Annotated in this window: 39 protein-coding genes and 1 pseudogene (1 of these 40 only partly in view); 26 read left to right on the top strand and 14 right to left on the bottom strand. The window is 65.3% G+C overall.

The window, feature by feature from the left end; all coding sequences use genetic code 11:
- A pseudogene (locus E3T39_RS16305) lies at positions 1-180 on the top strand (hypothetical protein); the annotation flags it as partial.
- Positions 181-320: 140 nt separating this feature from the next.
- Here the strand turns inward: E3T39_RS16305 and E3T39_RS00710 are convergent.
- Positions 321-4,415, bottom strand: a complete 4,095-nt coding sequence (locus tag E3T39_RS00710; protein ID WP_134512853.1) for an SCO7613 C-terminal domain-containing membrane protein — start codon at positions 4,413-4,415, stop codon at positions 321-323.
- Positions 4,416-4,538: 123 nt separating this feature from the next.
- The gene (locus E3T39_RS00705) at positions 4,539-5,354 is read right to left on the bottom strand and encodes an alpha/beta fold hydrolase (RefSeq protein WP_134512852.1); all 816 of its coding nucleotides are present in this window, start codon (positions 5,352-5,354) and stop codon (positions 4,539-4,541) included.
- Positions 5,355-5,434: 80 nt separating this feature from the next.
- Between E3T39_RS00705 and E3T39_RS00700 the strand changes: the two genes are divergently transcribed.
- Both E3T39_RS00700 and E3T39_RS00695 read left to right on the top strand, forming a co-directional pair.
- Positions 5,435-6,355 (top strand): AEC family transporter, encoded by a 921-nt coding sequence (locus E3T39_RS00700; RefSeq protein ID WP_134512851.1) that lies wholly within the window; start codon positions 5,435-5,437, stop codon positions 6,353-6,355.
- 16 nt (positions 6,356-6,371) lie between these two features.
- Positions 6,372-7,094, top strand: coding sequence for a fumarylacetoacetate hydrolase family protein (locus E3T39_RS00695; RefSeq protein WP_134512850.1), 723 nt, complete (start codon positions 6,372-6,374; stop codon positions 7,092-7,094).
- 8 nt (positions 7,095-7,102) lie between these two features.
- Here E3T39_RS00695 and E3T39_RS00690 read toward each other — a convergent pair whose 3' ends face one another.
- Genes E3T39_RS00690 through E3T39_RS00680 form a run of 3 tightly spaced genes read right to left on the bottom strand, consistent with a single transcriptional unit; the run spans position 7,103 to position 10,200 of the window.
- A complete protein-coding gene (locus tag E3T39_RS00690) occupies positions 7,103-7,765 on the bottom strand; it encodes a GntR family transcriptional regulator (RefSeq protein WP_134512849.1) in 663 nt (220 codons plus the stop codon).
- A 32-nt stretch (positions 7,766-7,797) separates the two neighbouring features.
- A complete protein-coding gene (locus E3T39_RS00685) occupies positions 7,798-9,003 on the bottom strand; it encodes an acyl-CoA dehydrogenase family protein (RefSeq protein ID WP_134512848.1) in 1,206 nt (401 codons plus the stop codon).
- Between the two features lie 30 nt (positions 9,004-9,033).
- Positions 9,034-10,200 carry a CaiB/BaiF CoA transferase family protein gene (locus E3T39_RS00680; protein WP_134512847.1) on the bottom strand — a complete coding sequence of 389 codons (1,167 nt, stop codon included), beginning with the start codon at positions 10,198-10,200 and terminating at the stop codon, positions 9,034-9,036.
- A 252-nt stretch (positions 10,201-10,452) separates the two neighbouring features.
- Here E3T39_RS00680 and putP point away from each other — a divergent pair, with 252 nt between their 5' ends.
- On the top strand, positions 10,453-11,955 hold the full coding sequence (gene putP / locus E3T39_RS00675; protein WP_134512846.1) for a sodium/proline symporter PutP: 1,503 nt from the start codon (positions 10,453-10,455) through the stop codon (positions 11,953-11,955).
- A gap of 26 nt (positions 11,956-11,981) precedes the next feature.
- On the opposite strand, the gene E3T39_RS00670 is transcribed toward putP, so the two are convergent.
- Positions 11,982-12,818: an exodeoxyribonuclease III gene (locus E3T39_RS00670; RefSeq protein WP_134512845.1), complete on the bottom strand. Its 837-nt coding sequence runs from the start codon at positions 12,816-12,818 to the stop codon at positions 11,982-11,984.
- Between the two features lie 110 nt (positions 12,819-12,928).
- Here E3T39_RS00670 and E3T39_RS00665 point away from each other — a divergent pair, with 110 nt between their 5' ends.
- Together E3T39_RS00665 and cofE are read left to right on the top strand one after the other, a co-directional pair.
- Entirely contained in the window at positions 12,929-13,930 is a 1,002-nt protein-coding gene (locus E3T39_RS00665; RefSeq protein WP_134512844.1) for a TIGR03557 family F420-dependent LLM class oxidoreductase, read from the top strand.
- A gap of 48 nt (positions 13,931-13,978) precedes the next feature.
- The gene (gene cofE, locus E3T39_RS00660) at positions 13,979-14,773 is read left to right on the top strand and encodes a coenzyme F420-0:L-glutamate ligase (protein WP_134512864.1); all 795 of its coding nucleotides are present in this window, start codon (positions 13,979-13,981) and stop codon (positions 14,771-14,773) included.
- Here cofE and E3T39_RS00655 read toward each other — a convergent pair.
- Positions 14,770-15,120, bottom strand: a complete 351-nt coding sequence (locus E3T39_RS00655; protein ID WP_241979430.1) for a hypothetical protein — start codon at positions 15,118-15,120, stop codon at positions 14,770-14,772. The two genes, cofE and E3T39_RS00655, sit on opposite strands and share 4 nt — an antisense overlap.
- A 108-nt stretch (positions 15,121-15,228) precedes the next feature.
- On the opposite strand from E3T39_RS00655, the gene cofC reads away from it, so the two are divergent.
- Positions 15,229-15,906 (top strand): 2-phospho-L-lactate guanylyltransferase, encoded by a 678-nt coding sequence (gene cofC, locus E3T39_RS00650; protein WP_241979429.1) that lies wholly within the window; start codon positions 15,229-15,231, stop codon positions 15,904-15,906.
- A gap of 1 nt (position 15,907) precedes the next feature.
- Here cofC and cofD read toward each other — a convergent pair whose 3' ends face one another.
- Genes cofD through E3T39_RS00630 form a run of 4 tightly spaced genes read right to left on the bottom strand, consistent with a single transcriptional unit; the run spans position 15,908 to position 19,689 of the window.
- On the bottom strand, positions 15,908-16,885 hold the full coding sequence (gene cofD / locus E3T39_RS00645; RefSeq protein WP_134512843.1) for a 2-phospho-L-lactate transferase: 978 nt from the start codon (positions 16,883-16,885) through the stop codon (positions 15,908-15,910).
- Positions 16,882-17,670, bottom strand: a complete 789-nt coding sequence (locus tag E3T39_RS00640; protein WP_134512842.1) for an ABC transporter ATP-binding protein — start codon at positions 17,668-17,670, stop codon at positions 16,882-16,884. Before E3T39_RS00640 ends, cofD begins: the two co-directional genes overlap by 4 nt.
- Positions 17,661-18,677, bottom strand: a complete 1,017-nt coding sequence (locus E3T39_RS00635; protein ID WP_134512841.1) for a putative F420-0 ABC transporter permease subunit — start codon at positions 18,675-18,677, stop codon at positions 17,661-17,663. The genes E3T39_RS00640 and E3T39_RS00635 overlap by 10 nt, the downstream gene beginning before the upstream one ends.
- A 22-nt stretch (positions 18,678-18,699) precedes the next feature.
- Positions 18,700-19,689 (bottom strand): putative F420-0 ABC transporter substrate-binding protein, encoded by a 990-nt coding sequence (locus tag E3T39_RS00630; RefSeq protein WP_134512840.1) that lies wholly within the window; start codon positions 19,687-19,689, stop codon positions 18,700-18,702.
- A 203-nt stretch (positions 19,690-19,892) separates the two neighbouring features.
- Between E3T39_RS00630 and E3T39_RS00625 the strand changes: the two genes are divergently transcribed.
- The gene (locus tag E3T39_RS00625; protein WP_134512839.1) at positions 19,893-21,326 is read left to right on the top strand and encodes an FGGY family carbohydrate kinase; all 1,434 of its coding nucleotides are present in this window, start codon (positions 19,893-19,895) and stop codon (positions 21,324-21,326) included.
- A 29-nt stretch (positions 21,327-21,355) separates the two neighbouring features.
- Here the strand turns inward: E3T39_RS00625 and E3T39_RS00620 are convergent, their stop codons facing one another.
- Positions 21,356-22,723: an aminotransferase-like domain-containing protein gene (locus tag E3T39_RS00620; protein ID WP_134512838.1), complete on the bottom strand. Its 1,368-nt coding sequence runs from the start codon at positions 22,721-22,723 to the stop codon at positions 21,356-21,358.
- Positions 22,724-22,875: 152 nt separating this feature from the next.
- Here E3T39_RS00620 and E3T39_RS00615 point away from each other — a divergent pair, with 152 nt between their 5' ends.
- From E3T39_RS00615 to E3T39_RS00575, 9 genes are all read left to right on the top strand, one after another.
- Complete coding sequence (locus E3T39_RS00615; RefSeq protein WP_134512837.1) at positions 22,876-23,739, top strand: nitrilase-related carbon-nitrogen hydrolase; 864 nt, start codon at positions 22,876-22,878, stop codon at positions 23,737-23,739.
- Between the two features lie 27 nt (positions 23,740-23,766).
- Entirely contained in the window at positions 23,767-25,200 is a 1,434-nt protein-coding gene (gene hydA, locus E3T39_RS00610; protein WP_134512836.1) for a dihydropyrimidinase, read from the top strand.
- Positions 25,201-25,223: 23 nt separating this feature from the next.
- Positions 25,224-26,240 carry a TIGR03842 family LLM class F420-dependent oxidoreductase gene (locus E3T39_RS00605; protein WP_134512835.1) on the top strand — a complete coding sequence of 339 codons (1,017 nt, stop codon included), beginning with the start codon at positions 25,224-25,226 and terminating at the stop codon, positions 26,238-26,240.
- 8 nt (positions 26,241-26,248) lie between these two features.
- The gene (locus tag E3T39_RS00600; protein ID WP_134512834.1) at positions 26,249-27,205 is read left to right on the top strand and encodes an ABC transporter permease; all 957 of its coding nucleotides are present in this window, start codon (positions 26,249-26,251) and stop codon (positions 27,203-27,205) included.
- Complete coding sequence (locus E3T39_RS00595) at positions 27,202-28,044, top strand: ABC transporter ATP-binding protein (RefSeq protein WP_134512833.1); 843 nt, start codon at positions 27,202-27,204, stop codon at positions 28,042-28,044. The genes E3T39_RS00600 and E3T39_RS00595 overlap by 4 nt, the downstream gene beginning before the upstream one ends.
- Complete coding sequence (locus E3T39_RS00590) at positions 28,041-28,811, top strand: ABC transporter permease (RefSeq protein WP_134512832.1); 771 nt, start codon at positions 28,041-28,043, stop codon at positions 28,809-28,811. Before E3T39_RS00595 ends, E3T39_RS00590 begins: the two co-directional genes overlap by 4 nt.
- 48 nt (positions 28,812-28,859) lie before the next feature.
- Entirely contained in the window at positions 28,860-30,008 is a 1,149-nt protein-coding gene (locus tag E3T39_RS00585) for an ABC transporter substrate-binding protein (protein ID WP_134512831.1), read from the top strand.
- Positions 30,009-30,109: 101 nt separating this feature from the next.
- Positions 30,110-31,432 carry an aspartate aminotransferase family protein gene (locus E3T39_RS00580; protein ID WP_241979428.1) on the top strand — a complete coding sequence of 441 codons (1,323 nt, stop codon included), beginning with the start codon at positions 30,110-30,112 and terminating at the stop codon, positions 31,430-31,432.
- A gap of 23 nt (positions 31,433-31,455) precedes the next feature.
- Complete coding sequence (locus tag E3T39_RS00575) at positions 31,456-32,952, top strand: CoA-acylating methylmalonate-semialdehyde dehydrogenase (RefSeq protein ID WP_134512829.1); 1,497 nt, start codon at positions 31,456-31,458, stop codon at positions 32,950-32,952.
- Between the two features lie 69 nt (positions 32,953-33,021).
- Here E3T39_RS00575 and E3T39_RS00570 read toward each other — a convergent pair whose 3' ends face one another.
- On the bottom strand, positions 33,022-33,936 hold the full coding sequence (locus E3T39_RS00570; protein WP_134512828.1) for a LysR family transcriptional regulator: 915 nt from the start codon (positions 33,934-33,936) through the stop codon (positions 33,022-33,024).
- Positions 33,937-33,956: 20 nt separating this feature from the next.
- Here E3T39_RS00570 and E3T39_RS00565 point away from each other — a divergent pair, with 20 nt between their 5' ends.
- Positions 33,957-34,187 (top strand): hypothetical protein, encoded by a 231-nt coding sequence (locus tag E3T39_RS00565; protein ID WP_134512827.1) that lies wholly within the window; start codon positions 33,957-33,959, stop codon positions 34,185-34,187.
- Between the two features lie 13 nt (positions 34,188-34,200).
- On the opposite strand, the gene E3T39_RS00560 is transcribed toward E3T39_RS00565, so the two are convergent.
- Positions 34,201-34,983 (bottom strand): IclR family transcriptional regulator, encoded by a 783-nt coding sequence (locus tag E3T39_RS00560; RefSeq protein ID WP_134512826.1) that lies wholly within the window; start codon positions 34,981-34,983, stop codon positions 34,201-34,203.
- Positions 34,984-35,162: 179 nt separating this feature from the next.
- On the opposite strand from E3T39_RS00560, the gene E3T39_RS00555 reads away from it, so the two are divergent.
- The 8 genes from E3T39_RS00555 to E3T39_RS00520 all read left to right on the top strand — a co-directional run.
- Positions 35,163-35,993, top strand: a complete 831-nt coding sequence (locus E3T39_RS00555; RefSeq protein ID WP_198416068.1) for a maleate cis-trans isomerase family protein — start codon at positions 35,163-35,165, stop codon at positions 35,991-35,993.
- A 9-nt stretch (positions 35,994-36,002) separates the two neighbouring features.
- Complete coding sequence (locus tag E3T39_RS00550) at positions 36,003-37,340, top strand: SLC13 family permease (protein ID WP_134512825.1); 1,338 nt, start codon at positions 36,003-36,005, stop codon at positions 37,338-37,340.
- A complete protein-coding gene (gene argE, locus E3T39_RS00545) occupies positions 37,307-38,557 on the top strand; it encodes an acetylornithine deacetylase (RefSeq protein ID WP_241979427.1) in 1,251 nt (416 codons plus the stop codon). Before E3T39_RS00550 ends, argE begins: the two co-directional genes overlap by 34 nt.
- 36 nt (positions 38,558-38,593) lie before the next feature.
- On the top strand, positions 38,594-39,907 hold the full coding sequence (locus tag E3T39_RS00540; protein WP_134512824.1) for an MFS transporter: 1,314 nt from the start codon (positions 38,594-38,596) through the stop codon (positions 39,905-39,907).
- A gap of 116 nt (positions 39,908-40,023) precedes the next feature.
- Positions 40,024-40,572, top strand: a complete 549-nt coding sequence (pyrE, locus tag E3T39_RS00535) for an orotate phosphoribosyltransferase (protein WP_134512823.1) — start codon at positions 40,024-40,026, stop codon at positions 40,570-40,572.
- Positions 40,572-41,876 (top strand): hypothetical protein, encoded by a 1,305-nt coding sequence (locus E3T39_RS00530; protein WP_134512822.1) that lies wholly within the window; start codon positions 40,572-40,574, stop codon positions 41,874-41,876. Before pyrE ends, E3T39_RS00530 begins: the two co-directional genes overlap by 1 nt.
- A gap of 57 nt (positions 41,877-41,933) precedes the next feature.
- On the top strand, positions 41,934-42,971 hold the full coding sequence (locus tag E3T39_RS00525) for an NAD(P)-dependent alcohol dehydrogenase (protein WP_134512821.1): 1,038 nt from the start codon (positions 41,934-41,936) through the stop codon (positions 42,969-42,971).
- A gap of 25 nt (positions 42,972-42,996) precedes the next feature.
- Positions 42,997-43,734, top strand: partial view of an SDR family NAD(P)-dependent oxidoreductase gene (locus E3T39_RS00520; RefSeq protein ID WP_134512820.1) — the 5' portion only. The gene runs 21 nt beyond the window's last position; only the first 738 of its 759 coding nucleotides appear in the window; the start codon lies at positions 42,997-42,999; its stop codon lies off the right edge, out of view.

Raw genomic sequence — 43,734 nt, 5'->3', positions numbered from 1 at the left:
CTCAACTGGACCAGTCCGGCTGGCAAGCACTGCGCCACCGATCCCGCCACCCGCATCGGCCCACCGCGAGAACAGTCCGACACGTCACCACCGCAACCCGGGCCCGCAGCCGAACCGACCCCTCCCGACCCGTGGGCCTCTGCTTGGGACATCGCGGACCCCGACCCGCAGCCGTTCTAGGAGCAGTTCGGTAGACCCGCGCCCGTTTGGAAGACCGGTCCGGTCGTGAGCCACGGGCTGTGCCCAACCGTTCGGCATCGTGCCGTGCCGCACCGCAGCGTGCAGCACCTCACCGCACCGTGCAGCACAACACCGCCCGGCTACCGCAGCGCGCTGATGCGCAGGGCAACCGATTTGAAGTTCGCTATGCGCTGTTCATAGCGTGCAGCGAGAACGATGAGCAGGATGCCGCCGCCACCGAGCCAGAGGAACCACGGAACCACGCTGTAGGCGAGGGCGATCCACGGCCAGAGCTGGGCGACACCGTGGATGAGCAGCACGGCAGCACCGATTACGAACGGCGCTTGCAGTCGCCGCGTGCTGCCGATCGCGAGCACAATAATGGCTACAACACCGAGGCTGACGATGCGCCACAGGTCGTTGTAAGTGAGATCGAGCACCAGCGACGGCACCAAAAGTAACAACAGTCCCGGACCAAACCAGGGCCAACTGCGCGCGCGCGGATCGCTGTGCAGGCGCAGCCAGCCCGACCCGATCAGCGCGAAGGCTACCGGCACGGTGACGAGTTCGAACGGGTCGACCACGCCAGAGCTGGCCACCGTGATAGCGGCCACGGCAGCCAGTGCGAGCACGCTCCAGGCGGTGATTGCCCCCAGCGGCGCCCGGGGCCGCGCGAGGGCGATCACATGCACCGCGGAGAGAGCGAGCACGAGCAAAACGGCCCGGGGCGTCGACAGCCCGGCATCTGCGGGGGCGCTGACAACGGTGAGTTCGACCCAGGTCAGAACGGATGCCCACACCAGCACAAGCGCGATGCCCGCGCTGCGTCGGACCGCCGTGGTTTCGGCATCCGTTTGGCGAACCAGCAAAACCGCGGTCGTGACCGCAGCCATGGCGGGAAGGACCAGCCACAGCTCGAGTCGCCCATCGGGCGCGCCGGGCGCACCGACCAGACGCTGCGTCTGCGCGAAGGCTGTGACGACGAGGGCCATCGCGCCGGCCAGACCGGCCGCAGCCAGATAGGTTGACGATTGCGGAACCCAGCGCACCAGGGCGGCACCGATCATGAGGGTCACAGACACGACGGCCAGCACGATGGGGCGCACCAGCGACCCCGACTCGGAGGATACGGCGAGCGGGACCAGAGCAATGACCAGCCCGGCGAAAGTCAGGAGGCCAGCTACCGGACTTGCCTCGCTCGAGCGATCGGTTGTGCCGTAGCGGCGAGTCAGCGCGGCCGTGGTGAGCACGATGCCGGCGACCGGCAGCACATACGGTTCGAGGGCCACGATACCGGCCCGATCGAGGCCGAGCCAGAGTCCGGCTGTGCCGAGAAACAGGGCAAGCCAGCCGAAATGGCGGCGATTCGACGTGGAGCCGAACAGCCCGTCAGGTGCGATCGCCATGATGAGCGCCACGATGCCGGCGAACACGATCACGAGCCAGCCGAGGGAGCGGAACGTGACGACCGCCGTGAACAGGGCGGGTGCGAGCACAATCGCGGCGCCCATTTCGAGGGCGATCCGGTCGCGGCGGGCAAACGGATCCACGCCCAGCGCGCCGGTCGCGCCGGCCGCACCGATGGCGGCACCGATGGCAGTGGCGCTGGCCGTGACGCTGTCGGCGCTGCCGGTACGGTTTGTAGCGAGCAACAGCGCGAGCGAGCAGACTACGAGGGCGACAGCCGGTGCTGCGAGTGTGAAAACGGATGTGACGGCAGCCGTCGCGAACAGAACCTCGCGTATCAGTAGATACAGCGACGGGGCCAAGGCGATGGCGGCGATGGCACGTTCCCAGTGCAGCCCGCCACGGTTGGCGCGCAGAAAGACCCACAAAGCGCACGCGGCGGCCAGGATACTGGCGCGCAGGATGGATCCAAAAGGTTCGGGCTGCAGCAGGGATTCGCCGGTGGCAAGCGACCACGATCGAATCGGAGGGACGAAGACAATCACGGTCGGAACGAGGAGGGTGATGAATGCCCAGCGCCGATCGAGAAGAGAGAGCGCCGTTGGCCGAAGCGCTGCCGCAGCGACGAGCAGGTGCAGGAGGGCCGCTGCGAGAAGGATGGCTGCCGTGACGTTGGCCAGGTTGATCGCGTCAGACCAGCGCTGGTCCGGCGCGAGGGCCAACGGAACGTGACCAACCCCGACCAGGGCGATCACGATCGCTGCGGCCAATAGTGCTCCGCGGGCGTGAGCGCGGGAATCACTGGCGAGCACGGGGTTGGCGAGCGCGGGGCCTGCGGCCCTGGGCGTGACCAACAGGCGGGAGAACCAGAGTGCGAGGACGAGCGATACCGTGCCGAACCACCAGGTTGTGGGGTGCGCCCAGCTGATGACATAGCCCAGCGCCTCGCCAGCGGCCAGGAGCGCAATGATGGCCGGCGTCAAAAAAGCTGGCATCGACGTTGGCACAGATGATCGCGCGAGGAGCAGTCCGATGAGTGCGCCCGCGCCGAGCAGCAGGTAGAGCGCGACGATAATTCCGATGGACGGGGAGAAGGGCACAGCGAGAATGACAACGGCCAGTGCGAGGGCGGTCACGATTTGGCGCCGGGCGCGGAGCAGACCGCCCAAGGCCCAGCCGATGAACAGTATTGCGCCGACTCCGACCAGCGCGAGCAGTGCCCAGACGTTTTCGGCGTTGGCGAGGTCAGGGACGACCTCACGGCCGCGCAGTCCGTTTGCTGTGGCTTGGATGAGTGGCCAGGCGGCATACCCGGCAGCGACCAGCAGCGGAATGGCCGCGACCGTGGTGGCCGAAACGGCCGCCATCAACCCGGCCGTGCGTGCGGCTGAGGGCGCGGCGAGGTGACGTGCGAACAGTTCGAGTGCCACGGCCAAGGCAGCAGCGACGAGCAGGGGCACGGTGAGTGAAAACGGCAGACTGTCGTAGCGACCGGCAACGACCGGCGCGATGCCAGCCGCCGCGAACGCGGCCAGAGACGCCGCCAAATAGGCGAAGGTTCGGTATTCCCCCATGAGCCGAGCCGGCTGCGCAGCGCCGACGCTCTCCACGATCAACGCGGACTGCGGCGCACGCAGTACGAGCACGGCGTGCGCCGTGGCAACGAGCGCGACCGCGCCGAGGCACCAGACCGGCGCGATGAGACTGTCGGACTCTACGAAGACCGCAACGACGGCCGCCGTGACCAGAGCCAGCGCACCCAGCGCGAGTAGCAGTATCCGCTCGGGGAATCGATCGGTGGTCGGCCATCGGCGCCCATCCGTGGGCCGGGGGAGTGTTGCGCGATGCAGCAGGGCGGCGATGGCGGCGCCGAGAAAACCGACGAAAACGCGAGTGAGCGTGTCCTGGCTTTGGAAGAGACCGGCCGCGAAGAGTCCGATGCCGGGAACCGCGACGACGAAACCGGCGATACTGCCCACGCGCAGGTTCGATCGGTCGTGCCAGCCGAGAAAGAGCGTCGCGCAGACTGTCAGGGCGACTCCCCAGTAGAGTGCTCCGTCTCCGGCGGCGAGGCCGAAGAGGTTGTTCTGCCGCATGCCCCAGACGTCGAGAAGCACGAGCACCACGGCAAAGCTTCCGATTCCCTCGGCGGTGGACGTCAGCCGCGAACGACGCATCCGGGCGGCGACCACGAGAGCCGCCACGGTCAGCAGCGCGACGACAACAAAGCGGAACCCCAGCCCGGCGACGATCCACGCAACGGTGAGAAAGAAGATCGCAGCGACCGAGACCAACAGCACGCCGATAGAGAGAAGCACGACCTGCACGCTGGAACGCCGGGGCTTTGTGGCCAGGGCCGGCGCAGCGCTTCGGCCGGGGGGGAGCAGCGCTGGTGTCTGCGGCGATACCACCACCCCGGGGCCCGGCAGGCGGGCCGTCGGGTCGAACACCGGCGGCGCGGCGGGAGCGGCTGTCGACAACGTCGTGGTCACGGAACCAGCAGCGGCCGAACCAGCAGCGGCCGAATATGTGCTGACCGGCCGGGGCGCGGCGACCCGGCCGGTCTGCGTTTCGTAGCGGATACGTCCGATCAGCTCGGCACGACGCTGCAGCGCTGCTGCGGCATCCGCTGAACTGGCCAGTAATTCTGTTGCGGCCTCGTGCTGCAGATCAAGTTGGCAACTGGAACAGACCGGCGACCCCAGCGGTGTGTGACAGGCCGGGCAAAGCGCCGTGTCACTCAGATCTCTGGCATTGCGCGGCCAAATGATGCGACCGGCATGCCGAAGGTAAAATTCTCCGCTCTGGACTGGCTCGTGCACTGACATCGATCTCCCCGCGGTCGGTCACTCTTCCCACAGGCTACCGGGCACAGAAAAACTGGTTAGACCGCGCCGCAGGGTGTGGACACTTGCCGACGACGCGGGCGGGGGGAGGAGGCGACGAAAGGATCAGAGGCTGTTGGTCGCCAGCCAGCTGACCAGCACGCGCTGAAACTCCAGCGGATGCTCGACGCTCGGCAGATGAGCGGTGTCGCGGAACGTGCAGCCGCTGGCCTGCGGCAGCATTTCCAACAAAAATTCGTAGTGGGCCAGCGACGACGTGACGTCGAGCTCGCCCACGGTCACCAGCGCCGGAACGTTGATGTCACTGACCTGGTCGAGTGCGGGTGGCTCGAGCGGAATCGGGATCGGTGCTTCCGTGGCATGGATGACATTGCGCAGATTGAGCTCCTGCGCGAGGGCCAGAAAAGCGGGGTCGACGTCGGCCGCCGTGCGGGTCGGCCCGACCGCCCAAAGTGCTACCTCGAGCCGCGCCAGCCGCGGCCATTGGCGACCGGTGAAGGCCGCATCCAGCTTGTCGAACAGGGCGTCTTCACGTTCGGTGAGCTCCACATCGGGAAACCCGCTGGGTCCTGACCCGATAGTGACCAGGCCCGCGACGCGCTCGGGGCATGCCACGGCAAGATCGATCGCAATCGTGCCTCCGCGCGAGCACCCGATCAGGGTGGCCCGAGCCACGCCGAGATGATCGAGTAGCGCCGTGGCATCCGCTCGGTTGGAGAATTCGACATTCTCGGTCGTGGTTTGGCCGAAACCACGGGTATCGAAGCGGATGACGTAGTGGTGGGCCGAGAGGGCGGCGACCTGCGGATCCCACATGCGCAGGGTCGCGATGCCCGCGTGCAGCAGGAGCAGGGCTGGCGAGTCGGGGTTTCCCTGGGTCTCGTAATAGAGGGAAGCGCCAGGAACGTCGAGTCGGGGCATGCGTTGAGCGTAGCAACGTCGATCGCACGGCCGAAAGGGCCGCGCCGGTTCGTGCTCGGGTAACGCTTAGGATCGTCAGAATGGGCGGTGTTTTGGTCGGTTTTTCGATTATCGGGTTTGTGATCCTGATCGGGTACTTTGTCGAGCGGTTCGGCATTGTCGGTGCGGGCGCAGGGCGGGTACTCAACCGTATGGCCTTCTTTGTCGCCACTCCAGCGCTGCTCTTCACCGTGCTCTCGCACGCGGATGTGTCGGTGTTGTTCTCCAAGTTTTTGGTCGCCATCGTCTGCACCATCGTGGTCGGCGTGCTCATCTACCTCCTCCTCGCGCGGCTGTTCTTTCGAACGCCGCTGGCCGAGACTGTGCTCGGTGCATCGAGCGCGACCTACGTCAACGCCAACAACATTGGCCTGCCCGTGGCCATCTACGTGCTCGGCAGCGCCCAATATGTGGCTCCCGTGCTGCTGCTGCAGCTGGTGATTCTGGCCCCTACCATCCTGGCTGTTCTCGACGTGGCCACCCGCGGCCGGGCTTCGTTCGTGTCGATCGTGACGCAGCCGTTTCGAAACCCGATGATTCTCGGCTCGCTTGCCGGCGTGCTCGTAGCGACCTTCGACATCACGGTGCCAGCCCCGGTGCTGGCACCGTTCGAGCTGATCGGTGGAGCCGCCATTCCCCTGGTGCTGCTGTCGTTTGGTATGTCACTACACGGCCAACGATTGCTGAAGGCCGGAACCGGGCGCAAACAGGTCGTGGCAGCCACCCTGATCAAGGTCGGACTGATGCCGATCATCGCGTTTCTGTTCGGACAGTTCGTGTTCGACCTTGATGGCGCCGAGCTGTTCGCCGTAGTGGCCGTGGCGGCGTTACCGACCGCGCAAAACATCTTCAATTTCGCCTCGCGTTACGATCGAGCCATGGTCGTCACCCGCGACACCGTTTTACTCACCACAGTTCTGTCGATGCCCGCTTTACTCATCATCGCGGCCCTGCTCGCCTGAGTCCCGAAAGGACCGCATGTCTACTTCTGGCCCGTTTACGGCACCCGAGCCCACGAGCTTGCCGATCGCTGGCTCGGCTGAGCGCTTCTACGTGCACCGCGTGTACTGCGTCGGCCGCAACTACGCCGAGCATGCCCGGGAGATGGGCAACGACCCCGACCGCGAGGCGCCGTTCTTCTTCGCGAAACCGGCCGACGCCGTGTTTGCCGTCGACGAGGGCGTTCCCGCGTACGGTGTCGCTTCGCACACGGTTCCGTACCCGCCGGAGACCGACAACCTGCACTACGAGATGGAACTCGTGGTCGCGATCGGCGTCGGCGGCGCCGACATTGTGGCCGCGGATGCCCTCACCCACGTCGTCGGCTACGGCGCCGGCGTCGACCTCACCCGGCGCGACCTGCAGGATGCCGCCAAGGCACTGCGTCGCCCGTGGGATCTGTCCAAGGGCTTCGATTTCTCGGGACCTTGCACGCCGCTCGTTCCCGCCAGCGCTATCGGCCATCCCGCTTCGGCACGCATCTGGCTCAATGTCGACGGTGAGACCCATCAGGACGGCGACCTTGCCGACCAGATCTGGCCCGTGCCCGACGTTGTCGCCGCTCTGTCACGGTCTGTCACCCTGCGGCCCGGTGATCTCATTTTCACCGGCACTCCCGCCGGTGTCGGCCGAATTGAGCCCGGAAGCACCGTCACCGCCGGCATCGACGGGGTCGGCGACCTCACCTTTCGCGTGGTCTGACAGCAACCTCAGCGCTCTAGTAGCGCTCCGAGGGCAGTCGCGGTATGGCCGCGATGTTCATCGAGCAAACGGATGACCAACTCGGCGTCACCGGCGGCGAACGCGTCGACGATTCCCGCGTGCTCGCCTTCGACCCGCGCCCGGTTGCCGGGCTCCTGGTAGTAGAGCCGGCGGTAGGCTTCGGTCGAATCCCAGAGTGCGCGCAGAATGCGTTCGAGCCGCGGCAGCCCGGCGCTGGTCACGAGCACGAAGTGAAACCGCCGGTTGGCCTCGTGCATGGCGAGCAGATCGCTGGCCGCGTTTGCCTGCTCCACCACTTTGCCGGCCGCACGCAGGTCGACGAGCACCCGTTCGCCGCCGCGGGCGATCGTGGCGCGCACGGCCTCCGCCTCGAGCAGCTGGCGCAGCCGGTATACCTCGAGCAGGTCGGCGAGGGACAGCTCGGTCACTCGGTAGCCGTAGTGTGGCTCGTGCACGACGTGCCCCTCGGACTCGAGCGTGTTGAGCGCTTCCCGCACCGGAACCCGGCTGACGCCGAGGCGTTCGGCCAGGTCTTCCTGCCGCAGTGGCTGGCCGGGAATCAACTCACCGACGGCGATCAGCCGCCGAAGCTCACCGAGCACGAACGCCGGAACGGTCGGCGGGCGCTGGTTTCGCAGGGGGGAAGGCACGCTCAAAACCCTAACTCAACGAATAAGGCGGCTCAGCGGAACGCCGCGATGCCGGTGATGTGCTGGCCGAGAATGAGGGTGTGCACCTCGTCGGTGCCCTCGTAGGTGCGCACGCTCTCGAGGTTGTTGGCGTGGCGCATCGGTGAAAAGTCGAGGGTTATGCCGTTCCCGCCGAGCATCGCGCGGGCCTCGCGACAGATGGCGATGGCCTCTCGACAGTTGTTGAGCTTGCCGACCGATATCTGGTGCGGCGCGAGCGTGCCGGCGTCCTTGAGCCGCCCGAGCTGCAGAGCCAGCAGGGTGCCCTTGTTGATTTCGAGGGCCATGTTGACCAGCTTCTGCTGGGTCAGCTGGTAGCCGGCGAGCGGCTTGCCGAACTGCATCCGCTCTTTCGAGAAGGCCAGCGCGGCGAGATAGCTGTCGCGGGCCGCGCCCATGACCCCCCAGACGATGCCGTATCGGGCCTCGTTCAGGCATTCGAATGGTCCGCGCAGGCCGCGTGCCTTGGGCAGCATCGCCGAGCCGGGCAGGCGCAGCTCGGTCAGCTGAATCTCACATTGAATCGAGGCACGCATCGAGAGCTTCTGCTCGATCGGCGTCGCCACGAAACCGGGAGTGTCGGTGGGCACGACGAAGCCGCGGATCCCGTCATCCGTCATCGCCCAGATGATCGCGACCTGCGCGACCGAGGCGAGGCCGATCCAGCGCTTGGTGCCATTGATCACCCAGTCGCTGCCGTCGCGGCGTGCGAAGGTGCTCATGCTGGCCGGGTCGGAGCCAGCACTTGGCTCGGTCAGCCCGAAACAGCCGATCACCGAACCTTCCGCCATGCGCGGCAGCCACTCGTTCTTCTGTTCCTCGGAGCCGTGCTTATGGATGGCGCTCATTGCGAGCGAGCCCTGCACGCTCACGAAGGTGCGCAGCCCGGAGTCGCCGGCCTCCAGTTCGAGGGCGGCGAGTCCGTATTCGACCGCGCTGCGTCCGGGACAGCCGTAGCCGGTGAGGTGCATGCCGAGCAGGCCGAGTTTGGCCATCTGCGGAATGATCTCGAGCGGAAAGACCGCCTTCTCGTACCACCCGGCGATGTTCGGCTTGATGGTGGAGTCAACGAACGACCGCACCTCGCTTCGCAGGGCGATCTCGGTCTCGGTCAGCAGGGAATCGATACCCACGAGGTCAGCGGCGTCGGTCAGGTCGGTTTCGGTCAGTTCGGCATTGCTCAGGGCGGCAGCGGGCATGAGTCGTCTTTCAGTCGGTGAAGCGGATGCTTACGGTCGGGAGAATGTGGCCCCGGTGTGCTCGCCGAGGAGGGGCGGCGGGCGCAGGTAGCGAGCGGGGGTATCCGAGAGACTGATCGGATTGGCGATTTGCTGGCTCACGCGGGAACCCACGGAATCCGTTACCGCAACGACGGGGGCCAGGCCGAGCAACGCCGCCAGATCGAGGGCTTCGACGATCGAATTCACTTTGCCGGCGGGTACCCGCGCGACCGAGAGTCGCGCTGTCCACTGGGCGGCAGATTGGGTCTCGAGTTGTTCCTCGAGCAACGCCTCGAGCACGGTGCGATGCGCGAGGCGGTTCGCGTTGGTTTTGAAGCGGGCGTCGACACTGAGTTCGGGTAGCCCGAGCACCTGCACGAGGGCGCTGAACTGCTTGTCAGTGCCGACGGCGATCGCGATCGGGTCGTCCAGGGTGCGAAAGGTCTCGTACGGCGCAATGCTCGGGTGTGCGTTGCCGAGACGTTTCGGCGCGACGCCGGTGGCGAGGGTGCTCGAAGCCTGGTTGACGAGCCCGGCCAGCAGGGAGGAGAGCAGATTCACCTCGACCCGCTGGCCGCGGCCGGTCTGGTCGCGTGAGCGCAGGGCGGCGAGGATGCCCACAACCGCGTTCTGCCCGGTGAGCACGTCGACGAGGGCAACACCGACCTTGCTCGGCTCCGCATCGGGAGAACCGGTCACGCTCATCAGCCCGCCGACCGCCTGCACGAGCAGATCGTAGCCCGGCAGCGTGGCACCGCCGAGGCGTCCGAATCCTGTGATCGAGCAATAGACGAGCTCGGGGCGTTCGGCCTTCAGGCTGGCGTAGTCCAGGCCGTACTGCTCCATGACGCCGGGACGAAAGTTCTCGATCACGACATCGGCGCTCAACGCCAGCGCGCGTGCCACGGCCAGGCCGCTGTCGGTGTGCAGGTCGCAGATAACCGAGCGCTTATTCCGGTTGACGCTCGCGAAATAGCTGCCCATCCCGTTCGAATCGACCGGCGGCACCCAGGCCCGGGTGTCGTCACCGAGCGGATGCTCGACCTTGATGACATCGGCACCGAAATCGGCGAGCATCATCGTGGCAAACGGCCCGGCGAGCACGCGGGAAAAATCGGCAACACGGATGCCGTCCAGCGGCCCGGTCGCGGGTGTCACGTCATCAGTCCCACTCATTTGGATACTGTATCCAATTGTTCGAAATAGCGGAAGGGGCAACGGGGTCATCGGCCGTGTGAGGTCATTCTGGACCGGCTGCGCGCAACCTCGGACAGGGGGTAAGCCCCTCTGTGACCAAACGGTTACATGGGCAATTGGGTGGTCAAACATGGCTTAAAGCTCGTATTTCTGCGAGACTGAAGTTTTGACCTTCCCCGCAGCGCGGGTAATCACGTCCAGTACGTCGGGCATCCCAACAAAGGAATCCCATTGACGGATCAAACATTTCAGATAATCGCGATCGTTTTATACCTCGCTGGCATGGTCGCCATCGGGTATTTTGCCTTTCGGCAAACCAAAGATCTTGACGACTACATGCTCGCCGGCCGAGGCCTCAAACCCGGTACCGCTGCGCTGAGCGCCGGCGCGTCAGACATGTCCGGCTGGCTGCTGCTGGGTCTCCCCGGAGCCATCTACGTGTCCGGCCTCGTCGAGGCGTGGATAGCGATCGGCCTCACCATCGGTGCCTGGCTGAACTGGAAGTTCGTTGCTCCGCGGCTGCGCTCGTACACCGAGGTGTCGAACAACTCGATTACCATTCCGAGTTTCTTCGAGAACCGACTGAAAGACACCTCGCGCCTGTTGCGTGTCGTCTCCGGTGTCATCATCCTGGTCTTCTTCACGTTCTATGTGTCGTCCGGCATGGTGGCCGGCGGCGTGTTCTTCGAAGAGTCCTTCGGGTCCACCTTCCTCACCGGCATGCTGATCGTGGCCGGCGTCACCTTGCTCTACACGCTGTTTGGCGGTTTTCTCGGCGCAACGCTCACCGACGTCGCCCAGGGAATCCTCATGCTCATCGCGCTGATCGCCGTTCCGCTGGTTGCTCTTAACGCCACCGGCGGCATCACCGCCACCCTCGACTCCATCCGCCAAGTTGACCCGAACCTGCTCTCCCTCACCGCTGGTGGGTCAGTGCTGGGCGTCATTTCGGCCGCAGCCTGGGGCCTCGGCTACGTCGGACAGCCGCACATCATCGTGCGCTTCATGGCCATGCGCACCCCGCAGGATGCCAAGGCCGGCCGCCGGATCGGCATCGGCTGGATGATTCTCACCGCTCTTGGTGCCGTCGCCACTGCGCTTATCGGCATCGCATACTTCCAGCAGAACCCCGACCTGTCGCTCGCGAACCCGGAAACGGTCTTCCTCCTGCTCTCGCAGACGCTGTTCCACCCGTTCATCGCCGGCCTCGTGCTGGCTGCGGTGCTGGCCGCCATCATGAGCACTATCTCCTCGCAGTTGATCGTCTCCTCCTCGGCACTGGTCGAGGACCTGTATCGAATCGTCGGCAAGGACGCCTCTCCGAAGCAGCTGGTCATGCTCGGACGCCTCGGCGTGCTGCTCGTTGCGGTCGTTGCGGGACTCATCGCCCTGCAGCAAAATTCGACCATTCTTGACCTGGTCGGCTTTGCCTGGGCCGGATTCGGAGCTGCCTTCGGACCGGTGGTGCTGCTCTCCCTGTACTGGAAGAAGCTGTCCACCGCGGGCACGCTGGCCTCCATGATCACCGGTGCCGTCGTCGTCTTCGTCTGGGGCAACTCCGCGCTCGGCGACGTTCTGTACGAGATTGTGCCCGGCTTTGCTGCCAGCCTGATCGTGGCCGTCGTGGTTTCCCTCGCGACCTACAAGCCCAACGCCGACATCGACGCTGAATTCGACGCCGCTGCCGAACAGGCCCATCCCAAGTACCAGGCTCGCGAAAAGGTCTCCGCGTAGCAAGCACTTGGAACGTGGCCGGCGGTTTAGAAGATCATCGGCCGGTCGTCGTCATCGCCGCCCAGGTCGAGGTCGACGAGCACCGGCACGTGGTCGCTCGGGGCGTCGCCCTTGCGTTCGTTACGGTGGATGCTGGCATCCGTCACGAGGTCGGCGAAGGCCGGCGAGCCGAGGATGAAGTCGATGCGCATGCCCTCGTTGCGCGGAAAACGCAGCTGCTTGTAGTCCCAGAAGGTGAAGCCCTCCGGCACGATCGGCCGCACGACGTCGGTCAGACCGGCCTGCTCGAAGGCGTCGAACGCTGCACGTTCTTCGGGCGAGATGTGGGTGGACAGGCCCGGTACGAAGCTCGGGTCGCCCATATCCTCGTCGCGGGGAGCGACGTTCCAGTCGCCCATCATCGCCAGGGCAAGCGCGGGGTGCCGGCTAAGTTCCTCGGCCGCATGGGCCTCGAGGGCGTTCAGCCAGGCCAGTTTGTAGGCGTAGTGCGGGTCACCGAGAGCGCGCCCGTTCGGCACGTACAGGCTCCATAGCCGCAGGCCGTTCACGGTTACACCGAGCGCGCGCGCCTCGAGCGGCTGATCTGGACCAACCGCACCTTTTTGAAAGCCGGGCATATTCGGAAAGGCGGTGACGACATCCGTCATCGGTTCGCGGCTCGCAAACGCCACACCATTCCACTGGCTTAGGCCGTGAATGGCGAGGTCGTAGCCGGCGTCCTCAAATGCCTGGGACGGAAACTGTTCGGGCTTGCACTTGATCTCCTGCATGGCCAGAACATCGATGTCCTCGCGTTCCATCCAGTCGACGATGCGCCCGGAGCGGGCACGTACGGAGTTGACGTTCCAGGTGGCAATGCGCATGCTCTCAGCCTATAAGGCGGCAAGCGGATGCCGCCTCCGCGGTATCGAATGCGCTTCAGCTCGTGTTGCGATTGAATGGGTACAAAATCTTTAGGCGCAGGAAGGTCACAATGACGGAGTTGCAGATTGGCTACGCGGCCATGTTGGAGCAGTTCGCACCGGCTGAGGCGGTCGCGCTCTCGTCGTACGCCGAGGAGCACGGTTTCACCGGCGTCATGGCGGCCGATCACTTTCAACCGTGGGTTCCGGCCCAGGGTCAGTCAAGCTTCGTCTGGAGCGTGCTCGCCTCCATCGCCGAGCGCACCAAGGGCGATTTCGGTCCCGGCGTGACCGCCCCGACTTTTCGCTGGCACCCGGCGATGGTGGCTCAGGCTTCGGCCACACTTGCTTCGATGTATCCCGGCAGGCACTGGCTGGGGTTGGGGTCCGGCGAGGCCCTGAACGAGCACATCGTTGGTGGTTACTGGCCCGAAGCGCCCGAGCGCATCAACCGCATGTTCGAGGCCATCGAAATCATCTCGAAGCTGTTCGCCGGCTCGATCGCGGGCAAGGATGTCAAGCACTCCGGCCAGTTCTTCAAGCTCGAGTCGACTCGGCTGTGGACCATGCCAGAGGTGGCCCCCGAGATCCTGGTCGCCACCGCCGGCCCGGTCACCGCCAAGCGTGCGGGCAGGCTCGCCGACGGCCTCATTACGGTCGGTGCCCCACTGGAGAAGATCTCGATGCTGTTCGGCAAGTTCGACGACGGTGCCCGCGAAGCCGGCAAGGACCCCTCGATCATGCCCAAGGTGCTGCAGCTGCACATGAGCTGGGCTGAGACCGACGAAGAGGCCATGACCAATGCGCTGCACGAGTGGCCGAACGGGGGCATGAAGTTTCCGAAGGGCGACATCCGTTCGCCGTTCGAGTTCGAGCAGATGGCCAAGCTGGTGCGCCCGGAGGACTTCGAGGGCCGCATGATTATTTCGGCCGACCCCGACGAGCACCGCAAGTACATTCAGAAGTTCGTCGACCTCGGCTTTGATCGCATCTACCTGCACAACGTAGGCCGCAATCAGAAGCAGTGGATCGACGTCTTTGGTGCATCCGTTCTGCCGAAGCTCGTTCGGTAGATGCCGTACGATTCCCAGCCCGACGCTGCCGCCGCAGAAGTGGGCGCTATGGAACTGTTCGGCCTCAAGGTGTTCACGCTCAGTGGATTCGGCGAGATTCAGGCCGGCGACGACCTTGCCGGCCTGATCGCGGAGGCGGCGCAGTCGCGCCTGCTCGACGGCGATATCGTGGCCATTACCAGCAAAATTGTCTCAAAAGCCGAGGGTCGCGTCGTAGCGGCGGTGGATCGGGAGCAGGCGATCACCGACGAGACCGTGCGCGTCGTGGCGTCGCGGGCGCACCCCGGCGGGGTCACGCGCATCGTCGAAAACCGGCAGGGCCTGGTCATGGCTGCGGCTGGCGTCGACACCAGCAATGCCCCCGATGGAGTGGTGCTGCTACTGCCGGTGGATCCGGATTCATCCGCGCGCGTCATCTGCGCTGCCCTCCGGGAGCGCACCGGGCTGCGGCTCGGCGTGTTGGTGACCGATACCGCCGGGCGCCCCTGGCGGGAAGGCCAGACCGACATGGCCATTGGCGCGGCCGGGTTTGCGGTGCTCGACGATCTGCGCGGCACAGCGGATACCTCTGGCCGCCGCCTCGACGTCACCGTCGCGGCCGTCGCCGACGAGATCGCTGCCGCTGCCGATCTGGTCAAGGGCAAGACCAGCGGCAACCCGGTCGCCGTGGTACGCGGACTCGGCCGCTTGGTCGGTGACCTGGCCCTTCCTGGCGCTCGGGCGCTGCAGCGCCCGAGCGACAGCGACATGTTCCGTCTCGGCACGGCGGAAGCCTCTACCGAGGGATATGCCGAGGGGTACGCCGTTGGCTACGCCGCGGGGCTCGCGGATGGAAGAGCCTAGATCGAGATCGTAAGGGCCTGGATCAGGCCGCTCTCGGCGTCGAGCTCGAAACGATAGTTCAGGTCGACACTGCGGCCCGGAAAGTTGCCCTCGACGCGGTTGACGACGGTCGTCGACGACTCGTCTGTGTCGGTGCGCAGCAGGGTGGTCGTGTACTCGAACTCGGCAACGCTGCCGGCGAGCCAGGCGGCGATGGCCACCTCGCCCGTATAGGTCTTGCCATCATCGACAACGACCGCGTTCTCGGTGAAGGTCGCTCTGGCAGACGCGGGTCTGGCGCTCGCGCTGCGTTCGAGGTAGGTGGTGATCGACATGGACAGCGTACGCGCTTGGGTGGTGACTGACATAAAACCTCCTGGGTAGTTCAAACGAACGTATTCGGGTCGACGGATGGTTGCAGTCGACTCTTGAGGCTACCGCGCGTCGACTGTGCATGACGCTGCTAGCGTTTTGCCATGGACGAAACACGCGGCACAGACGACCGAATGCCGCAGCCGGCCACGGCGAGCTGGGTGGTCGTCGTTCCCGTCAAGGGGAGCTCGGAGGCGAAGAGCAGACTCGGGGGTGGGCCGGCACGGGCGGCGCTCGCCGATGCGTTCGCGCTCGACACTGTGGCGGCGCTGGTGGCGGCATCCGCTGTGGCTCGCGTGTTCGTGGTGACCGCGAGTGCACGTCTGGGCGCGCCGCTCGCCGGGCTCGGCGCGGTCATCGTGCCCGAGGCGCCCGGCGCTGAAACGGGGCATGCCCGGTTGAATGCAGCGATCAGGCAGGGCATCGTTGCCGCGCGTCTTGACCAGCCCGACGCGAATCTGGCCGTGCTGACCGGGGACCTGCCAGCACTGCACCCGGCCGACCTTGACACCGCCTTCGCGCTCGCCGCGCAGCACACACGGTCCGTCGTACCCGACGCGGAAGGCGTGGGAACGACGAGTCTGTTTGCCCGTGCTGGCATCTCGTTCACGCCGCAGTTCGGAGTCGGCTCACTCGCCGCGCACCAGGCCGCCGGGCACGTCGTGCTTGACCTGCCCGCTACGTCGAGGCTGCGCCACGATGTCGACACCGTTGCCGACCTCGACGTGGCCCGGGCACTTGGGCTCGGCCCGCACACGAGCGCGCTGCTCGCCCAGCGCTAGTTCAGAGAGCGAGTACGGCGGCGGCGATCGCGGTCGTGGTGGGCAGGTCGGTCATCCACAGTGGCGCCGCAGCAGAACGGATGCCGGCGGCCGCCAGCGCGGGCAGCGCCGCGGCATCCGTTTCATCGACGAGCCACGCGTCCAGCACCCCGCCTTGACTGCGGGAGCCGTAATGCAGTCCGACGGCGAGGGCGCTCGTTTCGACTCCGATCGTGTGCAGGCAGGCATCGGCCATGCCACGCACGGCCGCGCCGCCGATAATCGGGGACACCCCGACCACCCGGGCGGTCGTGGAGCGCAGGGCCGCACGAACGCCGGGTACGGCCAGGATTGTGCCGATTGACACGACCGGGTTTGACGGCGGAAGCACGATGAGGTCGGCCGTTTGGATGGCTTCAAGCACGCCGGGGGCTGCGACCGCGTCGGCCGGCCCTCGCTGCTCAAACCCGGTCACGGCCACCCTGGCGCGGTAACGCACCCACCATTCTTCAAAATGAATATAATCACCGGCCGCGTGCTCATCAATATTCTCAGCGAGGCATACGTGAGTTTCGATGGGGTGGTCACTCATCGGCAGCAGCCGCACTCCTGGCTGCCAGCGACGGCAGAGAAATTCAGTCGCTTCGCTGAGGGTCGACCCGCTTCGCAGCAGATCGGTGCGCACGATGTGCGTGGCAAGGTCGAGATCGCCGAGCGTGAACCACGACCAGCCCCGGCCGTAGGCGGCAATCTCCGAGGAGGCCCGCCGGGTTTCCTCTGGACGGCCCCAGCCCTGCTCTTCGTTGATGCCGCCGCCGAGGGTGTACATGACGGTGTCGAGGTCGGGGCAGATGCGCAGACCGTCGAGCCACAGGTCGTCGCCGGTGTTCACGATTACCGTCACGGCTGCGTCGGGGGCGGCCGTGGCGAGGTGGGCCAGCAGCCCGCGGGTGAAGCGGGCGCCACCGACGCCGCCAGCCAGTACGGTCACGTTCCTCATGAGTTGCCTTTCGACGTGGCGGCGGAGTACACGATGACCGGATGGCCGCCGCGCGGGTGTGGCAAAACAAAGCAGTCCACGCCGTAGACTTCGCCGATGATCTCGGGGGTGAGTACCTCGTCGGGGGTGCCGGTGGCTACGAGCCGGCCGCCGTCGAGCAGCAGAATCTCGTCGCAGTACGCCGCAGCGAGGTTGAGGTCGTGCAGGGCCATGATCGCCGTCACTCCAAGCTCCCGCACCTGCCTCAGCAGCGAGAGCTGGGCGCTGACGTCGAGGTGGTTGGTCGGTTCGTCGAGCAACAACAGGCTCGGCTGCTGCGCCATGGCCCTGGCAATCTGCACGCGCTGCTGCTGCCCGCCGCTCAAGGTCTGCCAGGAACGGTCAGCCAACGCCGCCGCGCCGACGGCCTCGAGGGCGCTGAAGGCGACGGCGCGGTCGTCGTCACCGCCGAACGACCCCATCAGCTTGGTGCGGTGCGGAATGCGGCCGAGCAGCACGACCTCGAGCACGGTCAACTCCACGCTCGGCGCCGCATTCTGTTCGAGCAGCGCGATGCGGCGGGCCGCTTCGCGCCGGGGCAACGACCCGACCGACGCGCCGTTGAGGGAAACAGCGCCGGTATCCGCTTTGTCGATGCCGGCGATGAGCCGCAGCAGGGTGGACTTGCCGGCACCGTTCGGCCCGAGCAGGCCGGTGACGCTGCCGGTGGGCAGCGACGCCGAAACGTCCCGCAGAATTCTGGTGCCGTCGATGGCGAACGACAGCTGGTCGAGGACTACGCCCACAGGTGCGACTTCTTCTTCTTGATCAGCAGAATAAAGACCGGCACGCCAATGAACGCGGTGATGATGCCCACCGGCAACTCGCGCGGATCAAACACCGTGCGCGCGAGCGTGTCGGCGATGACCAGAAACAGCGCGCCGCAGACCGCTACCAGCGGTAGGAGCCGGCGGTGCCCCGGGCCGCTGACGCCGCGCACGAGGTGCGGCAGAATGAGCCCGACGAATCCGATCGACCCGCTGACGGCCACCATCGCGCCGGTCAGCAGCGCGACCGATCCGAGCAGCGCCCAGCGGGTGCGGTTCACGTTGATGCCGAGGCTCGCCGCCGAGGTGTCACCGAAGGCGAAGGCGTCGAGCCGGGTCGCGGACAACAGGATGCCCGTGCCGACGACGGCCACGGCCGTCGCCGCGATCGCGACGCTCTGCCAGGTGGCGCCAGCCACCGAGCCGAGCAGCCAGTTGAGAATCTCACGGTAGGAGTCGCCCTTGGCAGCCCAGAAAATGATGAATGATGTCAGGGCGCCGGCGAGCTGCGCGATGGCGAGCCCCGCCAGTACGGCCCGCACCGGGGTGATAGTGCCGCCGACCCTGGCGATGCTCAGAGTCGCGACGAGGGCGAGTAGAGCGCCGGCAAAAGCCGCGGCCGGCAGAAAAAAGCCGATACCGAGAATCACGACGCAGACCGCACCGACGGATGCCCCGCTCGAGAGCCCGAGCAGGTATGGGTCGGCGAGGGGGTTGCGCGTCACGCTCTGCATCACGGCGCCGCTCAGCGCGAGGCCGGCGCCGACCAGCGCAGCCGTGAGCACGCGGGGCAGTCGCAGCTGCCAGACGATGGAGTCGATGAGGATCGGAACCGGTTCCGTCGCGAGGCCGAGGTGGGCGCCGATACTGCCCGCCACCTGCCCAAGGGACACGGCGGCAGGCCCGATGGTCACCGCAACCCCACACGCCAGAATCAAAGTGATGGTGGCCGCGAGGAACCACCCGAGGTATCTGCTTCGAGTCACCGCAGTTCCCGACTGGACAAGATCACTCGTTCAGGTCGGCTAGCTGGGTGATTGCGGAGGACGCCGCTTCTACGTTGCGGATGCCGGCCTCGGTCGAGGCGAACGGCAGGATGATATAGCGCTGGTTTTTCACGGCATCGAGCACCTGGGTGGCCGGGTCCGATTCGAGGTGGGCGATCTTTGAGGCGGCCGTGTTCCACGTGGCGTCGACCAGCACAATGACGCTCGGATTGGCCTCAATGACCGATTCCCAGCCCACCGAGGTCCAGGTGTCGCTCACGTCAGCGAAAATATTGGTCAGGCCCGCGGCCTTCATGATCATTTCCGGCGAGCCGATGCCGGCGCCGACGTAGGGCGTGGTGGTACCGCTGGAGTACCAGAGGGCGGATGTGTCCGTGGAGGTCGGTTCGAGCGCGGCCAATTCGTCCCGCAGGGTGCTGACCAGGTCGGCGGCGGCGGGCGCTGCCCCAAAGATTGCGCCGGCTTCCTCAATTTCGGTGAACACGGTGTCGAAGGTGAGGGGGTTGGGCATCCGCTCGCCCTTGCACGCAGCGGGGGAGACGTAGGTGCCAACGCCGAGCGTCTCTAGGGCGTCACGTTCTCCCGCACCGTCCGCGGTGAAGTTGGATTCCCAGCCCCCGTAGATGAAGTCGGGGTTCAGCCCGAGTACGGCCTCCTGACCGGGCAGAAAGTCGCTGATCACGTTGAGGTCGGCGCCTTTCGTTTCGAGCGACTCTGGCAGCGGGCCGTCGAGAAAGGCCGAACCCACGATGCGGTCGCCGACGCCGAGGGCCAACAACAGTTCGGTCGCCGACGATTTGATCGACACGATACGTTCGGGGGCTGACTCGACAGTAACGACCCGGTCACAGTTAAAGGCTGTCACCGGATAGCTTGCACCAGCGGCGGGAGTCTCGGCGGGGGTGGTGGCTGGCGTGGCGGCGGCGGCGCATCCGCTCAGCAGCAGGGTCGAGGTCGCCAGCGCAGCCAGGCACACGGTAAGTCGATTCATGAGGTCTCTTTCGGCTCGTCGCGGCTCGTCGCACGAGGCAACGCGACCGCAAACTGGCGGAACAATGGTGGACCTCGGCCCAAATCCAGGCCAGCAGAACCGGTCAAAGCAAACCGGTGGTCTGCCTAAACTCTAGATGAGTGCGGACGGGTCCCACTCCGCGACCCCTACAACATCGACCGATCAATTCCTGAAGGAAGAACATGGCTGACACAGGGTGCGTTCTTGGACTGGATCTGGGAACAAGCGGGCTCAAGGGCACTCTCCTTCGCCATGACGGACGCGTCTGGGCGACGGCTTCCGCCGAGTACGAATTCGACTCCCCGCACAGCGGATGGGCTCAAATCGATGCTGCCAAATGGGAATTGGCAGCACGCACGGTCGTCGGTCAACTCCTGCAGCTGGCACGAGATGCACAGATAGAAGCAGTCGGTATCGATGGGCAGATGCACGGGGTCCTCCTCGTCGACGAGCGCGGAGAGGCTATCGCCCCAGCGCTACTGTGGCCAGATACCCGGGCGCGTGCCGAAGTCGAGACGTGGCGCGCAATCGCGCCGCATATAAGGAGTGCGCTGGCCAACCCTTTAGGCCCCGGAATGGCGGGGCCTCTTCTGCTCTGGGCGGAACGTCACTGGCCCGATCAGTACCGCAGTGCCCATCGGTTCCTGTCTCCGAAAGATTGGCTCCGTACACGACTCATTCCAGGAGTTCTGGTCACCGACGCGTCCGACGCCTCCGCAACGCTGCTCTGGGATGTTGTGAACGATGGATGGCACCGTGAGCTCGCTGCTGAGTTGGGCATCCGCGCTTCGCTATTCCCCGAAATCCGGCCCAGCAGCAGCGTTGCCGGGCGTCTTGATTCGGCAACTGCGGCGAGTTGGAGCCTCCCAGCGGGTATCCCGGTTTCTGTTGGATGCGGTGATGTCGCCGCCACCTTGACAGCGATCAACACCGGGTCTGCAGCGTTGTCGATCATCGTGGGCTCTGGTGTACAGGCGCTCGTGGCCGACATCACACCGGCCGCCACTGCGCAACCTACTTTTCATTCATTCCGGTCCGCAAGCGAGTCCTACTTCGGAATGGCCGCCCCGTTGAACGGTGGCCTCGCCCTCCGACGCGTACGCGAGCTGCTCGCCATGGAGTGGAGCGAGATCTACGAATCGCCATATTTATCGATTCCCAACGATGAAGCCGTTTTCCTGCCGTACTTTGCCGGCGAACGCATCCCCGCACTCACTCACGCATCGAACGCAGGCTGGCAAGGAATCGGGCTCAGCACCAGTCGTGACATGCTCGCCGCCACGGCCGTCGAAGGGATGCTTTTCGGGCTCCGCCGTGCGATAGAGCAGCTACCCGGGCACGCGGGACTCATCCAAATGGTCGGGGGTGGCAGCAAGCATCCTGGAATTCGGCAACTAGCCGCAAACGTTCTCGGGCAACCCGTGACCGGTCGACGCATCGAGAATGCCACTGCACTGGGAGCGGCCCTCCTCGCCGGAGCGATTGCAGGATGGCCGGCTCTCGTCATCGACGAAGAAGAGGCATTGTTGTCTCAACCTGAGCCATCCGACCGTATCGAGGAACGATTCGCCCGCTTCCAGGAAGCATCCGATCGAGTCGTGGAGCAGAGCTGCTGAACGAACGGGCCGACCGCGTTTGGGCGGGGCTAAGACCAGCGCGCAACGACCGGGGGGACAGTGGAGTCAAGCGGATGCGCCGCAGCACGGAGGGCCTCGGCTACAGGTCGTATGTCGTCGGGCAGGGCGCCGGCGGTCACCCGAATGAACTCGGGGCCTCCGGTGTTCGACAAAAAGGGCGAGCCGCCGGCCACGCGAATGCCCGACGCGGCGAGACGCACAATGGCGTCACGCTCGTTCTGCACCGGCAGCCAGGTATTGATTCCGTCGGCTTGCACCACGTCGAGCCCGAACTCGGCCAGGGCGTCGGCGAGTGCACGCTGGCGGGCGAAGTAGATGCGGCGGGCCTCGCTGACCTGCGCCATGCTCTCGCCGTTGGTGAGCAGGTCGTGCAAAATAGTCTGCAGCATACGGCTGGTCCAGCCGGGACCGAGCATGCGCCGTGACACGATCGGGTGGATGAGCGCGGTCGGTCCGCCGAGGGCGGCAATGCGCAGGTCGGGGCCGTGCGATTTAGAAAAGCTGCGCACGTGCAGGGTGCGCTCCGGCAGCCAGAGGCCAAGACTCACCTCGGGCGCGATGCTGATCTCGGCGGAATGGTCGTCTTCGATCACGATGGTGTCAGCGCTCGCCGCAGTCGTGCGTAGCAGCCGTGCCAGTTCTTTGGCCCGATGCGTCGTCATCGATGCTCCGGTGGGGTTCTGCGCGCGCGGCTGCAACAGCACAACCGCCGGGCCGAGCTTCAGTGCCGCAGCGAAGTCGGCCGGAACGATGCCGTGCTCGTCGACGGCCACCGGCAGCCGCTCGAGGCCGAGCTGGTCGAGCAGGTCGAAAAACGGCGGAAACGACGGGTTCTCCACGATGACCCGGTCGCCGAAGTGGGTCACCGAGTCGAGGCTGCGCGAGATGGCGTCGAGGGCGCCGTCGACGATGGTGATGGTCGGGACCGGGTAGGGCCAGGAAACCCGCAGCACCTCGAGCAGCTCCGGAATAATCGGTAGATCCTGGTAGCTCGGTGTCACTGCCCGCTGGGAAACCCGGGAGAGTGCCGGTCCCAGCGACGGCAACAACCGCGGGTCGGGCGTGCCGCGCGAGAGGTCGAGGCGAACCGCGCCAACCGCGCCAATCATGGACTGGCTGCGGGCCGGCAGCCACTTGGGCGCGGCATCCTGCACGAAGGTGCCGCCGCGCCCGCGTGACGTGATCAGGCCGACCGCGGAGAGCGCCTGCCAGGCGTGGCTGACCGTGGCGGGGCTCACGCCGAGCTCGCCGGCCAGCACACGAACGGTGGGCAAGCGGTCGCCAGGTGCGAGCCGCCCGGAGGCAATCAGCCGGCCGATGGCCGCGGCAATCCCCGCAGGAGAGCGCTGCTCGATTTCGCCGATAAAGTTCTGCATTGCCCTTGCCCCCGGGTGCGCTGGCCGACAGGATGATTAATGCGTGCGATACACAGAGAAACACATTTGAAATGTTTACGTCAAATAATAACAATACGAACAGCGCGGTCTGTATTGTCCCTTGACTAACGAAAGCAAGTGGAAGGCACAGCATGAGTGTTGACAGTAGGAACATCGTTCGAACAGCGATCACCCAGGCCACCTGGACCGGCGACGAAGAGTCCATGATCGCCAAGCATGAGGGCTTCGTGCGCACCGCCGCCGCGCAGGGCGTGCAGGTGATCTGCTTTCAGGAACTGTTTCACGGCCCCTATTTCGGCATCGTGCAGGACTCCAAGTACTACGACTATGCCCAGGCCGTGCCCGGCCCCATCGTCGAGCGCTTTCAAAAGCTCGCCGCCGAGTTCAAGATGGTCATCGTCGTGCCGATGTACGAAGAAGAACAGCCCGGCGTGCTCTACAACACCGCGGCGGTCATCGACGCCGACGGAAGCTACCTCGGCAAATACCGCAAGCACCACATCCCCCACCTGCCGCAGTTCTGGGAAAAATTTTACTTTCGCCCCGGCAACACCGACTACCCGGTCTTCGACACGAAGTACGGCAAGATCGGCGTCTACATCTGCTACGACCGCCACTTTCCCGAGGGCTGGCGCGCACTCGGCTTGAACGGCGCCGAGATCGTGTTCAACCCCTCGGCCACCAAGCCCGGCCTGTCCAACCGTCTGTGGGAGCTCGAGCAGCCGGCCGCCGCGGTGGCCAACCAGTACTACGTCGGCGCCAACAACCGCATCGGCAACGAGGAAGCCGAGTTCGGCGAGGAGGCCGTGACCTTCTACGGCAGCTCCTATTTCGTTGATCCCAAGGGGAACTACGTGGGAGAACGAGCCTCGACCGACACCGAGGAGATCGTCGTGCGCGACCTCGACCTCGGTGTGATCCGCGAGGTGCGCAACTCCTGGCAGTTCTATCGCGACCGCCGCCCCGACTCCTACGAGCCCCTCGTCGCGCCGTAGTCCGAGCAGACCACAACGGAGAATGCCTTGAAGACTTTGATCAAGAACGGCACCGTGGTCAACGCCACGGGCCGAGGACTTGCCGATGTGCTCATCGACGGTGAGAAGATCGCCGCGGTGCTCGCGCCCGGCGCGAACCTGCTCGGTTTCGATGTGGCGGGCAACGTTGACCGCGTCATCGATGCCGGCGGCAAGTACGTGATCCCGGGTGGCATCGACGCCCACACTCACATGGAGATGCCGTTCGGCGGCACTCAGGCCAGCGATACCTTTGAAACCGGCACCCGCGCCGCCGCCTGGGGCGGCACCACGAGCATCGTCGACTTCGTCGTTCAGTACGCCGGCGAGAGTGTGCTCGAGCGATACGCTGTCTGGCAGGAGAAGGCCGCTGGCCAGTGCGCCATTGACTACGGCTTTCACCAGATTCTCTCCGACGTGCAGGACAGCTCACTCACCGCGATGGACGAACTCGTGAACGAGGGCGTCTCGAGTTTCAAGCTGTTCATGGCCTACAAGGGAGTGTTCCTCAGCGACGACGGTCAGATCGTCAAGGCCATGCAGCGGGCCGCCCAGAACGGCAGCATGATCATGATGCACGCCGAGAACGGCAGCGTCATCGACCTGCTCGTGCAGCAGGCCGTCGCCGCCGGCAACACCGGCCCGCTCTATCACGGACTCACCCGGCCCTGGCAGGCCGAGGAAGAAGCCACGCACCGGGCGATCATGCTCGCCAACCTCACCGGAGCTCCCCTTTATATAGTGCACGTCTCGGCCAAGCAGGCGGTGGACCAGATCGCGACAGCCAGGGATAACGGCCAGAACGTGTTCGGTGAGACCTGCCCGCAGTATCTTTACCTCTCGCTCGAGGACAACCTCGGTGCCGAGAGCGACGAGTGGGGCCGTTTCGAGGGCGCAAAGTGGGTCTGCTCCACGCCGCTGCGTGCCAAGTCCGAGGGCCACCAGCACCACATGTGGCAGAGCCTGCGCACCAACGACATCCAGATGGTCTCCACTGACCATTGCCCGTTCTGCATGAAGGGCCAGAAAGACATGGGCCTGACCGATTTCTCCAAGATTCCCAATGGCATCGGCTCGGTCGAACACCGCATGGACCTCTTGTACCAGGGCGTCGTCGATGGCAAGATCTCGCTCGAACGCTGGGTCGAGGTGTGCTCAACCACCCCGGCACGCATGTTCGGCATGTACGGCCAGAAGGGTGTTATTGCGCCCGGCGCCGACGGCGACGTGGTGATCTACGACCCGAACGGGCACACGTCCATCGGTGTGGAAAAGTCACACCACATGAACATGGACTACTCGGCGTGGGAGGGCTACGAGATCGACGGCCACGTCGACACCGTGATCTCTCGCGGCAAGGTCGTCATCGACGATGACGCCTACCTCGGCATCAAGGGTGACGGTCGCTATATCAAGCGCGGCCTGAGTCAGTACCTAATATAAACGGCGTGATCTAAGGGGATCGCATGGATTTCGGAGCAGTACTCCAGACCAACCCGCCGTCGGCGCGCACCGTGCAACTGGCCAAATTGGCCGAGGCGCACGGGTACAGCCACGTCTGGACCTTCGACTCGCACCTGCTCTGGCAGGAACCCTATGTGATCTACAGCCGTATCCTGGCCGAGACCAGCAAAATAATCGTCGGTCCCATGGTCACCAACCCGGCCACCCGCGACTGGACGGTCACGGCGTCGACCTACGCAACCCTCAACGAGATGTACGGCAATCGCACCATCTGCGGCATCGGCCGCGGCGACTCGGCCGTGCGCACCACCAACGGCGCCCCGACCACCCTGAAGACCCTGCGCGAGTCGATCCACGTTATTCGAGAGCTCGCCAACTCAAGACCGGTCGAATACAACGGCGCCACGGTGCAATTTCCCTGGAGCCGCGGCTCCAGCCTGGAAGTGTGGGTCGCCGCTTACGGCCCGCTCGCGCTCAAGCTCGCCGGTGAGGTAGGCGACGGCTTCATTTTGCAGATGGCCGACCTCGACGTCGCCAAGTGGATGATCGAGAGCGTGCGCACCGCAGCCTCCAACGCCGGCCGAGACCCCCTGTCGATCAAGTTCTGCGTCGCTGCCCCCGCCTATGTCGGCGAAGACTGGGAACACATGCGCAACCAGTGCCGCTGGTTCGGCGGCATGGTCGGCAACCACGTGGCCGACATCGTGGCCAAGTACGGTGCCGATTCCGCCGTGCCCAAGGCGCTCACCGACTACATCAAAAACCGCGAGGGCTACGACTACAACCAGCACGGAAAGGCGGGCAACGAGCACGCTGCCTTCGTGCCAGACGAGATCGTCGACCGGTTCTGCCTTCTTGGCACCGCGAAAGAGCATGTCGAAAAGCTGGAGGCGCTCAAAGACCTCGGCGTCGACCAGTTCGCCGGCTATCTGCAGCACGACAACAAAGAAGAAACCATGCGGGTCTACGGTGAAACCGTGATTCCGGCCATGGCTGACTCGATCATGGCCACGAAATAGCCAAGCGGATGCCGACGACCAGCGAGCAGCCCGCCCCGCTCACGCGCGGTGCGCTCGGAGTAGCTAAACAGCCCCAGCCCCGGCGGTCGGGGGTGCGCACTCGCCTGCGCGGTGGCCTGTTGGGTCTGGCCGGCCTCGTGCTGCTCGCCCTGATTTGGGAGCTGTACAAGACCTTCGGTTCGGTCGACGGCGTTGTCATCGGCACGCTTACCGTCTTGCCGCGCACGAGCGACCTCGCCATGCCCCACCTCTGGGTCATGTTTGAGCGCGTGCTTGAGCCGGTGACGGGCGCGGCATCCGCTGTGCCGTTGTGGGCGGCGGTGCTGGCCGGTTCGCTGTTCACCCTTGGTATCGCCGCGGTCGGCTGGCTGGTGGGGGTGACCGTTGGGCTCGCCCTGGCGCTGCTCATGCAGCGCTTTCGCCTGGCCGAGTCGGCGATTCTGCCGTGGATCATTCTGAGCCAGACGGTGCCGCTCATCGCGATCGCCCCGCTTGTGCGACGTTGGGGCGCGCAAATTCAGTTCGGCGAATTCACCTGGGAGAGCTGGATGTCGGTGGCCCTGATCGCTTCCTACCTCGCGTTCTTCCCGGTGTCGGTCGGCGCCCTGCGCGGCCTCGCCTCGCCCGATAGCAACCACGTCGACCTCCTGCACTGCTACTCGGTGGGGTGGTGGAAGACGCTCTGGCGGCTGCGCTTGCCGGCCAGTGTCGGCTATCTACTGCCGGCCCTGCGCTTGGCCGCGGTCAGCGCCGTGGTCGGCAGCGTCGTCGCCGAGGTGTCGATCGGACTGCGCGGCGGCATCGGCCGGCTCATCGTTGAGTACGCCGGCGCGGCCGGCAACGATCCGGGCAAGCCCTGGGCGCCCATCTTCGGATCGATCCTGGTCGGCCTTGTCGCCGCCGGTTTTGTGGGTCTGATCGGCTTGTTCCTTCGTCGCTTTCGCAGGGGAGAGGTGTCAGCATGACCAACACAACGAGTGTGCCCGCTGTTGATATACACGGTGTCAGCCGCATCTTCGCCGCCCGCAAAGGCCCAGGGGTCACCGCCCTCGACGACGTGAGCCTCACGGTTGCGCCCGGTGAATTCGTGAGTCTGATCGGACCGAGCGGATGCGGCAAGAGCACGCTTCTGAGACTCGTCGCCGACCTCGACGTTCCCACCAGCGGCAGCATCGAGGTGTTCGGCAAGCCGGCCCGACAGGCCCGCATCGATCAGGACTACGGCATCGTCTTTCAGCAGGCCGGCTTGCTGCCCTGGCGCACCGTCGCCGGCAACATCGAACTGCCCCTCGAACTGCACGGAGTGGGCAAGGCGGCCCGGCGCCGTCGCGCGGCCGAACTGATCACGCTCGTCGGGCTCTCCGACTTCGCGAGCCACTACCCAGACCAGCTCTCCGGCGGCATGCAGCAGCGCGTAGCGATCGCCCGCTCGCTCGCCGAAAGCCCGAGCCTGCTGCTCATGGACGAACCGTTCGGCGCTCTCGACGAGATGACCAGGGAGCGCATGCAGAACGAACTCGTGCGCATCTGCGCCGAGACCCAGGCCGCCGTGGTGTTCGTCACTCACTCCATTCCCGAGGCGGTGTTTCTCTCCAACCGCGTGGTGGTCATGTCGCCGCGGCCCGGACGCATCCGCTCAATTGTGAGCGTGGGACTTGGCGACGTGAGCGGCCGCGGCGAGGGCCTGCGCGAAAATGAGGGCTTCTTTCACTCCCTCAGCGAGGTGCGCGACCTTCTCCACGGCGATGACGCGGCCGGTGCTTCCGAAAATCAGGCCGGTGCTCGCGGGGTCGAGACGCGATGAGAACCGCCCAGCCGGGGCTCGTTCAGACCGTACTCGCCCCGATCGTGTTCGGGGTGGCCGTCATTGTGCTCTGGCAGGCCCTGGTCACCGGGCTGGCCATTAAGGCCTTCATCCTGCCGGCACCGTTTGCGATCGGCGCTGAATTCGCCGGCAATCTAAGCAACGTCGCCAGCGGAATGGCGGTCACCGGCCGTAACTCCCTGATCGGCCTGGTCATCGGAGCCCTGTTCGGCATCGCGCTCGCAATCGTTGCAGCCCTCGCCCGGCTGCTCGACGAGATGGTGGCGCCGATCGTCGCCGCCCTCTCGGTGGTGCCGATCGTGGCGCTCGCCCCGGTGCTGTACACGATGTTCGGTGCCGGCGCGGAGACCGCCCGGCAGCTCGTCGCGGCGCTCGCCGTGTTCGTGCCGGTCTACTTCAACACCCTCAGGGGCCTGCGCCAGGTGCGGCCGGTGCACCGCGACCTCATGCGTGCCTACGCCGTCACCAGTTGGCAGGCCACCCGGGCGGTCACCCTGCCCACCGCCTTGCCCTACGTCTTCACCGGCCTTCGCGTAGCATCCTCCCTCGCCGTGATCAGCGCCCTGATCGCCGAATATTTCGGCGGACCGGTCGGCGGCCTCGGCAAGTCGATCACGTCAGCCGCGTCGAGCAGCAACTACGGCCTGGCTTGGGCCTACGTGCTCGGCTCGATCATTCTTGGTCTCCTCTTCTATTGCGCAGCTCTCGCCGTTGAGAAGCTCGCGACCCGCCGATCCGGCGGCTAACCGGTCCACCCGTAACCACTCACAGCACCAGCAACCAAGGAGGTAGTCATGAAACAGCGCATCACATGGTTCGGCACACTCGGTTCTCTCGCGGCAGTCGGCGCTCTGGTTCTCAGCGGATGCAGCAGTGACGGCAACACGCCGGCCTCGAGCGACGCGAGCGGCGCCCTCACGCCCATTACCCTGCAGCTGCAATGGTTCGCTCAGGCCCAGTTCGCCGGCTACTACGCCGCCGTCGACCAGGGCTATTACGAAGATGAGGGCCTCGACGTGACCATCGACGAGGGTGGCGCCGACATCGTTCCGCAGGATGTGCTTGCCGCCGGCGACGCCGACTATGCCATCTCGTGGGTGCCCAAGGTGCTCGGTTCGATCGAACAGGGAGCCAACATCACCGACGTCGCTCAGATCTTCGAGCGCAGCGCCACCACCCAGATCTCGCTTAAAGACAAGAACATCACGACGGCGGCCGACCTGGCGGGCAAGAACGTGGGCAGCTGGGGCTATGGCAACGAGTGGGAACTCTTCGCTGGCATGCAGAAGAGCGGCGTCGAGCTCGGCGACATCAACCTCATTCAGCAGGCCTTCGACATGACCGGCTTTCTGGCTGGCGACATCGACGCGGCCCAGGCCATGACCTACAACGAGTACGCCCAGGTTCTGGAAACCGTCAACCCCGACACCGGCGAACTCTTCCAGCCCGACGAGCTCAACGTCATCGACTGGAACGATGAGGGCACCGCCATGCTCCAGGACTCCATCTGGGCCAACGCCGACAAGCTCGAAAGCGACGCGGACTACGCCGACAACACGGTGAAGTTCATCAAGGCGTCGATCAAGGGCTGGATCTACGCGGCCAACAACCCGGAGGAGGCCGCCAGCATTGTCACGGCAGCCGGTTCGACTCTCGGGGAGAGCCACCAGCTGTGGATGACCAACGAGGTCAGCAAGCTGATCTTCCCGTCGAGCAACGGCGTCGGCATGATCGATGAAGCAGCCTGGGCCAATACGGTCGACATCGCCATGAACACCAAGAACGAGACCGGCGCCACCATCATCACGACCGAGCCGCCAGCAACGGCCTACTCGAACGAGTACGTCACGAAGGCCCTCGACGAGCTGAAGGCTGAGGGTGTCGATGTTTTGGGCACCGACTGGAAGCCCACCGAGGTCACCCTCAACGAGGGCGGCAACTAGCTGCACCCGGCCGGGCGGCGCAGGTCGCCCGACCCCACACCTTTCTCAATATGACAACCACCCCGTTCCTCCTACCACCACAAAGAAAGCCAGCGATATACGTGACTGACACCAGCACACAAACTCTCAATGCGCACACCAGCGAACTCGACCGCGCGCACGTCTTCCATTCCTGGTCGGCGCAGGCGGCGCTCAAGCCCCTCGTTATCGCCGGCGGGTTGGGCTGCCGCGTTTGGGATCACGATGGACGAACGTACCTTGACTTCTCGAGTCAGCTGGTCAACGTGAATATCGGCCACCAGCATCCGGCCGTCGTGAAAGCCATCACCGAACAGGCCGCCCTGCTGACGACCATCGCCCCGTCCACCGCCAATCTCACCCGCGGCGAAGCGGCCAGGCGCATCACCGACCGCGCCCCGGCCGGGTTCAACAAGGTCTTCTTCACCAACGGGGGAGCGGATGCCAATGAGAACGCCATACGCATGGCCCGCCTCTATACCGGCCGCGACAAAGTGCTCTCGCTCTACAAGTCGTACCACGGCAACACCGGAGCGGCCATCGTCGCCACCGGCGACTGGCGCCGCATTCCCAACGAGTATTCGCGCGGCCACGTGCACTTCTTCGGCCCGTTCCTCTACCGCAGCGAATTCTGGGCCACCAGCGAGGCCGAGGAATGCGCGCGTGCCCTGCACCACCTCGAACGCGTCATCCAGAGCGAGGGCGTGGCCTCGATCGCCGCCATTTTGCTCGAGTCCATTCCCGGAACCGCCGGCATCATGATGCCGCCGACCGGCTACCTGCCCGGCGTGCGCGCGCTCTGCGACAAGTACGGCATCATGCTCATTCTCGACGAGGTCATGTGCGGCTTCGGCCGCACCGGCCACTGGTTCGCGTTTCAGGCGTACGACGTCGTGCCCGACCTGATCACCTTTGCCAAGGGTGTCAACTCCGGTTACGTGCCCACCGGCGGCGTGATCATCTCCGATACCATCGCGGCCACCTTCGACGAGACGGTCTTTCCCGGCGGACTCACCTACAGTGGGCATCCGCTCGCCATGGCGTCGATCGTCGGCGCGCTCGACGCGATGGAGGCCGAGGGCATCGTCGAGAACGCCGCCCGCATCGGCCGTGACGTGCTCGAGCCGGGCCTGAAAGCGCTGCAGGCTAAGCATCCGATCATCGGCGAAGTGCGCGGTGTCGGCGTTTTCTGGGTTCTCGAGCTCGTGGCCGACCCGGCGACCCGCGAGCCGGTGAGCGCCGCCGTCATGGCCCGGGTCAAGGCCGAACTGCTCGGCCGCGGCCTGCTGCCGTTCCTCATGGAGAACCGCATCCACGTTGTGCCGCCCTGCGTCGTCACCGATGCCGAGGTGGCCGAGGCGCTCGCCATTTACGACGAGGTTCTCAGCCTCGACCTGCTGTCCTAACCGATCCACTGAAAGGCTCAACCATGACCGACCTCCCCACCATTTCGCACTACATCAACGGCGCAGCCGCCACCGGTACCTCCACCCGCACCGCGCCGGTTTTCAACCCGGCCACCGGCACAGTCGCCAAGAACGTGTTGCTCGCGAGCACGGCCGACCTCGACGCCGCCGTCGCGGTCGCCCAGGCGGCCTACCCGGCCTGGCGCGATATGAGCCAGGCCCGCCGTCAGACCATCATGTACAACTTTCGCGAGCTGCTCAACGCGCGTAAGGGTGACCTGGCCGAGATCCTGACCGCCGAACACGGCAAGGTCACCTCCGACGCACTCGGCGAGATCATTCGCGGGCTCGAGGTCGTCGAATTCGCGCTCGGCATGCCACACCTGTCCAAGGGCGAGTACTCCGAAAACGTCTCGACCGGCGTCGACGTGTACTCGATTCGTCAGTCGCTCGGCGTCGTGGGCATCATCAGCCCGTTCAACTTTCCCGCGATGGTGCCGCTCTGGTACTTTCCGATCGCCATTGCGGCCGGCAACACCGTCGTGCTCAAGCCGAGCGAGAAAGACCCGTCCGCGTCGAACTGGCTCGCGGAGCTCTTCACCGAAGCCGGGCTGCCCGCCGGTGTACTCAACGTCGTGCACGGCGACAAGGAAGCCGTCGACGCGCTGCTCGTAAACCCCGACGTGCAGGCGATCTCCTTCGTTGGCTCGACGCCCATCGCCCGCTACATCTACGAGACTGCCGCCAAGCACGGCAAGCGCGTGCAGTCCCTCGGTGGCGCGAAAAACCACATGCTCGTGCTGCCAGATGCCGATCTCGAGTTGACAGCGGATGCCGCCGTCAACGCCGGTTTCGGATCCGCCGGTGAGCGCTGCATGGCCATCAGCGTTATCGTCGCCGTCGAGCCCGTCGCCGACGAACTCATCGCGAAGATCGCCGAACGCGTCAAGGGCCTTACCGTTGGCGACGGCACGCGCGGCTGCGACATGGGCCCGCTGATCACGAAGGTGCACCGCGACAAGGTGGCCGGCTACATTGACATCGCCAAGGCTGACGGCGCCGACATCGTCATCGACGGTCGCGGCGTCAAGGTCGACGGCGATCCCAACGGTTTCTGGCTTGGCCCGACCCTGTTCGACAAGGTCAGCGTCGACTCGGCCGTCTACCTCGACGAAATCTTCGGACCGGTGCTGTCGATCGTGCGGGTGGCCAGCTACCAGGAGGGACTCGACCTCATCAACGCCAGCCAGTACGGCAACGGCACCGCGATTTTCACCAACGATGGTGGGGCCGCCCGCCGGTTCCAGAACGAGGTGCAGGTGGGCATGGTCGGCATCAACGTGCCCATTCCGGTGCCGGTCGCGTATCACTCCTTCGGCGGCTGGAAGAATTCGCTGTTCGGTGACGCCAAGGCCTACGGCCCCGCCGGGGTCAACTTCTTCACGCGCGAGAAGGCGGTAACGAGCCGGTGGCTCGACCCCAGCCACGGCGGCATCAACCTGGGCTTCCCGCAGAACTAGTAACGCCGAAAGAGCGCAGAAAGTGCCCGTTTGGACCTCCACGCGGGCACTTTTTGTGCTCTGGCCCACCTATTTCGCGCTGTGAGAGTGTTGCACCTGCGAGGCTTGGGCTCGCAGGGCCTCTATGACGGTGCGCACGGCTAAGCGCTCGGCTCGGTCGGGGCGCATGAGCGCCACGATCTGGCGCTCGGATTCGATGCCCCGCAGGGGCTTCAATACGAGGCGGCCGGGCTGGCCACCGCCGGAGGTATAGCGCGGCACGAGGGCGATGCCGAGCCCGGCAATCACAAACGATTCGATCAAGGCGAGGTCGGCAAAGCGCTGCGCCATCGACAAGTGAGCGCCAGCTTCCTGCTCGATCGCGTGCAAAATGCGCTCGAACGGGTACCCGTCGGTCACCCCTATCCAGGTCTCCCCGATGAGGTCGCTTGGGCGCAGCCAGGCCCGATCGGCAAGTGGATGCCCCACCGGCAGCCCCACATCGAGCGGCTCGGTCATCAGCGGAACGACCGTGAGGCCCCGGCCGGCCCAGGACAGCTGCCCGCTCATTGCATGGGCCAACACAATGTCATACTCGGCGGTGAAGGCGGGAAAGTCGCTCAGTTCGGGGTCTTCGTCGGCGCAGTTGAGCACGAGCCCAGGCCCTAGGTTCTTAATTACACCGGGCAACAGCATTTGACCGGCTGTTGGAAAGGTGACAAGGCTCACTTCGCCGGTGGCGTTGTTGCGAAATTCGTCCCAGAGCGCGGTTGCCTTCGCGAGCGATACCGCGACATCCGTTGCGCTGCGGGCGAGGGCTCGGCCGGCGTCGGTGAGCACGAGCCCGCGTCCTTGCCGCTGGGTGAGCGGCAGGCCAGCCTCACGTTCGAGCACCTTGAGCTGCTGCGAGACCGCCGAGGGGGTGCGGTGGGTGGCGAGGGCGACCGCGGTGACGCTGCCGCGGTCGGCGAGTTCGCGGAGTAGTTCGAGCCGCTGCACGTCCATGTAGCCAGTCTAAACAATTCATGCAGAATAAAGCGATTGTGCTGCACCGTCAGGGGTGGTCAAATAAAGAGTCATACACGAGCAGTGTCGCCTCCGTGCCGGGCCAGTTCACCTCCTTCGAAAGGCACCCCGTGTTCATCCTCATCGCCATCTTGCTCGTTGCTGTTGTTTCAATCGTCGCCCTCGTCGTCGAGGTGCACCGCGATGGCTACCGCCAGGTCGAGCGTCGCAACCTCGTTCGCATCTTCTAGCAGCAGAATCCGGCTACCCGCGCACTGCCGAGTCGTAGCCCAGGCGACGGCTCGCCTCGATCGACGTCCGGGCCACCAGGGGGCCGAGACGGTCAACGTCGTCGGGCGTGACCCGCTGGGTGGGAAAGCCCAGGCCGATAGCACCGGCCAGTTCGCCCATGTGCGTGAAGACGGGTGCGCTGATCGAGCCCACGCCGAGGTTGCGCTCGCCAAAGGCAGCGAAGTAGCCCTGCTCGCGGGCGACCTCGACCTGGGCATCGAGGGTTGCCAAATCGGTCGGTGTGGAACCCGTGAATGCCTCAAGATCAGACCTCTCGATGGCGGCGCGGGCGTCCGGATCGAAGGCGAGAAAAATCTTGCCGGGAGCGCCGGCGTGCAGCGGCATGACCATGCCGACCACGAACGGCCGGATCACCACGTGCCGCGTCTCGGCTACGGCCACGATGGTGCGGAACGCGCCGTCGCGAACGTAAAAGCATGCCGTCTCGCCGGTCGCGTCGCGCAGCTCCTGCAGCACCGGCTTCACAAGCTGCACTGAGTCGAGGCCGAGCGTGCCGGGCGCAGCCCAGCGCACCACTGCAATTCCAATGCGGTACCGATCCTGATCGCGATCCAGTAGCCCCTCATGCACCATGTCCTGCACGAGGCGCTGGCAGGTGCTCGATGGTAGGCCGGTTTTCTTGATCACCTGCTGCAGGGTGAGTTCGGGTGCATCCACCCGGAAACAGTTGAGAATTTCGGTGATTTTGTGCAGTACCAGCGTGGGTGACCGGCGACTGACCTGTTCCGTTGACACGATCGTTGCTCCTACGTTTCTGCTGGGTCCATCGACTCCAGAATAGAGCCGTGCCGATCCCGACGGGTGCCAGCGTCTTGACAGAACCTAACGTAACCCACAGGATGGGACTGTGACCTGTCTGATGGGTTGCAATGTTCAACTCGCTCAGCCCAGCACACAACGACGTGGAGACAGCAATGACACAGTCCAACCTCACAGCGGACGCCATGACGTCTGCCAGCCGGCTTGGCTCCTCGCGAATCGGCCTGATCGTCCCGAGTTCTAACACGACCATGGAGACCGAGCTGCCGGAGCTCTTTCGACGCCAGACCGCGGCAACCGGCCACACCTACACCTTTCATTCCGCCCGCGCCGCACTGAAAAACGTGACGACGGAGGAATTACTCGCTATGGCCGCGAAGGCCGCCGACTGCGCCACGGCTGTCTCCGACGCCGACGTAGACGTGATCGCGTATGCCTGCCTCGTAGCCGTCATGGCGCAGGGCCCCGGCGCGCACGAGCCCGCCGAGAACGTTATCCGCCAGGCGGCCGCCGACAACGCTCACCCCGCCGAGGTCACGAGCAGCGCCGGCGCTCTCGTGCGCACCCTGCAGCAGCTCGGCGCCCGCCGCGTGGTGATGGTGGCCCCGTACATGGAACCGCTCACCCAAATGGTGAGCGACTACATCGAGGGAGCGGGTATCGAGGTGCTCGACACCGTGAGCCTGGGCGTGGACGACAACCTTGCCGTGGGATGCCTCAATCCGCTTAATCTGCCCGAGTTCGCGCGCAACCTGAAGCACGAGGGAGCCGACGTTATCGTGCTTTCAGCCTGCGTGCAGATGCCCTCGCTTCCCGCCGTGCAGGCGGTCGAGGACGAGCTCGGCCTGCCGGTGATCACCGCGGCAACAGCGACCACCTGGGAAATTCTCCAACTACTCGGCCACACCCCGGCGATCACGAACGCCGGTGGGCTGCTGGCCGGCACACTGACATCTCTGGTTCCGCGCATTCGCACCGACGCGTAGGGCAGTCGCATGTCCATCCCACTCGTCGCCTTCCTCGTGTTGATCGCGGCCTTCGCCATCGGCTCGTTCTCCAAGATCAACGCCGGGCTCATCGCGCTCGTGGCGGCCTTCGGCGTCGGCACGCTCGTGGCCGGCCTGCCCATCACAGAGGTGATCAGCGAGTTTCCGTCTGGCTTGTTCTTCGTTCTCGTGGGAGCAACGCTGCTTTTTGCCATCGTGCGCATTAACGGAACGATCGACCTGCTCGCGTACTGGGCCGAGCGCCTCGCGGGCCATCGCAAGGTGCTGGTACCCGTGCTCATGTTCCTGCTCACGGCCGTGCTCGCCACGGCGGGCGCCTTCACCCCGGCCGCGATCGCTATCGTGGCTCCGGTAGCGCTTGCCCTCGGTAGCCGCTTTGGAATCAGCACCCTGGCCATGGGCCTCGTGGTGGTGCAGGGCGCTAATGCCGGCGCGTTCTCGCCGGTCAATCCGTTCGGCGTGCTCGCGAACGTGATGCTGGACGATGCCGGTGCCAGCGCCGACTCACTCAAGTTCTTCATCTATTGTTTCGTGTTCAACGCGCTTCTTGCCTTCGTTGCTTATGCGGCAGCGCAGAAGATCATGGGAAAGCGTCTTCGCCGTGCGGCCGAGCTGTCGAGCGGAGTTACCAGCGAGGTCATGACGGGCTCCGGCGGCACTGCCGCCGGAACTCGGGCGGGGACATCCGTTCTCACTAGGCCGGTGAAGACGGCACCGGTGAAGGTGGCCGCGACGCCGATTCGAATTCTCACGCTAGCCGGCCTCGGGGTGATGCTCGTGCTCACTACCGTGCTCGGTATCGATGTGGGGGTGGCGTCGTTCGTGGTCGCCCTCGCGCTCATCGTCGTGAACTCGAGCGTGCAGAAGTCGGCTGTGGAAAGCATGCCCTGGTCGGCCATTCTGCTGGTTACCGGCATCGTCACCTACGTTGGCATGCTCGAAGCCATCGGCGCGCTCGAGGAACTGCAGAACGGTATCGCCGAGCTCGGTAACAGCTCGATCGCGGCCCTCGTGACGAGCTACGTCGTAGCGATTGTCTCGGCGTTCGCGTCGACCACCGGCACCCTGAGCGTGATCAGTCCGCTCGTCACGCCCATCGCAGTCGACCCGCTGCTCAGCCCCATCGGCGTGATTACGGCAATCGCCATAAGTTCGTCCGTGGTGGATGTCAGCCCCATGTCTACGAGCGGCGCACTGCTCATGGCCAGCGCCCCGCCCAAAGATGAGCGGCTGTTCTTCCGCGCGCTGCTGGTCTGGGCTGTCGTTATGATCGCCGTCGTGCCCGTGCTCGTGTGGTTCTGCTTCGTGCAGCTCGGCATCAGCTAGCCAATACCCCTCCCTCGAAAGGTTTTCTCATCACTGAATCCGCCGTTCTCGCGCCAACCACCCTGGCGTGGATCACCCGCCTGATCGCTTTTGACACCACCAGTCGCAATTCGAACCGGGAGTTGATCGACGTGATCGATGCGGAGTTACGGGTGCATGGGCTGGATCCGGTGCTCGTACCCAACTCCGACGGTACGAAGGCCAACCTCGTCGTCACGATCCCGGCTCACGATGGGTCGACGACGGGTGGCGTGATGCTCGCCGGCCACACCGATGTGGTTCCCGTGGATGGGCAGGCCTGGAGCAGCGACCCGTTCACCGCCGAGGTGCGCGAGAACCGGCTTTATGGCCGGGGCGCCGCCGATATGAAGGCGTTCAGCGGTGTCATTCTGGCGTTGCTGCCCGAGCTCGTGTCCCGGCCGCTTGCGACACCGCTGCACCTCGCGTGGACCTACGACGAAGAGGTGGGATGTCACGGAGCCATCACCCTGTTGGCCGACCTGGCCGCGCGGGGCATCCGGCCGTCCATGTGCATAGTGGGGGAGCCGACCAGCATGCGTGCGGTGTCGGCGCACAAGAGCAGCCACCTGTATCGAGTGAGTTTCACGGGGCTGGCCTCGCACTCCTCCAACACACCCAATGGCGTCAACGCCATCGAGTACGCGGCCAGGGCCATAGCGTTTATTCGTTCGATTGCCGACGAGCACCGCGTGAACGGGCCCTTCGATGCAAGCTTCGAGGTGCCGTACACAACCATTAACGTGGGCACGATTTCGGGCGGGGCGGCCGTGAACACGGTCGCCGAGCGATGTGATTTTGAATTCGAATTTCGCGCGATTCCGGGAGTGTCCACCTCCGCGATCTTTTCCCGCATCGAAGATTTCGTGCTCGGGGAGCTACGCCCGGCGATGCGGGCCGAACATGCAATCGCCGACGTGTCGTTCGCTCCGATCGGCGCCGTTCCCTCCCTGAGCGCGGCGGGAACCGGCGCCGCACTGCAGCTGGTGCACGAGCTCACCGGAACAAGTTCTGAAGAGACCGTCGGTTACGGAACCGAGGGTGGCCTGTTTCAACTGGCCGGAATCGACACCGTGGTCTGTGGTCCGGGCAGCATCCGTCAGGGTCACACCGCAAACGAGTTCATCGATCTGGCGCAAATCAGTGCCTGTGAAGATTTCATGCGCGCGCTCGCCCGGCAGCTCGCGCACCAGCACTGACCTGATCGCACACCTCTTCGGCACAGAAAGAATCCCATGACCAACGCGTCAGCAGTCCCCGCCGTTTCCGGCACGTCCCAAACGGATGGCCCCGCCCTCGCCGAAAGGCGCAGGCAGGCCCGAAAGGCGGTCGTGGCCGCATCCATTGGCAACGGGCTGGAATGGTTCGACGTGATCGTCTACGGCACCTTCGCCGTGACCATCGCGAAGTTGTTCTTTCCCACGGCCGACGAGACGGCGTCGCTGCTGCTCGCCTTCGCGTCGTTCGGCGTCTCATTCATCATGCGGCCGCTCGGCGGCATCCTGATCGGGCGCTATGCGGACCGCGCCGGGCGCAAGGCTGGCATGCTCGTGTCCATCTCGGTGATGTTCCTCGGCACGCTTTTGATCGTGCTGGCCCCCACGGCCGCCACGATCGGGGTGACCGCTGCCGCGATCATTCTCGTGGCCCGGTTGCTGACCGGCTTCGCCGCCGGCGGGGAATTCGGCACCGCGACCGCGTTCCTCATCGAGTACGCACCGCACCGCAAGGCGTTCTACGGAAGCTGGCAGGTGGCCACACAGGGCGCCGCGATACTACTAGCCGGGCTGTTTGGTTTCGTCCTGAACAACTACCTGAGCCAGCAAAGCCTCGAAAGCTGGGGCTGGCGTGTTCCGTTCATTTTCGCGCTACTGATCGGCCCGGTGGGTTGGTACATCCGCTCAAAGATGCAGGACACCCCGGAATTTCTGACCATGACGCCGTCGACGTCACCGCTGAAAGAGACCTTCATCGCGAATGCTGGACGCCTCTGGACAATGGTGGGCGTCGTGGCGCTCGGGTCGGTGGGCGTGTACATTGCACTGTTCATGCCCACCTATGCCATCGTGAATCTGGGCATGCCCACCGCTGCGGCGTTCGTCTCCACGCTGGTGTTCGGCGTGATCATGAGCGTCGGCTCGCCGTTCATCGGTAAGCTCGCCGACCGGGTGGGACCGGCCCGAGTGATGACCTGGGCGGCCGCGGGAACGCTCGTACTCGGCGTTCCCCTGTTCATACTGCTGAACCAGTCGCCCAACCTTGTGACCATGATCGGCATCGAGCTGGTTCTCGGCGCGCTGGCCACGGCGTACTTCGCGCCGCTGCCGGCGATCATGTCAGCAATGTTCCCCGTGCAGATTCGCACGACGGGGTTGTCGCTCGGTTACAACATCGGCGTGACCGTGTTCGGCGGATTCGCCCCGTTCATTCTCACGTTCCTCATCAGCACGACCGGTTCGCTGCTCGTGCCGGGGTACTACCTCGTGGCGATCGCGGCCCTGTCCCTCTGCAGCATCGGGGTGTCGCGGCGCGTATTCCAGCAGCGGTAGTGGGAGGCAGGCCCGATTGCCGCCCGAAAACTCGAACACCACGTGAAAAAGCCTTCTCCCGTCGCGCCTGTTGGCGACCACGTTCGGCCTGCTGGGCATGCCCTAAACTGGCGATTGTGACTGATACACGGCAGAAACTCATCGACTTCATCTCGGCCGAGGCCGTTTTTCACGGAGACTTCGTTCTCACCAGCGGCAAAAAGGCCACATATTACGTGGACCTACGCCGGGTGAGCCTCGACCATCGGGTTGCGCCGTTGATCGGGCAGGTCATGCTCGACCTCATCAAGGATGTTCCGGATGTGGTTGCTGTTGGAGGCATGACCATGGGGGCCGACCCGATCGCCGCTGCGGTCATGCACCAGGGTGCTGCCCGCGGCGCGACCTATGACGCGTTCGTCGTGCGCAAGGAGCCCAAGGATCACGGCCGCGGCCGCCAGGTTGAAGGCCCCGACCTCGCCGGCAAGCGCGTGATCGTGCTCGAAGACACCTCGACCACCGGTGGTTCCCCTCTCGCCGCCGTCGAAGCCTTGCTCAAGGTTGGTGCCGAGATCGCTGGCGTCGCCGTCGTGGTCGACCGCAACACCGGTGCCCGCGAAGTGATCGAGGCTGCTGGCTACCCCTACTTCGCCGCGATCTCCCTCGAGGATCTAGGGCTCAACTAGTGGGACCAGACGACGAGCGGGGAATCGACTGGCTCGCGTCGCAGCTCAACCCGGGCGCCGCTGCTGCTGACTCGCCTGATGACTCAGCCGCCGAAGCTTCAGATGACGCGAAAACGGACGCCGTCAAGACGGACGACGCGAAAACGGATGCCGCCGCACCCGCGAGCCGCTTTGGTCGCCGCGCGCGTCGCGCCAAGCCGGTCGCAGCCGAGCCCGAGGTTGCAGAGCCCGTTGAGCCGCCCGTTCCGGCAGCGCCCGCCGGGCCGCCTCCCTGGTGGACGACTCCGCTGCCGCAACCGGTCGAACCTGAAGCTGACAGCGCTGAGGTTGAGCCCAGTGGATACTCCGATTCAGCGGATGACGATGAACCAGCCACTGCTGTCGAGCAGCAAGCCGTTCCGCCGACCGATAGTGAGCCAGACCTGGCCCCACAGCCCGCTGCAGGTGTCGACCCGATCACGCCCGACCCGATCACGCCCGAGCCGATCACGCCCGAGCTAACCACACCGGCACCGGTGGCCGCTGTCGCGCCCGAGGCGGTCGAACAGCAGGTCACGGCCGCAACCGAGCTGCTTCCCGTCTCTGCACAGGATGCTGACGCGCCCGACTCTGGGGCGAGCATCCGCTTGGCCGAAGCCGAAGCCGAAGCCGAAGCCGAAGCCGAAGCCGAAGCCGACCAGCCAACGCACACCGAGGCGCAGAGCCGCCACCGGTCCCGGCGCGGCGCTCCCGGAGCGACCCAGGCGGCCCTGGTCTGGACATCCGTCGGATTACTCGCCCTCGTCGTGCTCGTGGGGCTGTTCTATCTCGGCCAGCGTCTCGTCGCGAGCCCGGTAGCGGCGCCGGCACCGACCCAATCCGCGACGCCGACGCCGACGCTCACACCCACGCCGACCCCGGAGATCACTGCGGCGCAGGCTGCTGGAGTGCACGAGTGGAACACCCTGTTTGGTGGCGAGTGCCTCGAACCGTATGCGTCCCCGTGGGCGGAGGATTTCACGGTCTTCGATTGTGCAGCCGCACACACGGCCCAGCTCGTGTATCGCGGCAACTTTGGCGGCGACGCGACCACGGCCTTTCCGGGGGAGGCAGCACTCGCGGCCCAGATCAACCTGCTGTGCACGGCACCCGGCATCCTCGACCTGAATGCGGCCGGCGCCTACCCGAATCTGCAGATGCAGGGGAGCTATCCGATCAGCGAAGAACAGTGGACCGATGAGCCCCGCTACTACTACTGCTTCGCGAGCCGAGCCGCGGCCGAGCCGCTCACGGCCAGCATCATGGGAGCCGGTCCAGCTGCCTGACCCTGGTCGAGCGACAATGACGTCCATTCCACACTCCGTGTAGAAATGCGAGCAATTATGACCAACTCACCCACGCGGCCGACGACAATGCGCACGAGCGTTTTGCTGAAACAACAGGAGCTGACGATTGAGGAGCGCCCCGTGCCCACGGTCGATGCCGACGAGGTGCTGGTCAAGGTCGCCGCGGTCGGCGTCTGCGGCTCAGACGTGCATTACTACCGCGAAGGCCGAATCGGTGACTTCATCGTCGACGCGCCCCTGGTTCTCGGCCATGAGCTCAGCGGCACCATCGTGGGGGTCGGAGTCGACGTCGACCCCGCCCGCATCGGGGAGCGGGTGGCCGTGGAACCCCAGCGTCCGTGCCGCCTGTGCCGCGAATGCCGTGCCGGTCGGTACAACCTGTGCTCGAAGATGGAGTTCTACGCGACGCCGCCCATTGACGGGGCCTTCTGCGGCTACGTGACGATCCAGACCGAATTCGCCCACGCGATTGGCGACTCGGTGTCGTTTGAGGCCGCTGCCCTGCTGGAGCCGCTTTCCGTTGCCATCGCGAGTGTCCGTAAGGCCCAGATCGTTCCGGGCTCTTCGATCCTCATCGCCGGGGCCGGTCCGATCGGCATCATCACCGCCCAGACCGCGCGGGCCTTCGGGGCAAGCGAGATCATTGTCTCGGACCTCATAGCGGCGAAGCGGGAGCGGGCCTTGAAATTCGGCGCCACCCGGGTCATCGATCCTGTGGCCGAAGACCCGGCAGCACTCAACCTCGACGTGAACGCGTTCATCGACGCGAGCGGGTCTGCGCGGGCCGTCGACAGCGGCATCCGCTCGGTACGACCGGCCGGCACGGTCGTTCTGGTGGGGCTCGGGAGTCCCGAGATGATTCTGCCGGTGTCGCACATTCAGAACCTGGAAATTACGGTCACCGGCATCTTCCGTTACGTGGACACCTGGCCAACGGCCATCCACCTCGTCGCCTCCGGACAGGTTGACCTCGACTCCCTCGTGACCGGCAAATTTGATCTCGAGCACGTCGCGGAAGCCCTCGACAGCGACCGAAACGACGACAGCCTCAAGTCCATCGTCTACCCGAACTAACCCAGAGAGAAACCGGAGCACCACCATGAACGTATTCAGCCTCGAGGGCAAAACAGCCCTGGTCACCGGCGGCAACCAGGGCCTGGGTAGGGCCTTCGCCTTCGCGCTGGCCCAGGCCGGCGCACACGTCGCGATCGCCGGGCGCAGCGCGGAGCGCAACGCTGCCGTCGCCGTGGAGGCAGCGGCTGCCGGCCACGACTTCGTCACGATCCAGGCCGACATCACGAAAGACGACCAGGTCGCGCGCATGACCGAGGAGGCCATCGCCGGCCTCGGCAAGATCGACATTCTGGTGAACAACGCCGGCACCTGCTACCACGCACCGGCGTTCGACGTGACCGACGACGAGTGGGCCGCGGTCTGGGATCTCAACGTGCGTGCGCTCTGGAAGGCGAGCCTCTCGGTGGGCGCGCACATGCGCACTGAGGGCAAGGGGGCCATCGTCAACATCGGCTCGATGTCGGGCATTATCGTGAACCGCCCGCAGATGCAGCCGGCGTACAACGCCTCCAAGGCTGCGGTGCATCACCTGACCCGTTCCCTCGCCGCCGAGTGGGCACCGCTGGGAATTCGGGTCAACGCCGTTGCCCCTGGCTACGTGAAAACGGACATGTCTCCCGTCGACCGGCCGGAATTTCAGCGCTACTGGGTCGAGGACGCGCCGCAGCAGCGGTTCGCCCTGCCAGAGGAGATCGCACCCTGTGTCGTCTTCCTCGCGAGTGAGGCTGCGTCGTTCATCACCGGCTCGGTGCTCGTAGCCGAC

Origin of the sequence: Cryobacterium suzukii (assembly GCF_004403185.1) — a bacterium.
GTDB classification, from domain to species: Bacteria; Actinomycetota; Actinomycetes; order Actinomycetales; family Microbacteriaceae; genus Cryobacterium; species Cryobacterium suzukii.
This window is presented reverse-complemented; position numbering and strand designations above follow the sequence as displayed.

Excerpts from the sequence above, each read along its gene's own strand:
- E3T39_RS00710 (WP_134512853.1), bottom strand. The coding sequence starts at position 4,415 with ATGTCAGTGCACGAGCCAGTCCAGAGCGGAGAATTTTACCTTCGGCAT.
- E3T39_RS00705 (WP_134512852.1), bottom strand. The coding sequence starts at position 5,354 with ATGCCCCGACTCGACGTTCCTGGCGCTTCCCTCTATTACGAGACCCAG.
- E3T39_RS00700 (WP_134512851.1), top strand. The coding sequence starts at position 5,435 with ATGGGCGGTGTTTTGGTCGGTTTTTCGATTATCGGGTTTGTGATCCTG.
- E3T39_RS00695 (WP_134512850.1), top strand. The coding sequence starts at position 6,372 with ATGTCTACTTCTGGCCCGTTTACGGCACCCGAGCCCACGAGCTTGCCG.
- E3T39_RS00685 (WP_134512848.1), bottom strand. The coding sequence starts at position 9,003 with ATGCCCGCTGCCGCCCTGAGCAATGCCGAACTGACCGAAACCGACCTG.
- E3T39_RS00680 (WP_134512847.1), bottom strand. The coding sequence starts at position 10,200 with ATGAGTGGGACTGATGACGTGACACCCGCGACCGGGCCGCTGGACGGC.
- E3T39_RS00670 (WP_134512845.1), bottom strand. The coding sequence starts at position 12,818 with ATGCGCATTGCCACCTGGAACGTCAACTCCGTACGTGCCCGCTCCGGG.
- E3T39_RS00665 (WP_134512844.1), top strand. The coding sequence starts at position 12,929 with ATGACGGAGTTGCAGATTGGCTACGCGGCCATGTTGGAGCAGTTCGCA.
- cofE (WP_134512864.1), top strand. The coding sequence starts at position 13,979 with ATGGAACTGTTCGGCCTCAAGGTGTTCACGCTCAGTGGATTCGGCGAG.
- E3T39_RS00655 (WP_241979430.1), bottom strand. The coding sequence starts at position 15,120 with ATGTCAGTCACCACCCAAGCGCGTACGCTGTCCATGTCGATCACCACC.
- cofC (WP_241979429.1), top strand. The coding sequence starts at position 15,229 with ATGGACGAAACACGCGGCACAGACGACCGAATGCCGCAGCCGGCCACG.
- cofD (WP_134512843.1), bottom strand. The coding sequence starts at position 16,885 with ATGAGGAACGTGACCGTACTGGCTGGCGGCGTCGGTGGCGCCCGCTTC.
- E3T39_RS00630 (WP_134512840.1), bottom strand. The coding sequence starts at position 19,689 with ATGAATCGACTTACCGTGTGCCTGGCTGCGCTGGCGACCTCGACCCTG.
- E3T39_RS00625 (WP_134512839.1), top strand. The coding sequence starts at position 19,893 with ATGGCTGACACAGGGTGCGTTCTTGGACTGGATCTGGGAACAAGCGGG.
- E3T39_RS00620 (WP_134512838.1), bottom strand. The coding sequence starts at position 22,723 with ATGCAGAACTTTATCGGCGAAATCGAGCAGCGCTCTCCTGCGGGGATT.
- E3T39_RS00615 (WP_134512837.1), top strand. The coding sequence starts at position 22,876 with ATGAGTGTTGACAGTAGGAACATCGTTCGAACAGCGATCACCCAGGCC.
- E3T39_RS00605 (WP_134512835.1), top strand. The coding sequence starts at position 25,224 with ATGGATTTCGGAGCAGTACTCCAGACCAACCCGCCGTCGGCGCGCACC.
- E3T39_RS00600 (WP_134512834.1), top strand. The coding sequence starts at position 26,249 with ATGCCGACGACCAGCGAGCAGCCCGCCCCGCTCACGCGCGGTGCGCTC.
- E3T39_RS00595 (WP_134512833.1), top strand. The coding sequence starts at position 27,202 with ATGACCAACACAACGAGTGTGCCCGCTGTTGATATACACGGTGTCAGC.
- E3T39_RS00590 (WP_134512832.1), top strand. The coding sequence starts at position 28,041 with ATGAGAACCGCCCAGCCGGGGCTCGTTCAGACCGTACTCGCCCCGATC.
- E3T39_RS00585 (WP_134512831.1), top strand. The coding sequence starts at position 28,860 with ATGAAACAGCGCATCACATGGTTCGGCACACTCGGTTCTCTCGCGGCA.
- E3T39_RS00575 (WP_134512829.1), top strand. The coding sequence starts at position 31,456 with ATGACCGACCTCCCCACCATTTCGCACTACATCAACGGCGCAGCCGCC.
- E3T39_RS00570 (WP_134512828.1), bottom strand. The coding sequence starts at position 33,936 with ATGGACGTGCAGCGGCTCGAACTACTCCGCGAACTCGCCGACCGCGGC.
- E3T39_RS00565 (WP_134512827.1), top strand. The coding sequence starts at position 33,957 with ATGCAGAATAAAGCGATTGTGCTGCACCGTCAGGGGTGGTCAAATAAA.
- E3T39_RS00555 (WP_198416068.1), top strand. The coding sequence starts at position 35,163 with ATGACACAGTCCAACCTCACAGCGGACGCCATGACGTCTGCCAGCCGG.
- E3T39_RS00550 (WP_134512825.1), top strand. The coding sequence starts at position 36,003 with ATGTCCATCCCACTCGTCGCCTTCCTCGTGTTGATCGCGGCCTTCGCC.
- E3T39_RS00540 (WP_134512824.1), top strand. The coding sequence starts at position 38,594 with ATGACCAACGCGTCAGCAGTCCCCGCCGTTTCCGGCACGTCCCAAACG.
- E3T39_RS00525 (WP_134512821.1), top strand. The coding sequence starts at position 41,934 with ATGACCAACTCACCCACGCGGCCGACGACAATGCGCACGAGCGTTTTG.